Origin of the sequence: Rossellomorea aquimaris (assembly GCF_020171925.1) — a bacterium.
In the GTDB taxonomy this organism is placed as follows: Bacteria; Bacillota; Bacilli; order Bacillales; family Bacillaceae_B; genus Rossellomorea; species Rossellomorea aquimaris_F.
In genome coordinates this window covers 346,029-403,175 of the sequence record NZ_JAIVAR010000001.1, presented here as the reverse complement: position 1 = coordinate 403,175, position 57,147 = coordinate 346,029, and the positions used below count along the sequence as shown (strand labels likewise).

General features: G+C 41.6%; 64 protein-coding genes and 1 pseudogene (1 of these 65 cut by a window edge). 22 read left to right on the top strand and 43 right to left on the bottom strand.

Annotated elements, in window-relative coordinates; translation table 11 throughout:
- Positions 1–116: 116 nt before the first annotated feature.
- The 7 genes from LCM10_RS01950 to LCM10_RS01920 form a co-directional block, all read right to left on the bottom strand.
- Entirely contained in the window at positions 117–539 is a 423-nt protein-coding gene (locus LCM10_RS01950; RefSeq protein WP_224874216.1) for a VOC family protein, read from the bottom strand.
- A gap of 93 nt (positions 540–632) precedes the next feature.
- A complete protein-coding gene (locus LCM10_RS01945) occupies positions 633–1,157 on the bottom strand; it encodes a histidine phosphatase family protein (RefSeq protein ID WP_224874214.1) in 525 nt (174 codons plus the stop codon).
- A gap of 42 nt (positions 1,158–1,199) precedes the next feature.
- On the bottom strand, positions 1,200–1,751 hold the full coding sequence (locus tag LCM10_RS01940) for a GNAT family N-acetyltransferase (protein ID WP_224874212.1): 552 nt from the start codon (positions 1,749–1,751) through the stop codon (positions 1,200–1,202).
- A 16-nt stretch (positions 1,752–1,767) separates the two neighbouring features.
- Complete coding sequence (locus LCM10_RS01935) at positions 1,768–2,805, bottom strand: serine hydrolase domain-containing protein (protein WP_224874210.1); 1,038 nt, start codon at positions 2,803–2,805, stop codon at positions 1,768–1,770.
- Positions 2,806–2,938: 133 nt separating this feature from the next.
- Entirely contained in the window at positions 2,939–3,460 is a 522-nt protein-coding gene (locus LCM10_RS01930) for a cysteine hydrolase family protein (protein WP_224874209.1), read from the bottom strand.
- Positions 3,461–3,483: 23 nt separating this feature from the next.
- On the bottom strand, positions 3,484–4,023 hold the full coding sequence (locus LCM10_RS01925) for a DUF402 domain-containing protein (protein ID WP_224874207.1): 540 nt from the start codon (positions 4,021–4,023) through the stop codon (positions 3,484–3,486).
- Between the two features lie 471 nt (positions 4,024–4,494).
- Positions 4,495–5,790, bottom strand: a complete 1,296-nt coding sequence (locus LCM10_RS01920) for a hemolysin family protein (protein WP_412103371.1) — start codon at positions 5,788–5,790, stop codon at positions 4,495–4,497.
- A 354-nt stretch (positions 5,791–6,144) separates the two neighbouring features.
- Here LCM10_RS01920 and LCM10_RS01915 point away from each other — a divergent pair, with 354 nt between their 5' ends.
- The gene (locus LCM10_RS01915; protein WP_224874203.1) at positions 6,145–7,389 is read left to right on the top strand and encodes an MFS transporter; all 1,245 of its coding nucleotides are present in this window, start codon (positions 6,145–6,147) and stop codon (positions 7,387–7,389) included.
- 19 nt (positions 7,390–7,408) lie between these two features.
- Positions 7,409–8,782, top strand: a complete 1,374-nt coding sequence (locus tag LCM10_RS01910) for an amino acid permease (RefSeq protein WP_224874202.1) — start codon at positions 7,409–7,411, stop codon at positions 8,780–8,782.
- A 114-nt stretch (positions 8,783–8,896) separates the two neighbouring features.
- On the opposite strand, the gene LCM10_RS01905 is transcribed toward LCM10_RS01910, so the two are convergent.
- The 4 genes from LCM10_RS01905 to spoIIP form a co-directional block, all read right to left on the bottom strand.
- Entirely contained in the window at positions 8,897–9,382 is a 486-nt protein-coding gene (locus LCM10_RS01905) for a YndM family protein (protein WP_224874200.1), read from the bottom strand.
- Positions 9,383–9,555: 173 nt separating this feature from the next.
- Positions 9,556–10,947, bottom strand: coding sequence for a protoporphyrinogen oxidase (locus LCM10_RS01900; RefSeq protein WP_224875572.1), 1,392 nt, complete (start codon positions 10,945–10,947; stop codon positions 9,556–9,558).
- A 232-nt stretch (positions 10,948–11,179) separates the two neighbouring features.
- Entirely contained in the window at positions 11,180–11,506 is a 327-nt protein-coding gene (locus LCM10_RS01895) for a four-helix bundle copper-binding protein (RefSeq protein ID WP_224874199.1), read from the bottom strand.
- A gap of 199 nt (positions 11,507–11,705) precedes the next feature.
- The gene (spoIIP, locus tag LCM10_RS01890) at positions 11,706–12,872 is read right to left on the bottom strand and encodes a stage II sporulation protein P (RefSeq protein WP_224874197.1); all 1,167 of its coding nucleotides are present in this window, start codon (positions 12,870–12,872) and stop codon (positions 11,706–11,708) included.
- A 306-nt stretch (positions 12,873–13,178) separates the two neighbouring features.
- Here spoIIP and LCM10_RS01885 point away from each other — a divergent pair, with 306 nt between their 5' ends.
- Positions 13,179–13,418, top strand: a complete 240-nt coding sequence (locus LCM10_RS01885) for a hypothetical protein (RefSeq protein ID WP_224874195.1) — start codon at positions 13,179–13,181, stop codon at positions 13,416–13,418.
- Between the two features lie 64 nt (positions 13,419–13,482).
- On the opposite strand, the gene mgtE is transcribed toward LCM10_RS01885, so the two are convergent.
- Positions 13,483–14,841 carry a magnesium transporter gene (mgtE, locus tag LCM10_RS01880; RefSeq protein ID WP_224874193.1) on the bottom strand — a complete coding sequence of 453 codons (1,359 nt, stop codon included), beginning with the start codon at positions 14,839–14,841 and terminating at the stop codon, positions 13,483–13,485.
- 114 nt (positions 14,842–14,955) lie between these two features.
- On the opposite strand from mgtE, the gene crcB (LCM10_RS01875) reads away from it, so the two are divergent.
- Both crcB (LCM10_RS01875) and crcB (LCM10_RS01870) read left to right on the top strand, forming a co-directional pair.
- Complete coding sequence (gene crcB / locus LCM10_RS01875) at positions 14,956–15,366, top strand: fluoride efflux transporter CrcB (protein ID WP_224874191.1); 411 nt, start codon at positions 14,956–14,958, stop codon at positions 15,364–15,366.
- A complete protein-coding gene (gene crcB, locus LCM10_RS01870) occupies positions 15,366–15,731 on the top strand; it encodes a fluoride efflux transporter CrcB (protein ID WP_224874189.1) in 366 nt (121 codons plus the stop codon). The genes crcB (LCM10_RS01875) and crcB (LCM10_RS01870) overlap by 1 nt, the downstream gene beginning before the upstream one ends.
- 288 nt (positions 15,732–16,019) lie before the next feature.
- Here crcB (LCM10_RS01870) and LCM10_RS01865 read toward each other — a convergent pair whose 3' ends face one another.
- Positions 16,020–16,295, bottom strand: coding sequence for a hypothetical protein (locus tag LCM10_RS01865; RefSeq protein ID WP_224874187.1), 276 nt, complete (start codon positions 16,293–16,295; stop codon positions 16,020–16,022).
- Positions 16,296–16,352: 57 nt separating this feature from the next.
- Positions 16,353–16,925: a sugar O-acetyltransferase gene (locus LCM10_RS01860; protein ID WP_224874185.1), complete on the bottom strand. Its 573-nt coding sequence runs from the start codon at positions 16,923–16,925 to the stop codon at positions 16,353–16,355.
- Positions 16,926–17,495: 570 nt separating this feature from the next.
- On the opposite strand from LCM10_RS01860, the gene LCM10_RS01855 reads away from it, so the two are divergent.
- The 3 genes from LCM10_RS01855 (at position 17,496) to LCM10_RS01845 (ending at position 19,078) form a co-directional block, all read left to right on the top strand.
- On the top strand, positions 17,496–17,765 hold the full coding sequence (locus tag LCM10_RS01855; protein ID WP_224874183.1) for a hypothetical protein: 270 nt from the start codon (positions 17,496–17,498) through the stop codon (positions 17,763–17,765).
- 472 nt (positions 17,766–18,237) lie between these two features.
- The gene (locus LCM10_RS01850; RefSeq protein WP_224874181.1) at positions 18,238–18,654 is read left to right on the top strand and encodes a VOC family protein; all 417 of its coding nucleotides are present in this window, start codon (positions 18,238–18,240) and stop codon (positions 18,652–18,654) included.
- Between the two features lies 1 nt (position 18,655).
- On the top strand, positions 18,656–19,078 hold the full coding sequence (locus tag LCM10_RS01845; protein ID WP_224874178.1) for a GNAT family N-acetyltransferase: 423 nt from the start codon (positions 18,656–18,658) through the stop codon (positions 19,076–19,078).
- Positions 19,079–19,122: 44 nt separating this feature from the next.
- Here the strand turns inward: LCM10_RS01845 and LCM10_RS01840 are convergent, their stop codons facing one another.
- From LCM10_RS01840 to rlmN, 8 genes and pseudogenes are all read right to left on the bottom strand, one after another.
- On the bottom strand, positions 19,123–19,377 hold the full coding sequence (locus LCM10_RS01840) for a hypothetical protein (protein WP_224874176.1): 255 nt from the start codon (positions 19,375–19,377) through the stop codon (positions 19,123–19,125).
- A gap of 29 nt (positions 19,378–19,406) precedes the next feature.
- Positions 19,407–19,994 carry a kinase gene (locus LCM10_RS01835; protein ID WP_224874174.1) on the bottom strand — a complete coding sequence of 196 codons (588 nt, stop codon included), beginning with the start codon at positions 19,992–19,994 and terminating at the stop codon, positions 19,407–19,409.
- Between the two features lie 66 nt (positions 19,995–20,060).
- Positions 20,061–20,411: a DUF4260 domain-containing protein gene (locus LCM10_RS01830; RefSeq protein ID WP_318247461.1), complete on the bottom strand. Its 351-nt coding sequence runs from the start codon at positions 20,409–20,411 to the stop codon at positions 20,061–20,063.
- Positions 20,412–20,443: 32 nt separating this feature from the next.
- Positions 20,444–21,823 (bottom strand): NAD(FAD)-utilizing dehydrogenase, encoded by a 1,380-nt coding sequence (locus LCM10_RS01825; RefSeq protein WP_224874172.1) that lies wholly within the window; start codon positions 21,821–21,823, stop codon positions 20,444–20,446.
- A gap of 271 nt (positions 21,824–22,094) precedes the next feature.
- Positions 22,095–22,439 carry a hypothetical protein gene (locus LCM10_RS01820; RefSeq protein ID WP_224874170.1) on the bottom strand — a complete coding sequence of 115 codons (345 nt, stop codon included), beginning with the start codon at positions 22,437–22,439 and terminating at the stop codon, positions 22,095–22,097.
- 16 nt (positions 22,440–22,455) lie between these two features.
- Positions 22,456–23,148, bottom strand: a pseudogene (locus LCM10_RS01815) (HAD family hydrolase); the annotation flags it as partial.
- Positions 23,149–23,628 (bottom strand): DUF2975 domain-containing protein, encoded by a 480-nt coding sequence (locus tag LCM10_RS01810; protein ID WP_224874166.1) that lies wholly within the window; start codon positions 23,626–23,628, stop codon positions 23,149–23,151.
- A 284-nt stretch (positions 23,629–23,912) separates the two neighbouring features.
- The gene (gene rlmN, locus LCM10_RS01805) at positions 23,913–24,989 is read right to left on the bottom strand and encodes a 23S rRNA (adenine(2503)-C(2))-methyltransferase RlmN (RefSeq protein WP_224874164.1); all 1,077 of its coding nucleotides are present in this window, start codon (positions 24,987–24,989) and stop codon (positions 23,913–23,915) included.
- A 155-nt stretch (positions 24,990–25,144) separates the two neighbouring features.
- Between rlmN and LCM10_RS01800 the strand changes: the two genes are divergently transcribed.
- The gene (locus LCM10_RS01800) at positions 25,145–25,426 is read left to right on the top strand and encodes a GNAT family N-acetyltransferase (RefSeq protein ID WP_224874162.1); all 282 of its coding nucleotides are present in this window, start codon (positions 25,145–25,147) and stop codon (positions 25,424–25,426) included.
- 75 nt (positions 25,427–25,501) lie between these two features.
- On the opposite strand, the gene LCM10_RS01795 is transcribed toward LCM10_RS01800, so the two are convergent.
- The 4 genes from LCM10_RS01795 to LCM10_RS01780 form a co-directional block, all read right to left on the bottom strand.
- A complete protein-coding gene (locus LCM10_RS01795; RefSeq protein WP_224874160.1) occupies positions 25,502–26,098 on the bottom strand; it encodes a GNAT family N-acetyltransferase in 597 nt (198 codons plus the stop codon).
- A 170-nt stretch (positions 26,099–26,268) separates the two neighbouring features.
- A complete protein-coding gene (locus tag LCM10_RS01790; protein ID WP_224874158.1) occupies positions 26,269–26,427 on the bottom strand; it encodes a hypothetical protein in 159 nt (52 codons plus the stop codon).
- A gap of 122 nt (positions 26,428–26,549) precedes the next feature.
- The gene (locus LCM10_RS01785) at positions 26,550–26,903 is read right to left on the bottom strand and encodes a hypothetical protein (protein WP_224874157.1); all 354 of its coding nucleotides are present in this window, start codon (positions 26,901–26,903) and stop codon (positions 26,550–26,552) included.
- Positions 26,904–26,945: 42 nt separating this feature from the next.
- Positions 26,946–27,647: a Type 1 glutamine amidotransferase-like domain-containing protein gene (locus LCM10_RS01780; protein ID WP_224874155.1), complete on the bottom strand. Its 702-nt coding sequence runs from the start codon at positions 27,645–27,647 to the stop codon at positions 26,946–26,948.
- 234 nt (positions 27,648–27,881) lie between these two features.
- Here LCM10_RS01780 and LCM10_RS01775 point away from each other — a divergent pair, with 234 nt between their 5' ends.
- Positions 27,882–29,510, top strand: coding sequence for a M4 family metallopeptidase (locus tag LCM10_RS01775; protein WP_224874153.1), 1,629 nt, complete (start codon positions 27,882–27,884; stop codon positions 29,508–29,510).
- A gap of 47 nt (positions 29,511–29,557) precedes the next feature.
- Here LCM10_RS01775 and LCM10_RS01770 read toward each other — a convergent pair whose 3' ends face one another.
- On the bottom strand, positions 29,558–31,039 hold the full coding sequence (locus tag LCM10_RS01770; RefSeq protein ID WP_224874151.1) for a SulP family inorganic anion transporter: 1,482 nt from the start codon (positions 31,037–31,039) through the stop codon (positions 29,558–29,560).
- A gap of 264 nt (positions 31,040–31,303) precedes the next feature.
- On the opposite strand from LCM10_RS01770, the gene LCM10_RS01765 reads away from it, so the two are divergent.
- Positions 31,304–31,720 (top strand): universal stress protein, encoded by a 417-nt coding sequence (locus LCM10_RS01765; RefSeq protein ID WP_224874149.1) that lies wholly within the window; start codon positions 31,304–31,306, stop codon positions 31,718–31,720.
- Positions 31,721–31,781: 61 nt separating this feature from the next.
- On the opposite strand, the gene LCM10_RS01760 is transcribed toward LCM10_RS01765, so the two are convergent.
- The 3 genes from LCM10_RS01760 to LCM10_RS01750 all read right to left on the bottom strand — a co-directional run bounded on the left by LCM10_RS01760 (position 31,782) and on the right by LCM10_RS01750 (position 35,577).
- The gene (locus tag LCM10_RS01760) at positions 31,782–32,549 is read right to left on the bottom strand and encodes an alpha/beta hydrolase (RefSeq protein ID WP_224874147.1); all 768 of its coding nucleotides are present in this window, start codon (positions 32,547–32,549) and stop codon (positions 31,782–31,784) included.
- 196 nt (positions 32,550–32,745) lie between these two features.
- Positions 32,746–33,792: a M14 family metallopeptidase gene (locus LCM10_RS01755; protein ID WP_224874145.1), complete on the bottom strand. Its 1,047-nt coding sequence runs from the start codon at positions 33,790–33,792 to the stop codon at positions 32,746–32,748.
- 315 nt (positions 33,793–34,107) lie between these two features.
- Positions 34,108–35,577 (bottom strand): esterase/lipase family protein, encoded by a 1,470-nt coding sequence (locus LCM10_RS01750; RefSeq protein WP_224874143.1) that lies wholly within the window; start codon positions 35,575–35,577, stop codon positions 34,108–34,110.
- Positions 35,578–35,800: 223 nt separating this feature from the next.
- Here LCM10_RS01750 and LCM10_RS01745 point away from each other — a divergent pair, with 223 nt between their 5' ends.
- The 3 genes from LCM10_RS01745 to LCM10_RS01735 all read left to right on the top strand — a co-directional run bounded on the left by LCM10_RS01745 (position 35,801) and on the right by LCM10_RS01735 (position 37,881).
- A complete protein-coding gene (locus tag LCM10_RS01745; protein WP_224874142.1) occupies positions 35,801–36,109 on the top strand; it encodes a PadR family transcriptional regulator in 309 nt (102 codons plus the stop codon).
- An 18-nt stretch (positions 36,110–36,127) separates the two neighbouring features.
- A complete protein-coding gene (gene chrA, locus LCM10_RS01740) occupies positions 36,128–37,315 on the top strand; it encodes a chromate efflux transporter (protein ID WP_224874140.1) in 1,188 nt (395 codons plus the stop codon).
- A 98-nt stretch (positions 37,316–37,413) separates the two neighbouring features.
- Entirely contained in the window at positions 37,414–37,881 is a 468-nt protein-coding gene (locus LCM10_RS01735; RefSeq protein ID WP_224874138.1) for a hypothetical protein, read from the top strand.
- Between the two features lie 35 nt (positions 37,882–37,916).
- On the opposite strand, the gene pssA is transcribed toward LCM10_RS01735, so the two are convergent.
- Positions 37,917–38,600, bottom strand: coding sequence for a CDP-diacylglycerol--serine O-phosphatidyltransferase (gene pssA / locus LCM10_RS01730; RefSeq protein ID WP_224874136.1), 684 nt, complete (start codon positions 38,598–38,600; stop codon positions 37,917–37,919).
- Between the two features lie 194 nt (positions 38,601–38,794).
- Between pssA and LCM10_RS01725 the strand changes: the two genes are divergently transcribed.
- The 4 genes from LCM10_RS01725 (at position 38,795) to LCM10_RS01710 (ending at position 40,752) form a co-directional block, all read left to right on the top strand.
- Positions 38,795–39,268: a DUF2062 domain-containing protein gene (locus LCM10_RS01725; protein WP_318247460.1), complete on the top strand. Its 474-nt coding sequence runs from the start codon at positions 38,795–38,797 to the stop codon at positions 39,266–39,268.
- 96 nt (positions 39,269–39,364) lie between these two features.
- Complete coding sequence (locus LCM10_RS01720; protein WP_224874132.1) at positions 39,365–39,586, top strand: hypothetical protein; 222 nt, start codon at positions 39,365–39,367, stop codon at positions 39,584–39,586.
- Positions 39,587–39,772: 186 nt separating this feature from the next.
- Positions 39,773–40,102 (top strand): NIPSNAP family protein, encoded by a 330-nt coding sequence (locus LCM10_RS01715; protein WP_224874130.1) that lies wholly within the window; start codon positions 39,773–39,775, stop codon positions 40,100–40,102.
- Positions 40,099–40,752, top strand: coding sequence for a YdcF family protein (locus LCM10_RS01710; protein ID WP_224874128.1), 654 nt, complete (start codon positions 40,099–40,101; stop codon positions 40,750–40,752). Before LCM10_RS01715 ends, LCM10_RS01710 begins: the two co-directional genes overlap by 4 nt.
- Before the next feature lie 51 nt (positions 40,753–40,803).
- On the opposite strand, the gene LCM10_RS01705 is transcribed toward LCM10_RS01710, so the two are convergent.
- The gene (locus tag LCM10_RS01705; RefSeq protein ID WP_224875569.1) at positions 40,804–41,661 is read right to left on the bottom strand and encodes a YitT family protein; all 858 of its coding nucleotides are present in this window, start codon (positions 41,659–41,661) and stop codon (positions 40,804–40,806) included.
- A 258-nt stretch (positions 41,662–41,919) separates the two neighbouring features.
- On the opposite strand from LCM10_RS01705, the gene LCM10_RS01700 reads away from it, so the two are divergent.
- Positions 41,920–43,164 (top strand): ATP-binding protein, encoded by a 1,245-nt coding sequence (locus LCM10_RS01700; RefSeq protein ID WP_224874126.1) that lies wholly within the window; start codon positions 41,920–41,922, stop codon positions 43,162–43,164.
- 89 nt (positions 43,165–43,253) lie between these two features.
- Here LCM10_RS01700 and LCM10_RS01695 read toward each other — a convergent pair whose 3' ends face one another.
- The 6 genes from LCM10_RS01695 to LCM10_RS01670 all read right to left on the bottom strand — a co-directional run bounded on the left by LCM10_RS01695 (position 43,254) and on the right by LCM10_RS01670 (position 48,384).
- On the bottom strand, positions 43,254–45,083 hold the full coding sequence (locus LCM10_RS01695) for an LTA synthase family protein (protein WP_224874124.1): 1,830 nt from the start codon (positions 45,081–45,083) through the stop codon (positions 43,254–43,256).
- A 21-nt stretch (positions 45,084–45,104) separates the two neighbouring features.
- The gene (locus LCM10_RS01690; protein ID WP_224874123.1) at positions 45,105–45,554 is read right to left on the bottom strand and encodes a hypothetical protein; all 450 of its coding nucleotides are present in this window, start codon (positions 45,552–45,554) and stop codon (positions 45,105–45,107) included.
- A gap of 23 nt (positions 45,555–45,577) precedes the next feature.
- Positions 45,578–46,135 (bottom strand): glycerol-3-phosphate acyltransferase, encoded by a 558-nt coding sequence (locus LCM10_RS01685; RefSeq protein ID WP_224874121.1) that lies wholly within the window; start codon positions 46,133–46,135, stop codon positions 45,578–45,580.
- Positions 46,136–46,207: 72 nt separating this feature from the next.
- The gene (locus tag LCM10_RS01680; protein ID WP_224874119.1) at positions 46,208–46,921 is read right to left on the bottom strand and encodes a TIGR02206 family membrane protein; all 714 of its coding nucleotides are present in this window, start codon (positions 46,919–46,921) and stop codon (positions 46,208–46,210) included.
- A 188-nt stretch (positions 46,922–47,109) separates the two neighbouring features.
- Entirely contained in the window at positions 47,110–47,907 is a 798-nt protein-coding gene (locus LCM10_RS01675) for an alpha/beta fold hydrolase (RefSeq protein WP_224874117.1), read from the bottom strand.
- Between the two features lie 180 nt (positions 47,908–48,087).
- Positions 48,088–48,384, bottom strand: a complete 297-nt coding sequence (locus LCM10_RS01670; RefSeq protein ID WP_224874115.1) for a TIGR04104 family putative zinc finger protein — start codon at positions 48,382–48,384, stop codon at positions 48,088–48,090.
- 323 nt (positions 48,385–48,707) lie between these two features.
- On the opposite strand from LCM10_RS01670, the gene LCM10_RS01665 reads away from it, so the two are divergent.
- Entirely contained in the window at positions 48,708–49,484 is a 777-nt protein-coding gene (locus LCM10_RS01665; protein ID WP_224874113.1) for an MBL fold metallo-hydrolase, read from the top strand.
- Positions 49,485–49,521: 37 nt separating this feature from the next.
- Here LCM10_RS01665 and LCM10_RS01660 read toward each other — a convergent pair whose 3' ends face one another.
- Positions 49,522–50,124 carry a YitT family protein gene (locus LCM10_RS01660; protein WP_224874111.1) on the bottom strand — a complete coding sequence of 201 codons (603 nt, stop codon included), beginning with the start codon at positions 50,122–50,124 and terminating at the stop codon, positions 49,522–49,524.
- 241 nt (positions 50,125–50,365) lie between these two features.
- Here LCM10_RS01660 and LCM10_RS01655 point away from each other — a divergent pair, with 241 nt between their 5' ends.
- Positions 50,366–51,292, top strand: coding sequence for a hypothetical protein (locus LCM10_RS01655; protein ID WP_224874109.1), 927 nt, complete (start codon positions 50,366–50,368; stop codon positions 51,290–51,292).
- Positions 51,293–51,370: 78 nt separating this feature from the next.
- Here the strand turns inward: LCM10_RS01655 and LCM10_RS01650 are convergent, their stop codons facing one another.
- The 3 genes from LCM10_RS01650 to LCM10_RS01640 all read right to left on the bottom strand — a co-directional run bounded on the left by LCM10_RS01650 (position 51,371) and on the right by LCM10_RS01640 (position 54,080).
- Complete coding sequence (locus tag LCM10_RS01650) at positions 51,371–51,985, bottom strand: alpha/beta hydrolase (protein ID WP_224874107.1); 615 nt, start codon at positions 51,983–51,985, stop codon at positions 51,371–51,373.
- Between the two features lie 24 nt (positions 51,986–52,009).
- A complete protein-coding gene (locus tag LCM10_RS01645; protein WP_224874106.1) occupies positions 52,010–52,990 on the bottom strand; it encodes a ring-cleaving dioxygenase in 981 nt (326 codons plus the stop codon).
- Between the two features lie 244 nt (positions 52,991–53,234).
- Positions 53,235–54,080: an STAS domain-containing protein gene (locus tag LCM10_RS01640; RefSeq protein ID WP_224874104.1), complete on the bottom strand. Its 846-nt coding sequence runs from the start codon at positions 54,078–54,080 to the stop codon at positions 53,235–53,237.
- Positions 54,081–54,414: 334 nt separating this feature from the next.
- Between LCM10_RS01640 and LCM10_RS01635 the strand changes: the two genes are divergently transcribed.
- Positions 54,415–54,621, top strand: coding sequence for a hypothetical protein (locus tag LCM10_RS01635; RefSeq protein ID WP_224874102.1), 207 nt, complete (start codon positions 54,415–54,417; stop codon positions 54,619–54,621).
- Positions 54,622–54,691: 70 nt separating this feature from the next.
- On the opposite strand, the gene metH is transcribed toward LCM10_RS01635, so the two are convergent.
- Positions 54,692–57,147, bottom strand: partial view of a methionine synthase gene (metH, locus tag LCM10_RS01630; RefSeq protein ID WP_224874100.1) — the 3' portion only. It continues 994 nt past the right edge of the window; 2,456 of the gene's 3,450 nt are visible here — the last part of the coding sequence; its start codon lies beyond the right edge, outside the window; the stop codon is at positions 54,692–54,694.

Below are 57,147 nucleotides of genomic sequence, written 5' to 3'. Positions count from 1 at the left end.
AAGTTCCAAGTAGACATAGACATTTTCCCGGTCCAATCATGCTCTGTCGATTGGATTGCTTTAAATATCAATTAAAAAGGCCAACCTAGTTGGACCTTTTTGTGTATGGCAAATCTCTAATTATCCGCTAGAAGGAACCGTTCTTTAAAAGTCGGACTCAGTTCACTCCAGACATCAAACCGATTCCCGTCAAGATCAGAGAAGACGAAATTCCTGCCTGCATGCCCTCTGTCCTCAATTTCACCAACCTGTATTCCTTTTTCAACAAACTGCTCGTGAAGCGTTCTCAGTGAAGTCAATCCATCCACTTCGAACGTCATCGAAAACCTTTCATTTCCTTTATGGTCAAAGAAATTTGCGGTCTCCCCTTTTCTTCCTTTTACAAGGAACAGGCTCTGATTGGCCAAATTAAGGATTGCTTTGCTTTCATCTTTATAGTTCATCACTGCCTGTAGGTTCGAGACGTACCAATCAGATGCGCGCTCAACATCGGTTACTGGAACATAGGTGGTGCCAATCCTAATTAAGCTTTCTTGCATAAGTATCCCTCCTTCACTATTAGTAACCAATTCTCCAATCAAGACGATTATCCCTTTTATTTCCAAAAATTAAATTATCCCATGCTAAAATGCTTAAAAAGAATATAGTTTGTAATCGCCGTTGTTTGAAGAATACCTCAATATATTTTTATCTCTCGGAATACCTTCAAAATAGGAACCGACAGCTCCCGTCGTACATCTATGTCCTGAAATGAGTATATTAAAATCTCTGTCCCCTGCATTTTTCTTCAGTTCCTTCATGAAGCTGAAAACTCGCTCAATAAATGATTGTAAATCTTCCATCCCCCGATACACATTCCTATCTGGAAGAATGCCATCAAGTTCCACTTCATGCTTTCTTAATCCATCTGCTTCCCCAAGATCGTACACATCCAGACGCTGGTCAATGATTGGCATCATCCCCGTTGATATTTTCGCTGTTTCCACGGCTCTTTCCTGTGGTGAGGAATATACAAAATCAAACTCAATGCCTACTAAGCGTTCTCTAACACGTTCTGCTTGACGTACGCCTGTATCATTGAGTGGCAATCCATTCCTTCCTTGCAGCCTCTCTTCTTTATTGTGGTCGGTTTGCCCATGCCTGACAACGTAGATCATGAAACGTCCCCCTTATATCCCATATTATAAATCACTGTATATCTACAGCTTTCCAACCTCATCTTCCAAAATACTGTAAATCGCTGAATCCCTCCAGCCATTTTTAATCAGCATATTCTCACGCATTATGCCTTCCTTCTTCATCCCAATCTTTTTTAACACCTGTTCTGATGCATGATTGTTGGGGTCGCAAGTCGCTTGGATCCGGTGTAATTTAAAATATTGAAAAGCAACGATCATCATCTGTTTTGCAGCTTCTGTAGCGATCCCCTTGCCCCAATAATCAGGATGGACGATATAACCGATTTCACCACTTCTGTGTTGGTTCATCATGGTCAATTCTATTGCCCCAATCAGTCGCTTCTCTTCTTTACACTCAATGGCCAAGGTGTATCTCGTCCTGGGACAGTTATTTGCATCATTCAATACTTCCTTCAGGAAAGTTTGAGTATCTTCAATCGTATTCGGTCCCCAAGGCTGATATTGACAAACCTCTTCTCTGGAAGCATATGCGTGTATGTCCTTCCAGTCACTTTGTACCATTTCCCTTAGCTTCAACCGTTCAGTTCCCAATGATTGTTCTGGAATGTCCAATCCCTGCCCCCCTTTTTTATGATCTTGTTCCTTGGAGTTGATTTGACAGTATTGCATTCACACGGTTACCAAAAGTTTGAACATCTTTAAGATAATCATAACCAGGTGGATTTCCCCTTTTATTTAACATCCTAACGGCAACCGCTTCGTATTCCGGAATGACCAGGCACGTGCAGCCTGAAGCTCCAAGAATCTGATAGGAACCAGGTGGCAACTCTTCTCCAAGTTCGCTCAGATGAAAGTTATTCTCGTTTTGGAACCAAAAGAATCCGTTCTGTGGACCATTTTTAAATGATATAGGTGTGTGTATGGCCGTACTCACATCGAACAACGATTCCTCAAGGACCCTTGTCCCCTTAATCCGTCCTTTCTTAAGGTGCAAATACCCCCAGTGAGCAAGCTCCCTTGCACTGACGAATAAATTTCTTTCGAAGCCTGTGTCGTCTCCCAGCCTGATTGTAGGTTCGCACTGCTCATTCACATCAGCCGTCATCGTGGGACTACATTTCGTTTCCCAACCCGTTTCGGTAAATTGCAGGATATTGAAAACATGTTCATCAAGGATCTTACTTACCGTTTTCCCAGATACTTTCCTGATGATTTCATATAATAATGATAACCCTCCGTTATTGTAATCCCATCCCTCTCCAACAGGGTGGATTCTTGAAAAGATTCCCTGCTTTTCATCAAGCCCATGTGTATGAGTGACAAGGTGCCGGATGGTCAGCCCTTCGTATAAAACATGATCACCTAAATACGTTGAAACCGGTTCATCGATACTGGCAATCTTCCCTTCTTTTAAGAGAATTGCCACGGCAAGACCGATATAGCTTTTTCGAACAGAGAAAACATTATATCTGGTTTCTTCATCAGCCTTTTTTTGAGTGGAAGGATCAGCACCTGCATACCACTCCCCAATTACCTGATCCCCCTGGATGATATAAATAGCTGCAGATGATGCTGAAATTTGATCTTTCACTCCATTTACGTACTCATACAACCCTTCCATTGCAGGAGATTCTTTTTTTGTTAGAAAATCTTGTATTTTATTCATAAAGTGGGCACCCCTATTACGATCTATTTTGCATGAAACACGGCAACTCTTCATATCTGGTATCTTTACAATAGCCAAGTAGTGAATGATGGTCTACCATGAAAACAACCACTCATGCCGGCCTCTGAAACCGTCAGCCAAATGTGATTTCCTTCTCAGTCTGAATGTCTGCAAACCACCTCAACACACCATTATGATGGTTGATGATCTGTTCGGCAGTAAGATCCTCTGTGTCCCAAGTTCCGTGCGCATCAGATACGACGGACACCTTATACCCTTCGCTGAATGCACGTCTGCATGTTGTATCAACACAGATTTCCGTCTGAATTCCTGTCAATATGAGATGTTCTATCCCTCTCTTTTTCAATTCTTCTTCCAAAGATGTTCCATGGAATGAATCAGGTGTCGTCTTTTGAATTGTCACATCATCTTTGGTAGGCTTGATATCGTCATGGATTTCCCATCCCTTTGTCCCAGTTTGAAGTGGTGCACCTTCTGTTTCATTGTGCTGAATATAATAAATGGGAATGCCCTTGGAACGCGCTTTTGAAAGCAAGCTCTTCATTTTCACAATCAAGTCCTGCCCATTCTTTACCGGGCTTCCTTCAAGGAACATCCCTTTTTGAACATCTATGACCAATAATGCTGTTTTCACTCTCGTTCTCCCCCTTACCATGTTTATTCCAAGATCTGCTCCAACATCTGTTTATGTACATGAGCCAGCTTAACCAAATGGAATTCTCCCCTATCAATCAACCGATTGATCCGATTGAATTCCTCCCAGGCTAATTCATACTGCTTCTCCGTTATGATCGAGTCCGTTAATGCATCTTCCAGTTCATCGATATCAAGATGGATGACTTCACCACCTGGAAGGATCACAATGTCAAGGTACAAATCGTCCATCCACGGAACTCCATCCTCCACCCCAATTTCAAAGCAAATATCAATATACCACTGCATAATTTCACCATGTTCATTAAAAATCGTAGAAAGAGAAAAGGATTGATGCTCAGGAAAGTGCTGAAGCCAAGAGTACCCGTTATCAGCGATGCAAATCTCCTTCCCTCCATAGTTCACCATTAGTGGTTCTGCGACTTCTTTCATGTTCAGTAAAGTGACGTAGCCTTTAAAAGAACATTGATCTATGTATGTCTTTGCATATTCCCTTCTAAGGACTCTTTTCCAGTTGGGGTAATTTCCATATTTTCTTTTCATTCGATCCCCCCTGTTATTTACTTCCATATTAAACAAGAATGGAAGTAAATAACAGACTCAACATCTTTTGAACGTTATGGTATAATCGCAACCATCATGATGAAACACTGTAGCGGTATCAAAATATGATATTTTAATAACAACTTAGTGTAATATCTTGAAAAAACAAGCTTATAATGATTATAATAATTTTAATCAATTATCAAGGAGTGGATGGATTGAATGGACACCCACAGGAGTAAAAAAATTTCTAAACTTTACAGAAAGATGATTACTTCTGAAAAGACCCAAGCCTTTCTCATATACAAAGGGCTTGATGAAAAGACAAAAGAGGAACTTCACACGTTCATGAAGGACATGAATTCCCCTCACTACGAAATGCTTATCGATAAGACGACCTAACAATTACTATATACACCAACATATAGAATGAAAAAGACTCGATCATGATCGAGTCTTTTTCTTGTTCATTCATTCAATTTTTTTGACGTCCAATAATTGTATATGATGATCATCACCCTTATGGACGGTAAACACAAATCCGTTTTCCGTTTTGATTTCCCTGTTTTGTTGTTTCATGCATTCTTCAAGAAACCAACCGCCGATGGTATCGATACTGTCATGAAATAAATCGGTTTTCAGGAGGTCATTTACTTCATGAAGCAAAAGCTTGGCATCAATAATATAGTGATTTTCTCCAAGTTTCTGCACTTCAGGGATTTCATCCTGATCAAACTCATCCCTGATTTCACCAACGATTTCTTCAATGATGTCTTCAACAGTCACTAATCCTGAAGTTCCTCCATATTCATCTAATAATAGTGCAATGTGAACACGCTCTTTCTGCATTTTTACAAGTAGGTCATGGATAGGGATGGTTTCGATCACTCGGATGATGGGGATGATGAACGGTTCGAGATTCTCTCCTTCCAATTCATTGACCAGTCTCGCCGTCAATAGCTCCTTTACATTGATGAATCCATGAACATGATCTTTATCCCCATCCTCTACAACTGGATAGCGGGTATAATGTTCAGAGGAAATGATTTCTTTAATATCTTTGAATGTCGCCCCCCTTGATATGGTCACCATTTCCGTCCGGGGAACCATTATTTCACGAGCAATCCGCTCATCGAATTCGAAGATATTATTTACATAATGAAGTTCGGACTTATTGATTTCACCGCTCTCATAACTCTCCGAAAGAAGGATCCTGATTTCCTCTTCAGAATGAGCCAACTCATGTTCAGATGCCTGCTTTATTCCGAATAATCCCACAAACACCCTCGCCGAGCCATTAAGCAACCAAATAAAAGGAAACATGACTTTGTAAAAGAGGATGATCGGACCCGAGAAAAGTAAGGTAATGGTTTCCGCTTTCTGTATCGCAACTGTCTTTGGTGCAAGCTCCCCTGCGACAACGTGAAAAAATGTGACGAAAGCGAAGGCAAGACCGAATGACAAAACATCCGTCAAGGAATCATTCAGGCTGATATATTCAAATAGTGGATGCAATAACTCCTCCACTGTTGGTTCACCAAGCCAACCGAGGCCCAACGCGGTTACCGTGATTCCCAGCTGGCACGCGGATAGATACTCATCCAGATGCGAAACCACCTTTTTGGCTGATACGGCTCCCTTTCTCCCTTCTGCTATAAGTTGATCGATTTTTGATGTCCTTACTTTTACAATGGCAAATTCCGTTGCTACAAAGAACGCTGTAAGCGCGATTAATACCATTAACAAAAAGAAATTTAAAATCATTATGTACCGTCCTACATGGTAAGACGTTCACCTCCGTCAATACATGTACTTACGAGCATCAACCTTTAACCTTTATTCATTCCACGTTGGTTTCGCTTTATACCATACCCTGTCGATTAGATAAAAAAACAGTTGCTTTCCATCAATCGATTTAAATGGTAAGAACCCCTAACCTCATTATGAAAACAAAATAGTAGGGAATAATAATTTGACACTTTTCCCGATAGCATATTTCTGATCTGCACTTATTTAATGATTTAATGATAAACACACTACGAGGTAACAGCAGTGTATGAATTCATATGAATGTCCAAATACTTATTTTGTATCTTCTAATCCCTTATATGAGGTGGCAACATGAACGATCAGTGTAAAAGTAGCAATAAAGTCAGTAATTGGTGCGTGATCAGCATGGCTTCCATTCCACTGGTCATGACGCTTGGCAATTCAATGCTGATCCCTGTACTCCCTATCTTTGAAAAGAAAGCCGGGATCACATCATTTCAAACCAGTATGATCATTACTTCCTATTCGATCGCTTCCATTTTTCTGATTCCAATCGCAGGTTATTTGTCAGACCGCTACGGTAGAAAGATAGTCATCCTTCCAAGCCTTATCCTTGCTTTAATCGGCGGGCTCATTTCTGGATACGCGTCCTGGAAGATCAGTGAGCCTTTTACATGGATTATCATCGGTCGAGTCCTTCAAGGAATTGGAGCAGCAGGGGCTGCACCGATCATTCTGCCGCTTGTGGGGGACCTCTATAAGGATGATGACGAGAAAACGAGCTCTTGTCTTGGCATCATTGAAACATCGAACACATTCGGGAAAGTACTCAGCCCCATCTTGGGTGCTACGTTTGCCGCTTTTCTGTGGTACCTTCCCTTCTTCTCGATTTCAATTTTCAGTTTGATTTCGATTTTGTTGGTACTATTTTTCATTAAGATCCCTAAGAAAAAGGAAGATCCTCCTGAAATCAAACAATTCATAACCAAGACAGTGAATATCTTCAAAGATGATGGCAAATGGATTTTTACCGTCTTTGCCGCTGGTATTTTCATTATGTATGTACTGTTTTCCGTTCTATTTTACCTGTCAGACATGCTTGAAAAGGTCCACGATTTAGTAGGGATAAAAAAAGGCTTCATTCTTGCTATCCCGCTACTTTCCCTGTGTATTTCCTCTTTTGTGACGGGAAGGAAAATAAAAGGGGATATTGGTTTGATGAAAAAACTGTTGATGATTGGTCTTGTCATGACAGGAGTGAGTGTGTCTTTCGTGGGATACACGAGTCACCAATTGATAGTATTACTTATCATCACCAGCCTTCTAGGTCTTTCAATCGGCCTTATGCTTCCTACTTTGGATGCAATCATTACTGAAAATATCGAAAAGGAAGAACGGGGAACCATCTCTTCTTTCTACAGTTCATCACGGTTCATCGGGGTGGCGGCCGGTCCTCCACTTATGTCGATCTTTATGAAATCCTACCCTAATGCCAGTTTCATCGGTGCGGGTATCTTGGCATTGGTGATCGTTGGGCTGGTTTTTGCATTTATCAAGACTGATGAAAAACCCAGATTGAAAGAGGCAACCATCTGATTTATAAAGGAGTGACTGGATGTCTGACCAATACCAGAGCTGCAAACAAACTAAGAGGTTAAGTACAAGTGGGCAAGGGAAGATGTCCTGGTGGCATCTATCCCTTCTCGGCACAGGATGTACGATCGGTACAGGCTATTTTCTAGGCTCTGCCATAGGCATTCGTTATGCTGGCCCATCCATTGTATTGTCCTTTATTCTCGCCGCACTCGGGACGTATACCGTGTACAATCTTCTCGGCAAGATGACTGCTGAAGATCCACAGGAAGGTTCATTTTGTTATTATGCGGCAAAGGCATTCGGAAAATGGGCAGGCTTTAGCTGTGGTTGGAATTACTGGTGTTCAAATATATTAATCATGGGCAGTCAGCTTACAGCCCTTTCGATCCTTTCACAATTCTGGTTTCCCCATATCCCTCTTTGGATGTTTGCAAGCGGCTATGCCGTTCTTTCCCTTCTTATTGTTTTCCTGGGAACCGAAAGCTTTGACAGAGCCGAAAACATTTTCGCTCTGATCAAGACGGCTGCAATCATCATGTTCATCATCGTGGCTTTATTAGCGATCACTGGCACCATTGAGGGGAGTGGCCAAGTCCCGCACTTTTCATTCAGTCTTGAACATTCAATGCCAGAAGGCTTGAAAGGTTTTTGGTCTTCTCTGATTTATGCTTTCTATGCTTATGGCGGGATTGAGGTAATCGGGTTAATGGCGATGCAGTTGAAAGACAAAAAAGATGCGCCTAAATCAGGAAATATTATGCTCCTTGTGCTGACCATCATTTATTCACTTTCTCTCGTACTTGCGGTAGTGCTCACAGCCCATGAGGCATTCAATGATAAGGAAAGCCCTTTTGTATCTGCTTTAAGCTTGTATAACCTTCCATTCTTCCCTCATGTCTTTAATGGGGCCATCATCATCGCCGGCTTTTCAGCATTGACCGCATCTCTATTCGGAGTCACCAACCTTTTGGTTACACTCTCAAAAGACGGTGATGCCCCGAAGATCTTCCAAAAGAAGTGGAAGGCACATAAGGACCTCCCCCTCCCATCATTGGCATTGGCGACGCTCGGATTGGTTGCTTCAGTCATTACGGCACTGTTATTGCCAGGGAAGGTATTTGAATATATCACCACGGCTGCTGGTATCCTGCTTTTATATAACTGGGCATTCATCATCATCTCTGCATTTAAAGTGTTACGATTGCGGATTTGGGGAAAAATTCTAGGGATAACAGGATTACTTCTACTTTCATTAGCCGTTACAGGTACCCTCCTGGAACCAGAGGTCAGGTACGGTTTTTTCCTATCACTTTTGCTTGTTTCAGCGATAGCGGTTGTCGCTTATTATCTAAACAGGAAATGGAAAAGGGATGACCCCTTCCTTCATTCTTGAGCGGGGCATCTCGTGAGCTGTTCAGTCATTTAAAAAGAGGGGGATGGTTGTTAAACCACACTCTATAAACACAAAAAACCTGATGGTATGGATACCATCAGGTTTTTTTTAGAGTTACTCCTTGTCCCTGTTTTTCAAATGAAATTCATCGGTGGGCTTAGTAGGAAACTCAGGATGGATTTCTTTTGAAGCTTCTGTTTGATATCGTAGCTTGGCCGGTGCCATTCTTACAGCTTCACGTTTGTTATTTCTTCTACCTGATAAAACTGCCCTCAGGATATTGCGGTGAAAGAACAGTTCAAACACCGTCAAGGCTAGTGCAGCCACGATAGACCTTATTAAGTACGTGCTTCCCCCCGTCATTCCCCCGGTCAGGAAGTAAACGATCGTAAATGCAAGTCCAAAATCAGCCAGCGCTGATATCGTATTGCTTGTACGAGGGAGGAGGATCAAATCACCAAGTACATATGAAACCACACTCAGGATCATTGATAATAAGAAAATCTCTCCAAACGTCATGCCTTCGACTCCGACAAGGATTAAAAATAAAAGGACAAAAGTGGCGATAAATTTAATCGCGAGTGCTTTAGCATTTCTCAAGTGCAATCCCTCCTGCCCTTATGTTTCTCCATTTAAAGGAGATTATGCTCGAGCATCATGCCAAGATTACACGGTAAGCTGTACAATCAGCCCTATTTATTTAGGTTCATCTTTATTCAGAGAGCATAATAAAACCCGAATCCGACTATGGGGAGATTCGGGTGCAGTCGTGATCATCCTGAGATTGACTCAATTATGTTTTCCGCTGTCTGTTTCCCGTTTTTGATACAGGCTCCAATCCCTACTCCATAGTAGGAAGCTCCCGCCAGCAAGACATTTGGGTAATCTTCATGAAGTGCTGTCATGATTGAGTCAACAGCCTGGCTATGTTGCAAATGATAATTCGGCATCAGATCATTCCATGTGGTGACCTCCACCGTTAACGGTTCCTCTTTGATCCCTAAGCTCTTCGATACATCCTTGAGCGCTATTTTTATAAGTTCTTCTTCATTTCGCCCAGCTATTAGATCATAATGGGGATTTGAACTCTTATAAAACAGTCTTACCAATAGTTCATTGCTTTCTGATGTGTGCTTCCACTTTCGACTGGTCCATGTACAAGCATTGCAAATCACATCGCTTCCATGTGAGGTTATGAACCCCGTTCCATCGGCAGGGAGTAGATCATCTTTAACATCAAAGCCGATATAAATGCTGGTAAGGGAAGTGTTTTTAAATTGATCAAAATATGCATCAAGATTTGTATCATTCATGATTTTTTGCGTCACATCATGTGTGGTCGAGAACACAATATAATCAGCATCCAATTTATGATCATCCGATAGAGTAAGCTCGTAGCTACCCCCGTTCTTGCGCAATGCTACAGTCTCTTTCCCTTTCAGGACTCGAACATCTTCCATCATGTCTTCCATCCGATGAATCAAAGTAGAAAGTCCTCCTCGGAAGGAGATGAATTTCCCTTTGGAAGAGCTTTTGAATTTATCCTTATTAGCTTCAAGTCCCTTGATAATACTTCCGTACCGGTCTTTGTATTCCAATAAATAAGGAAGGGTGGTAGACAGCGTCAGCTCATGAAGTTTTCCGGAATATACTCCTGAGAGCACCGGTGCAATTTGATTTTCTACAAGTTCACGCCCGAGAAATGCTTCCAAGAAGTCCCCAACTGAATCATCTTTTGTGAAATGAGTATTTGGAAGCTCGAGATCCTGCATTGCGGCCTGTTTCCCCTTTTCCGAAACCAGTGTGCTTTGCATCAGGGATTCGATGCTCATTGGGATACCAAAGATCGTATCTGCTGGTATTTCATGCAGTTTCCCATTCGTATAGATATATGAAATCCCTGTCTGATTATATACAAGGTCGCCCTCAAGTTTCAATTCTTCTACAAAAGGCAGTACCCCTTCATTGCGGGCCACAATCGAATCTGCACCCGCCTCCATGATAAAGGGACTGTTCTTTACTGTTTTAATTTTCCCCCCAAGCACCTCTTCCCGCTCTACCAAGGTCAATTCAAGGTCAATATGTTTTTCTCTTCTTAATTTATCAAGATAATACATGGTCGCAAGTCCCGTAACCCCACCGCCAACCACAACAACCTTTTTCATCATGCTTCACTCCATATGTAGGTTTATACCACTAGCCTACCATCTTTTTTTGTGATTTCATAAGGTAATGACGAATTTATTATGACTTTTTATTGAAAGTTATGTGTACTTCTCTAAATGGGGAAAAGTAATTAAATCACGCGGGGGAAGGATCAAACATACATGCAAAGGACCGTCCCTCATCGCGTTAATGTAATGAAGAACGGTCCTTTGCATTAGAGTTTTTTTATGATCAGGCGATGTTTTTACATGCTTCAGCGCATTTAAAGCAGGCATCTGCGCATTTCTGACAGTGGGTATGGTCGTGCTTTTTGCATTCGTTACCACATGCTTCACAGATTGTGGCACAGACTGAAGCAAGTTCGGCCGCAAAAGGCGTTCCCCTGACCAAGGCTTGTTCCAAGAACGCGCACATATCTGAACATTCCCTGTCCAGCCGGATACACTCAGCCATCATATTGATGTCCTCTTCACCAAGGCATGCATCATAGCAATGATTACAAGCTTCCATACACTCGTGTAAGGTTTGTACCAATGATTGATATTTCTCATGTGACATTTCAAATCATCCTCCTTGATTTTGATATATGTTCTTTATCCGCACCTTCCAAGACTAAACATTTATTTTTTCTCAATGGAATAATGTGTTCGGACAATTTATAGTTTCCCTTCACTTTTGCAGAAATTATGCATTTTCCATAAAAATGAAAATAGTTGTTCACAGAAAAAGCTGCCTGATCTCGGCAGCTTTTTATTACCTAGTTCCCTCCATTGACTTCGACTACATCTTCTTTATAGAACTGAGAGAAGATATCAGCAAATGCTTCGGTGGAATTATAAAGCTCCACCAGGTTATTCTCCACTCCCCCAAACTCCAATAACATTGCACGTTCTGTGAGATCTTGATTGTATATTCCATTTCCTTCCGCTTTCGTTTTTACGAATACCCCACGGCTGATTCCTGGATATTTGCTTTCCAATGCTGCATGCAACTCTTTGGCAATCGCGAGGTTCTTTTCAAAGTTCTTGTTTTCCTTGCCCACGATAAAAAAGATCCTTGCATATTGCTTCCCATTGATTGTTTTTGTTGTAATGGCCCTAGGCTGTGAATCACGATGGATATCGATCAGATATTGCAGGTCATTATTTCCGGCAAGCGCTTCCTGGACCTGCTCCCTTGATAATTTATAGGATTCATAATATGTCCAATTCTTTTCCTTCAATGCCTTCGTTGTATCTGTCTTGTCCTGAACGGCACCGATTCCACGCTTGGCAAGCTCCTGCTGAAGCTTCGATCCGATCGCGATTACATTAACCTTTTCATTTGAACTCGCGGGATCTGAAGACTGGTTATTTTTTATTAAAGGGCTGAAGGCTTCCCAACTATGAGAATGGTAAATGAATACAGATTTTTTATCGATCTGTTTAATATTTTCGCCTTCTTTTCCATTTGCTTGTTCAATCTGATCTTGATCATACTCCTGATTCATTAACTGTTCATCCGTCGGTGCCGGGGATTCCATAGGAAGATTGGTAATGTCCGTCCCCTTACCCGCCACGGCGATTTGTGTATGATAATTTTCTATTCCTGGGATTTCCCTCCCAAATAAACTCCTTGGATCAAACAACGAAACATTCGTCACACTTTCCAACCAATCAAAGTCTGACTGAAGTTCTTCTTCATTCATCACACGTAATGGCGTAAGCTCTTCAGAGATTAGTTTCAATAAGGTTTCTTTTGGCACCATATCCGACACTGTCGAATAATAGAGCGTGTCCACTTTCAATTTAATCGTGGTGGCTGAAATGAGCCAGACAAACACGTACACCAATATGATCCCGCTCACGATGATCCTCGCCAGTGATTTCATTGTCACGAATACTAGAAGGGGGAGAGTACTATCTTTTCTGGATTTATATGGCATGAGTGAACTCCTATACTAATTGGATTTACTAATTCACTATATGCACGCCAACAGGATTATAGAAGGTTTATGTAATTCCTTATCAAAAGGGATGTTTAATATGAGGACGATTGAAGGATTTTGAACAAAAAGGCTGTAAGGAAACCGGTAGTCTTTCACTTTTGTAAAGATTACCAATTTTTTCACTCAAAGGGTATATCGAGGTATGGATGTATGATATAATTGTAACTTAAGCAAGACAAATTATTTTGGGTCTACGAGACTGTTTTTAGTCAATCCCTCTATAATATAGAAGGGAGAGATTCTATGTCATTCGATACCATCGTACGAATGCTGAAAACTCAACTCGATTTCAAAGAAAGTGAAATCATTCACACTTTCTATGCCAAGGACCAGCAGCCTGTTCTCTCAGTCGAATACCTCTATATCTCTGAAGTGTTCTTAATCACATACTTAAGGACTAACGAGACGATTGAATATACAGAAATCAACATAATCGCCGATATCATCGATCGATACTTGAATGAGTATCCCCAGGAAGTTTGAATTGTTGACCATGACCGGTACATCCCCAATGGGGGGTGCACCGGTTTTTTAATCCCGACCTAGATCAAGGTAGCTTGGAGAGGAACATCGTTGCAATACCGAAATAAACCAGCAGCGAGAAGATATCGTTGATTGTTGTGATGAGCGGCCCAGACGCAACTGCTGGATCAATATCCATCTTATATAGGATAAGGGGAATGATTGTCCCTGCAAGCGTTCCGATGATCAACGTAATCAATAGGGACATGCCCACCACGATTCCAAGTGTGAAACTACCTTGCCATATAAAGGCTATCATGGATATAAGAAATGCACACGTTAAGCCAATGATGATCCCAACCCACAATTCACGAAATATCAACTTAACGACCTGTCTTACGTCCAAGTCATTCGACACCAGTCCCCTGACGACAACCGCCAGGGACTGAGTACCCGTGTTTCCTGTCATACCTGCAATCATCGGCATAAAGAATGCAAGTGCCACTACAGACTGCAGCGTCTCTGAGAAACTGTCTATTATACTCCCCGATACCAGACCGATCAATAACAGCAGGATCAGCCAAGGTAAGCGCCTGAAAGCGGCTACCAAGGGTTTGGTGTTAAAATCAATCGCTTTACCTGAAGCGGATAGCTTCTCAATGTCCTCATTCGCCTCTTGTATCACTACATCGATGATATCATCGACCGTTATCACACCCATCAGTCTATTATCATCTTCAATGACTGGAATCGAAATGAAGTCATATCGGCTGATCAATTTCGCCACCTCTTCCTGATCGGTATGAACATCTACCTTGACCACCCTTGTGAACATGATATCTTCGATTTTATCTTGCATTTCACTAAGAAGAAGATCCTTATACGAGACGACTCCCACCAATTTCTTGTCTTCATCAATCACATACAGGTAATTCAGATACTCTGCCAATTCCGCAAAATGCTTCAGTTTATCGACTGCTTCCCTCACGTTATAATCCTTGGAGATCCACACGAACCGGTTGTTCATAATACGACCTGCGGTTTCAAGAGGGTAGTTCATCATGTGCTGAACCACTTCGGATTCTTCCTGTTTCATTTCAGATAAAAGCTCTTCAATCTGTTCTGGCTCCAAATCAGACATAAGGGTGGTTAGGTCATCATTTTCCATCAGATCCAGTACTTTGGTAGACTTTTCAATCCCTAATTTATGAAGGACTTCCAACTGTACTTCGGTATCCAATTCCTCCATTAACTCTTTTAACTGGGATATGCTCAAATAGATGAGGAACTTGTTTCTGTATTTTTTTGGTACCATCCGATATTGTTGAGCAAAATCATAAGGCTGAAGTTCATCGAGGACTTTCTGGAAGTCCGATTTGTTCCCTTCTTTGAGACTTTGCATGATATCAAGTGTCAATGTATAGTCAGGAGGAGCTGTTGCCATCGTCTTCAACTCTTTCTTTATATAATCATCATTGATATCATACCCACAATCGAACATAATGAATATAGTCAAAGTCAAAGGAAAACAATTTTTTATGAAAAGAGCTGCATCATTGTGAAGAATTATTTACTCGTCGGGCTTGCCGGTGCAATCGGTTCTTTCGTGAGATTCACGGTTGGGACTTTCGTCCATGGCGGGTGGTCGTACTCGTTCCCCCTTGGTACATTCTTGATCAACCTCACTGGCTGTTTCGCATTGGGATTCGTGACCACTTTTTTATTTCATACAAAAAAATTGCAACCATCAACTGCTGCTGCACTGGGCACCGGCCTTATCGGATCTTTCACCACGTTTTCCACATTCAGTGTGGAAACTGTCATACTGATGCGTCAAGCAGAGTGGATGATGGCTCTTACTTACATGTTCTCAAGTATGGTCGGCGGACTATTTTTGGCATGGGCGGGATATAAATCTGGACAGATACTGGTCGGTTCGCAGAAATCAGAAATAAAGGAGGGTGAATAATGTTCCTTCAGGCTATGATGATCGGGCTAGGTGGCTTTTTAGGAGCTGTTTCACGATTTTGGGTCGGAAAGCTTCTAGCCTCTTTTCCTTCTTTCTCATTACCGATAGCCACGTTGACGGTCAATCTTTTGGGTTCGTTTCTATTGGGATATATATATATTGTCGGGGGCGAGGGGCCGGTTTATTCACTGATTGGAATCGGGTTCTGCGGGGCATTCACCACCTTTTCCACTTTCAAACTCGAAAACATTCAATCAATGAGTGATAAGAAGTGGAAACATGCAGCCGCCTATATGGGGATCAGTTATATCGGGGGCATTTTAATGGCCTTTGTCGGGATGATAATCGGTGGTTTTTTCATGTAAATGGCAAAGGTGTCCCTGAACAATCAGGGACACCTTTGCCTACGAACAAATAAGGAGGTACTCTTGTCTATACGGCGGAAGTATATAGACGAGAAAGCTTGTCAATGGGTAAAGATCAGTGAAACCTTCTATAGCGGTGACTAAAGGTTTTTAAACAACCCGCTTTCGAACAACCTCAGTGATCTTAACCGATTAGCTGTTTCTCTACTTCACTATATGTACAACCCCCACCATGTGTGCAGACAAGCACTTCAATTTTTAAAAATAGTCGTTCCCCCACCTTTTTCTTCAGAACTTAAAGAAAAGATTAATTGCATATGAACTTATTAAAAATGATATGCAAAATAACAGAACATACACAGCGAGCGCAGACACCCCAAGCCCTGTCCAACCCCATATGAGGAAAATGGAGATCGGGATGGCGAGAACGGCAACGATCATGATGCCAAATACGATTTTGATAGGCAAATAGCTTATTCGCTCCCTTCTTCGCTGTATGATGGTCAAAATAACAGACAATAAAATGGCACTACCGGCTACGATGAACACAAGTTGACTCTGCATGGAACATCCCCCATTCGTCTTCTAAAATCCATTCACTGTTATTCTATGGACATTACTTTACATTGGGTCATTTAAATTGATTTCCTTCAATATCCTCGCTGGATTTCCTCCCACAACCACATTAGAAGGCACATCCTTCGTCACTACGCTTCCAGAAGCCACAACGACATTATCCCCGATTGTAACACCTGGATTAATGATGGCTCCGCCACCGATCCATGCATTATCGCCTATCTTAACAGGCTTACCATATTCCAATCCTTTATTACGCTCATATGGATTTATCGGGTGAGTGGCAGTATAGATATGCACGCCGGGTGCCAACATGCAATTCGAGCCGAATGTTACTCTGTATACATCGAGGATCACACAATTGAAATTCGCGAAGAAATTTTCACCAACGTGTATATTGGATCCATAGTCACACCTGAAATCGGGCTCCATATACACTTTTTCACCTGATGAACCAAACAATTCCTTTATAAGTCCGACACGAATATCCTGCTCCTTCTCATTTGTTGCGTTTATTTTCCTCACCAAATACCTTGCATGATCTCGCTCCTTTACCAATTCTTCATCCCAGGGCTCGTAAAGTTCACCTGCGATCATTTTTTCTTTTTCTGTTTTCATGTTTTCACTCCCTTTCAAGTGAGATTAGTCACTGTCCTATTCCATCAACTACTACGATAAAGATGATTGGCTCTCCGTATACTGAAGAATAATACAATATACGCCACTACTACGCTTTACAACCATATTGGATGTTGAATTACTGCCGAAATGATACCGATGAGATTAAAGAGTAAAGCTATCGAAAGACCTATCATCGTTTTAAAGTCACTTATTACTGCCTTATTCACTTTAGCTCCTCCCAGAATGCTGTTGCTAAACATATTTTAACATATTATACCAAATGGAGTTGGATGATTTTTCTTGATGAGCTTTTCGTAACGTATTTTGTCATTTTAATGAGTGGATCTTTAAATGGCAGGCATCTTAGGAAAAAGTGACAAGGACCCATTCAACCCATAAGAGAACCCTTTCACGGAATTAGGAAGGTGTGTTTGACATTTTCATAGATCCTTGAATACACTCGTCTATTCAATTGACCATCCTCTCGCTCACCTAAAAATGTTTAGCACATACAAAATTAGGATAAATCTTATAGAATCCCTTTTAATAAGCAGGAGGTACGATGATATGAATTCCCCGAAAAAGCATCGATTCAGCTATCAACAGTCAACACAAGCGCAAACAAAACATCAGAAAAGGGAGCAGGATTATCACCATTTAATCCGTTCGACAATCCAGAGATGTGAGTCCCTTTCCATTAAACCAACCATCAGTACACTAGTCGATTTTTCAGGTTTGTCGGAAGAAATGATTCTTGAAATATTGGAAACTCACTATACCGAAGATGTTTCCATTGAAAGATTCAAGAGGCTAAAGAAAGGTGACCCCCATCCTTAAATGGACGAAGGGAGTGTGACTGTCCTCACACTCCCTTCGTATGAACGCCATCCTTCCATGTACACTTAACCAACCGAATAGACTACAAACTCAAGGATATTCCCATCGGGATGGATTACGCCCATATAATAAGACCGTCTGTTCTCTTGATACAACATGTATACTTCAACTAGAAGGTAAAGATTTACCTCCCCACTCATCAACAAAAAGGGTTTTCGTGGACGAATATAGAAAACGATTAATAAAGATCTTTTCTTGGTCTGATTCTTTAAAACCGTAGACGTTCATCATGGTGTAATGAACTAAATCTTCCGCAAGCCTGGAGACCTGGTCATGCTCTTGATTAACGGTATGCTTTTCCGTTGATGGTTTTTTACTATTGAAAACGATCTTTTTCCTCTTTTTTCAAGAATGTACCCTTTCTTTGGCGAGTTTCGTTAGTAGATGAATACAATTAGTGAGGAGTGTTGGAATGTTCAGAGTTGGAAGTGTTTTTGTCCCAGTAACGGATCTACATAAATCAAAGCAATGGTTTGAGAAGCACTTGCATGTCAGGTTGATCGATGAATGGGATGGTGGTGCCGGATTTTATTTTCCAAGCTCTCCTACCCAGCTTGGGTTGATTGAGGTTGAAACACCTCAACGTTCAGAGTTTACCATTAAGGGTGTGAAAAAGAATTCCTACTTTAACTTCCTGGTATCAAATATCGATGAAGTATATTCTGAGTTTAATAGAAACGGGGTAAGAACTTCAGACATTGAAGAGTTTGGAGGGATGAGATTCTTTGATTTTTTTGATCCGGACGGGAATCCATTCAGCATCGTCAATGAGGTGGAGGGTTCCCCTTTTCATAGTGAAGAAATAAAGAAGCTACAAGAAAGTCGTTAAGATGATAAAGGAATTAACGACAGAATCGGATTGGCTGGCAGCGTATCCAGTAATGAAGCAGCTTAGGAACCATTTGTCCCAAGATCAATTCATTGCGATTGTAAAAGAAGCCACGGTCTCAGAAGGGTATAAACTGGCGGCTCTTTATGAGGAAGGTCGATTGGTGTCTGTCGTGGGGTTCATGCCTATGGTGACTTTATACAATGGAAAATTCATTTGGGTGTGTGATTTGGTGACGGCTTCTGACGCACGTTCAAAGGGCCATGGCAAGAAGTTGTTAAGCCATGTCGAGAGTTGGGCAAACGAGAATGGCTATCCCGTCATCTCCCTATCCTCCGGCCTGCAACGCGCGGATGCGCATCGTTTTTATGAAGAGAAGATGGATTATCGTAAGAAAAGTTATGTATTCCTGAAGGAGCTTTGATCGGTAAACCTGCACCTTGTCTCTAGAGTAGCGGTGCAGGTTTACTATGCATCTTTACTATTGTACTTAAGTGAACGGAATGTAATAAGATAGAATGCCGTATACAGTAAACAAGCGATCAAACCCATATAAACCGAGTACCCGAAAAAGTTATAAAGACTGATCGATCCCCATATCAGAAGGGCTATCAAGAACCATCTACCACGTGTACGGTTCTTTCGATAGATTGACATAAAGATGGCTAACGCCAACGTCATGCTTATAGCATGTGCAATCAATAGGATACCTTGCATCATCATCGCTCGACTCACACCTCTCCAGCAAAATGTTATGTTCTGATTACGTGATCAGCCAATTCCAATGGCTTCACCTTCAATAAGTAATGATCCTCTGCCTTCCAATAACGGTTCATAAACTTTTCGGTGTCCATTTTTGCAGAGTCATGCTCTCGATTAAACCTACTTTCTCTGTCGCAATCGAGGTACATGACATAATCTAAATACCCTTTCCACTCGTCCCTCTGTAAGAACACCCCTTCAATTACTATTACACCACATTCAGGCAAGCGAATTTCCTTGGTAACTCTAATATCGGCTGATTCTTCATAATAACCGAGCCTTAGGAAAGAAGCACTTTTAAGGTTTGCGAACAAGTTCTCCTGCAGTGACTGCACATCCCACTGCAGGAAATAATATTCCCTCCACTCTTCGTTTCCAGTGTGATACCTTCTATGACGTGGTTCGATAAAATCATCCATATGAAGACAGACGACATCAAGTCCATGTCCCTCAAGGCGTTTTTTTAACAATTGGGTATAGGTCGTTTTACCGGACCGGCTTAACCCATCTATGCCAACTACAAGAAGCTGATCCTTTCGTGAACGAATGTAATTCAGTAATGGTTGATCATTCATCATCCATACCCTTTCTTTGCTACATGATTCGTTTGACGATGCATTTATCATGATTCAATCCTTTCATCCTTACATTCTATTTAAATGGGTATCTTTAAAATGGGTTGGGTATTTTAAACCGTAGCCCAGCATCCTGTCCATTCCGATATGAGCAGTCCATATCAAGCTGTATAGGAATATCCATTGAATCTCTAAAATACTGGCTAAAACCAAAAGTCCCAAGGGTAAGGAGTACGTATGGAATGCATTATATACAACCGCTCCCCGCTCATGATTGAATACATATCCAATCATCCCCACATCAGGTGTGAACAACAGCAGTAAAAACAGTGGCCAACTAAAGTCGTTCGTGCCATAAACGTAGATGCTCAACAGAAAAACACATAAGCCTTCGATCCGTAACAACCACTTATTCATCATCGCTCCCCGCATTCTTTTGGAAGTATAAATCCTTACTCTTTGCCTAAATTGTGATATAGAGTGGCACTTGCTAACGTCTCACCTAAATAGATACCGCTCGCAGCCGCCTGGGAAAGGGAGTGCGTGACTCCTGAACAGTCACCGATTAAATAGATGCCGGGTACTTCGCTTTCAAAGCTTTCGTCCGTATATAGTGAAGGTTCATAAAACTTAGCATCCAAACCATAAATAAGCGTATCAGAATCGATCTCTTCACCTACCAAACCTTCCAATGCATGGAGAAATTCTATCAGGGCAGCACCATAAACAGAGGGTACCTCCCGACGTGCGTCCCCACAGTCCGCTTGAAGCGAAGGTTTCACTTGGTTATGACTGAGTGTTTCTGTCGGTGCTCCGCGTTTGAAGTCCTCCCATTTTTGGACAACGATCCGATCCCTTCCCCCATTGATCCCCCCGATGACTTTCTTTGCATCGTTCATCGCTTCTTCATATGAAGGGTAATAACGAGGAACAAACAAGGTGAAATTCAAGTTTGCACTTGGGGAATCTTCTTCAAGTGCATTTTGTCCATCCGGCATGACGAGTCCATGCTGATATTTCCGTATAATCCGGCCGCGTGGATTCATGCAATATGTTGTGGCTTCAAAATTCCGTCTATGGATCCTCAATTTTGTTTCAAAGGTTTCCTGCAGGATTGCTTGCAGTTGATCACCTTTCATTTCCACCCGAAAGCCCATGTCGAGTCGCGTGTTGCCTGGATGAACACCAAATGACCCCATCATCCCTGTCAGCCAGTCACTTCCACTCATACCTGTCCCAATTACAATTCGACCTGTAGTGAAATCACCTTTATTTGTATGCAGGTGGAATCCTTCTTTATTCTTAGTAACGGCTTCGACCTTTGTCTCAAAAGAAAACGTAATCCTTTCACGCATCACTTCATACATGCTTTGGAAGATTCCCTTTGAAAGGTGGGTTCCAAGATGCCTTACTTCCGTTGAGAGTACGTCAAGTCCATGAAGACTGGCTTTACTGGAAAGTGCTTCGTTCTTCGTACTATATTTACTTCTCGCGTTTCCACCAAAACGACAAAGGATTGTATCCACTTCCTGCATCAACCGAAGAGTATGGTCTTCCCCAATCTTCTTATGCAGTCGGCCACCAAAGTCAGTCGTATAGTTGAATTTCCCCTCTGATTTCCCCAGTCCGGAAAAACCTGTATATTTACTGCATGAAGCGCCGCATGTGCATTTCCCGCCGTCTTCAAGTCCGCACGTTCTTTTCTCTAATTCCTTTCCAATATCGATAATATGTATGTTTACATCCTGATTCTTATTCATTAGCGTATATGCAAAGAAAATACTGCTGACACCGGCACCAATCACGGTGATGTCATGATGATTAGCTCTCATGTTGACACCTCATCCCCTTCATTAACAAATCACTCTTCCCTCTTAATATGTTAACATAATATACCAAACTATCAAAAGAACGCCCCTCTTTACCACTCTAAAGCATCGAGGGACGTACCTTCTACTTGTTGGACGATTGTTCCAATTAGTTTATTCGGGCGAGTGCTATATTTCGATGTTGATTTTGTGTTGTTTATCGAAGGATCCGATGATACGAGCCCCCGTGTCCGTGCTTTCATAGTAGTCTGGTCCATATGCTTCGATTATTCTTTCAGCGGGATCTCCTGCTGATACCCCTTTGGACGTTCGGTAGTGACTGGTGAAGAAGTACCGATTCACTCGGGTGTTCCTCCATTCCGAACTCAATGTTATCATAGGAGAGATATGTAGTTTGTGGACTTTGGATTTCCGTTACTTCATGTGGATCTTTTAATACACGAAGTACCATATCTTCTGTTGAACCATGTGACATTCCGTTCACGGTTTCTTCTGAAAGGTCGGTAGTTCCAACCGTATCATAGAAACGAACCTTATCATTCGAGTCCAGAACGTATCCTGCCATCAGGAAAAGTGTACAAATTACTAGGATGATCACCGTCAACTTTATCTGTTTCACATGGCTCACCCCCAACTTACTTGGACAATAATCTACCCGACCCTTTACCATCTTTAATCAGTTCATTTAGTTCCAATAAATCCTCTATAACTGCATCCGCTTGTTGTAGTTCATCCTCTTGAGAGAAATCAAAGCTGTACCCTACAGACAACAATCCATTATCTTTCGCAGCCAGGATATCAGAGAGACGATCCCCGACTACAGCCCCCCTTTTAATGTCATATTTATCACAAATCATCTTCACCAAGTCTGACTTATTCAACGAATCAACATGCTCGATGCTGTAAGCGGCATCCAGCCAACGACCCAGCCTGTAGTGATTCACGATCGATTCCAAGTATGGAGGCAGCCCGTTACTGGCTATGAATAGCTTTATATTCCGCTCCTTTAAAAGGGTAAATAGTTCTTCAACATGGGGATACAAAGCACCCTTCCCACGTTGTATATTGAACATCAACAATTCGAGAAAGTGGTCATTCACTCTCGATCTCACTTCATCTGAGTGATGGGGCAGAAGCGTGTCCCAGACCTCAGGGAGCGGTACACCCATGATTTCCCGGTATTTCTTTATTGGGGTCGCACTTTCCCATCGTCCTTCCTCCCGTAACCTTACAAAAGCATCTTCAAGGGATAATTCTAAAATGCGATCTGTTTGGAACAATGTTCCGTCCATATCGAATATGACTGCATCCAATTTCATTTCCTCACCTCATACGGTTAATTCATTTTCGATCTTTAATTCGAGTGCATGACTCAACAGCTTATGCAAAACAGCTGCGAATACCGAAATGGTAACGGAAGCAAAGACGATCACCATTCCTATTAATGCAATACCAGGGTGTAGTGCACCCTGAAGGAACAAATATAAAGCACCTATGATGTACACTACTGAAATGATCCATGCACAACACTTTATCATTCTTAAATTGTTTACGGATTCAATGGTAAATGCTTTCCTTGTATCAATGGAAACTACTAATTTGTAGGCTTTATAAAGGCCTAGGAAAAAGGGGATCTCCGTTGAATACAGCCCTAAAAGGATCGGCCATTTTAAAAATGCGAATTCAGGGTTGACCACAGCTGAATATGTTGCGAGCTTTGGCAGTCCGAATATACTTATTCCCACAACAAACAATCCGATCATAAAGATGGCTGACTTTAAGAAAAATAATGCAGTTTTTTTCATCATGCACCCTCCAATTCATTTTCCATATATTACATTGTATTCAATCATTTATTGTTTTTCAATAAATAATTATTATTTTTCATATACATCAAATTGAATTATGTATTGTGGGTCGTATTTTTTTGGAATGGACCGAATGTTCTGGGATAGGTTCATAGAAACGAATCAGAAACTACTAACTTCTCACAATAAAATCCACCACACCCATCCCCCATCACCCGACCAGGTAATTCAACGATCATACAAAAAAACACACGAATTCAGCCAGAATTCGTGTGTTTCGTCTATCAGGATTTCACTTTTTCTTTATCTTTCTTGATTTGCTTACTTCTCAATTGTCCACAAGCTGCATCAATATCGGTTCCTTGTTCTACACGGACACCACAGTTGATACCATGTTCCAACAATGTGCCGTAGAAACCAACGATTGCATCTTTCGTACTTCGCTGATATTGATTGTGTTCATCAACCGGGTTATATGGAATCAGGTTGACGTAGGATAAATGACGCTTGTTCTTAAGCAGTTTAGCAAGCTGAAGCGCTTCTTCTTTATGGTCATTCACATCATGAAGAAGAATGTATTCAAACGTGATTCGTCGATTTGTTTTTTCCAAATAATAATCGATCGCCGGCATCAACTTTTCAAGCGGATACGCACGATTGATCTTCATGATCTTTGTTCGAAGTTCATTGTTAGGCGCGTGCAGCGATACAGCCAAGTTGATCTGGATGTTTTCGTCCGCGAATTGATAAATCTTATCCGCCAATCCACTCGTAGATACCGTGATATGACGAGCACCGATTGAGAGGCCTTTCTGATCATTCACCACACGGAAGAAATCCATCATGTTATCGTAGTTATCGAATGGTTCACCGATTCCCATGACGACGATATGACTTACACGCTCATCTTTTCCCTGTGCATCCAAGTGATGCTGGACGTTCATGATTTGTTCGACAATTTCCCCGCTGGATAAGTCACGATTTTTCCTCAAGAGACCACTTGCACAGAATGTACAGCCGATGTTACAGCCGACCTGGGTGGTCACACAGACACTCAAGCCATAATTGAAACGCATCAATACCGTCTCGATCAGGTTTCCATCCTCTAGCTTGAATAAAAATTTAATTGTACCGTCTTTTGATTCCTGTTTGATTTCCTGCTTTAGCGTTTGAATATGAAAATGTTCGTCTAATAATTGGATACAATCATTATTGACATTTTTCATCTCTGAAAAGTCGGTTACCCTTTTTTTATATAACCAATCCCACACTTGAGCAGCACGGAACTTCTTTTGACCGTGCTCGACAAGCCATGAGGTCAGTTGATCTAATGTTAATCCGTATATGGATGTTTTCTCCATTTAAAACCCTCATTTCGAAACTATACAAATTTTCTACTTATCTATACTACTTAAAGAACGGCCATGTTTCAAGGATATTATCCATTTTACACAATATTGGAATTCCGTAATCACAGATTAAAGGTATTCATCTTTGCATCTTAGCATAAAGTTCGATGTCATATTTTATTGCCCCTTTAAGCACCTTTCTTGGAGAGAGCGCACAAGGAAAGGGAATCATTACGACTGTCATTGATGCATTATTACATACCCTTTTCACCGATTGGAATCTCAATCGTGTGGAAATACAGTGCGCCGTCAATAACGCTAAAAGCATAAAAGTCCCTGAGCGACTCCGTTTCAAAAAACAAGGAATTACAAGGGACGGACAATGGTTATATGACCATTACGAGGACATCGTTACATACAGCATACTCTCAAACGAATGGAAATCATAAGTGAAGCCCGCTGTCATCGAGCAGCGGGCTTCACTTAATCTTGATATCAATTGATATAAGCATGATATCCATTTGCTAGCAAGTGATATCAGGTCGATTTGAGGTTCTGAATGACTTTACCTTTGCATAAATACAAGTATCCGTCACTCGCTTCCCATCCACGGATAAATCTTCATTTTTCAAGATGCCTTCCAGTTCATACCCAAGTTGTTCAGGGATTTTCCTGCTTTTATAATTATCGCTTTCGCACCGGATTTCCACTCTCCTGCCTTGTAATTCATTCAGTGCGAGCTCCGTCAGCCTCCCTACGGCTTCCCTCATGTAACCGTGCCCACTTTGCCTTGAGTCGATCCAATATCCGATTTCAAATTTCGGCACATTCCAATCGACATTGTGAAAACCCGTGGACCCAATAAATCCATCGGTTTCCTTGCAGAAGATCAGGTACCTCAGCGCTTCTCTCGTAATAAATTTCGCATGTGCTTCGCGGGTATTCGTTTCGGTTTCTTCAACAGATGGAACCTCCTGGGCAAACCCAAGCCACGGCTTCAATTCTGAGTGTGAGGCTTTGATCGCCTGATTGACGGCTTCCCCATCCCCTGGCATCGGCATCCTTAGGATCAGCCTCTCTGTTTCGATCTTGGTTGGAACATCGAATAACACGTGATTCATCCCCATACTCCCCTATTCAATTACCGTATTTTTCTATATAAGAGTAAATTATTGCTATTATAATATAATTAGCCTTTCCTGTACAAAATTTTCTTTGATCCCACTGTAAATCCAACACTTGAAGGTACGTCCCTCATCGCTTTAAAGCGGTGCGGGACGTACCTTCGGAATTATGTCAGTATGACGTTTTTCATATATAAGAAAAGGTAGATCATCACACCGATCATTCCGATTGTAAGGGCGAATACGATAAACCCATAGATAAAGCCTTTGACTGCTGCAAGAACATCTAAACATAATTCTCTGCAGAATTCTTGGATGGCATTCAATGGTCAATCCTCCTTTTACACTTTTAACAATTTCCATTATCCCCATTGCATATTCAATTTATCTTTTATCTTTTATTTTTTCTCTTTTTCTCTATGTAGGAATGAAGATGAATGACCTGCTCCTAAAACCGACCACTGCAAAAATCAACATCTTCCTTGCTCATTACAAGTCCATTATCCTTATTGACCACGACCTCATATCCCTTGCATTCGCTGGAGTCTCTTTCATCTAGTAGTTCAACACTGATTTCATCATTCAGGACCATTACCTCTTTCATCTCATAAGGGGTGTCATCAAGCTTTTCAGACGATGTCCACCAACCTGCCAGATACCGTTTTGAAATGTCCACTGCCAGTGTCCTATTTACTGGAAGTTCGGATGGCTCGATATGTAAAATCCGGGCATCATTTCTGACGAACATGCCCAGCATAATCATTACACCCAAAGCTGGAGCGATCAGTAGTTTACTATTCATGACAATCTACCTTTCTTCTAGTTGTCTGCAACCCGCTATGATTCATTGATTCTCTTCATCATGCCCAGTGTCGCTGATCGTTGAGCCGACTCCCACTTCCCGCCACCCCTTATCATCGAACAGTACTGCCCATTTCTCACCAATTACTGTCATTTCGTCATCGATCATCGATAGTCCCGTTTCTTCAGGAAGCGCTATGACAGATACATTATACTCATGTACAAGTGATTGTATGAAGGAATGTTGACTTTGCTCATAATGACAATGGATGGCATATGGACCAATCAGATCAAGTCCCTTATAGTCACCCTCATAGCCAGGTTTGTGGTCGTTCAGTGCACACGTTTTAATATGGCTGCCTAGGATGATCCCCCCTGCACTGCCACCATACACGACTCCACCATGATTCACATACTCCTTGATCAGGTCAGAAAACTGAGTTTCTTCAAAGAGGTCGAGCAAATCAAACGTATTTCCACCTCCAATATAAATGCCAGAAAATGTTTGTATATCTTCATAACACTTATTTTGGATGTCCGTCCACATTTCAATGGACCGAATTCCCATGGGGTGAAAGATATCAGTGATCCACTTATAGCACCCGTCATAGGATACTTGTTGTGATGCCATAGCCACAGGTATGTATAATAACGTTCTGTTTTTATCTAATAAAGATGCGAAGTGGAGGTCTATCGCTTCTGTTTGTTTCTCGCTGCCCCCACCAGAAATGATCAATTTCCCCAATTCCATTCCCCTCTCTAACAATGTCCCTTCCCATGTTAACATAATTATCCAAAAATGCATTAGAATCTTTAAATGAATAAATTCGATCAATCCAAGAAAATTTTCCTTCGCTACGTTATAATACGAGCCTTTAACCTATTAAAATAGTCCCTCTTTTTCTCAATACCATGGTGACTAATAGAGTGATACCATCATATTGACGAAATTTTTAGAAAGAAAACAGGAGGAAATCATGTGAAGAAAAGAAAACTAGCGGGTATTGGATTGTCGGTAGGATTATTAACAGGGATGCTTGCGACGGGAAGTGCAGCTGCACAGTCCCAAGCGAAGATTCAATGGAATGAAAAAGCAGGAACGCCCGAATTCGTATCCGGGGCACTATCCTCCCCGTCTCAATTAAAGGCGGAATCGATTGCTTTATCATATTTGGAGAAAAACAAACACTTATTCAAGTTAACCGAAGATGGAGTAAGTAAACAATTCAAGGTAGTTTCCGTGGATAAAGATGAACTAGGCTTCACTGTCGTTCGCTTTCAACAAATGTTCAAAGGTGTTCCCGTATGGGGCTCGACACAGTCTGCCGTGGTCAATGAGGATGGAGTCTTGAAGGCATTCTCAGGATCAGTGATTGCAGACTTGGATAAGAAAAATTTGAAAGCAAGTAAGAAAGTCAACGCGAATCAAGCATTGCAGATTGCTAAAAACGACCTCGGATTCGACATTAAATTAGAAAAAGAGGCAAAGCCAGAACTGGTTGTTTATACAGATGGAGAGTCTGCTACATACGCATACTTCATCAACTTGAACTTCCTTCAACCGAAGCCTGGGAACTGGAACTATTTTATTGATATCAAGTCTGGCGAAATCCTCAACAAATATAATGACATGCACGAAGTTAGTGGAACAAACCAAGTGGGGACAGGGACAGGTGTGCTTGGGGATACAAAATCATTGAACACAACCTTATCAGGAAGCACCTATTACCTGCAGGATAATACCCGTGGAGGCGGAGTGTACACTTATGACATGAATAATATGACCTTCTTCCCTCAATTCTTCCTGCCGGGGTCCCTTTGGACAGACAGCGATAATGTCTTCAATGCTGCTTATGATCGCGCAGCAGTAGACGCTCACTATTTCGCGGGTCAGACCTATGATTTCTATAAAGAAAACTTCAACCGGAATTCCTATGACAATAATGGAAGTAAACTCATCTCTTCCGTCCACTACAGCAGCGGATATAATAACGCATTCTGGAATGGCTCTCAAATGGTTTACGGAGACGGGGACGGTACGACATTCGCTCCACTTTCAGGTGGGATTGATGTGGTTGCCCATGAGTTGACGCATGCCGTGACGGATACCTCTTCCGACCTTGTTTATCAAAACGAGTCAGGTGCTCTCAATGAAGCCATTTCTGATATTTTCGGTACGCTTGTTGAATTCGAAAAAGGGGCCAATCCGGACTTTGAAATCGGGGAAGACATCTATACTCCAGGTACGAGCGGAGATGCACTGAGGTCAATGAGCGATCCGAGTAAGTATGGAGATCCGGACCATTATTCCGTGCGTTACACCGGAACGCAAGACAATGGTGGAGTTCATATTAACTCCGGGATCATCAATAAACAAGCTTATCTCTTAAGTGAAGGCGGTACGTTCCACAATGTCACCGTACCTGGCATCGGACGTGAAAAACTTGGTGATATCTATTATCGAATGAATACGGTCTACCTCACCTCTTCTTCTACATTCAGCCAGGCAAGGGCAGCCGCTGTTCAAGCTGCAACAGACCTTTATGGCAATGGTTCATCTGAAGTGAGTGCAGTAAATCTTTCATTTGATGCAGTCGGCATCTACTAAATAAAAAAACAGCAGAGGGGGCATCCTCTGCTGTTTTTAATTCTATTTTAATGGTTTGCAGCTTTTTCAAGACCACCAGGCTTGTTATGAACAGCCAACCTATCCATCAACTTATTACTTTCGTCATTTAGTCCGGCAAGGTTCACCATAACCCCATTCTGATGATACTTTAGCACGATTTTATCAATTGCACCCACTGCTGAATCATCCCATAAATGAGCATTCGTCAGATCAAGTGTTACCTCTTTCACGTCTTCCGTGAAATCAAAGCTTTCAACAAAATCTGTAACAGACGCAAAGAATAGTTGTCCAGATACATGATACACTTTTTTATGAGATTGGCCCGATGCCATCGTCGTAATCTTCACTTTTGATATCTTCGAAGCAAAGAAGATGGCACTCAAGATGATTCCCACAAGAACACCTTTTGATAAGTCGTGAGTAAACAAAACAGTAATGACTGTAGCAAACATGACGATTGAATCAGTGATTGGTGTTTTGTGCAAATTCATGACAGAACCCCAGTCAAATGTCCCGATCGACACCATAAACATGACCCCAACGAGAGCAGCCATCGGGATTTGCACAAGAAAGTCATCAAGTAGAAGGATCAAAATCATCAAGAAGGTTCCTGCCACAAAAGCAGAAAGTCTTCCACGTCCACCAGACTTAACATTTATGACAGATTGTCCAATCATCGCGCAACCTGCCATTCCGCCAAAGAAACCAGATACGATATTTGCCATACCTTGCCCTTTTGCTTCTATGTTCTTATCACTTGTAGTATCCGTCATATCGTCCACAATCGATGCTGTCAATAATGACTCCACTAAACCGACAATCGCAATAGACAATGAATAAGGGAAGATAATCTGTAATGTCTCGAAGGTTAAAGGGATATCCGGAATCAGGAACACAGGCAGTGTTTGAGTCAATTCTCCCATATCTCCGACAGTCCTTACGCCTGTACCCGCCATCACTGAGAAGATCGTCAGTGTTACGATGGCTACAAGAGGAGAAGGCACCACCTTAGTAAACCGCGGAAGGATGTAAATAATCGCTAATGCAGCAGCGACCATTGCATACATGATCCACTTTTCCCCAACAAAATGAGGGAGTTGCGCCGTAAAGATCAAAATGGCCAGTGCGTTAACAAATCCAACCATCACAGACCGGGGTACGAATTTCATTAAACGACCTAATTTGAGGACGCCCATGACAATTTGGATCACACCTGTCAGGATTGTGGCGGCAAGCAAGTATTTCAAGCCGTGCTCAGCCACCAAAGTCGTCATCAATAGTGCCGTTGCACCCGTTGCAGCCGAGATCATTCCCGGTCGCCCACCAACGAAGGCAATGACGACAGCAATACAGAATGACGCGTACAAGCCGACCATGGGATCCACACCAGCGATGATTGAAAAGGCAATCGCCTCTGGAATCAAAGCCATCGCTACGACCATCCCAGCCAGGATATCCCCGCGAATGTTCCCGAACCATTCATTTTTTATTTTTGAAGATAAAATCATAATGCACCTCTTTTATATTTTTTTATTGACTTTCAACTCTCATGAAAGTCGGGGCCGTTTTTCACAAAGCACATTATATAATGGAATGACTTTTTTGTGAAACACCAGTGAAAACGGAAACAGTTTAAATTATCTTTAAAATCCTTTGTTTTTTGTACATTTCCTGCGTTTTTCAATCAGTTCAAAAAAAGAATCATATTTCCAGTGGGATAAACGTGTAAAATAGAAACTAAAGGAAGAATGGATGATTGGGAGGTTTGGAATATGTTTAATAAAATCCTACTTGCCACCGACGGATCTGAACATTCGATCAGGGCAGCGGAGAAAGCGATTGCTCTTGCTTCTACCCAACGAGAAGCCCAGCTTGATATCATTTATGTGATTGATATCAAGCAATCAAAAGATGATGTGTTGAAGCATTGGGGCAGTGAGCCCACTGACAAAAGAAAAAACAAACTGATGCTCATTGAACAAAAAGCGAAACACGCGGAAGTGCCATTCAATACGATTTTCTTGCACGGTGAACCCGGTCCCACCATTGTGGACTTTGCCAATAAAAACGCATACGATGCTCTTGTGATCGGCAGCCGTGGCCTTAATGCTTTTCAAGAGATGGTTCTTGGCAGCGTCAGCCATAAAGTAGCAAAACGTGCAAAGTGCCCTGTTATGATCGTCAAATAATAAGAGCTTGAGGAACTATTCCTCAAGCTCTTTCACTAATCACTCGCTTCCCCTTATCCTTTCACTGATACAAGTAATGGAAGATCGCGGGGACCCTTTCCCTCCATGCCAATTCGTTATGTACAGCACCTTCTGCAATGTGAAAACGGCAATCCTGTACTTTATCCCGCAGTAAGTCATACACGCTCCTGCTTGACTCAATATACGTAAGGTCATCTATTTTCTCCGTATTCTCCTTTGTTCCTATATCCAAATAGAAACGTTCGATGTTCGTTAGGTCACTCTTTTTTATCAGTCCCTCTATTTCCTTCTGATTGAACCAGTAAGCAGATGATACCGATGCGATCCGTTTAAAGACCTCAGGGTATTTGCAAGCGGCATATGTTGAAATCAGTCCTCCCATTGAACTGCCCGCCATACTTGTTTCATTTGGCAACGTCCTATATTTCTCATCAATTAGAGGTTTCAATTCGTGCACGATGAATTCTATGTATTCTTTACCCTCACCACCAATCGATGTTCTTTCAGAGGAAAATACATCCGGCATTTCTGAACTTTCCCACGGTCCATATTCATCCAACCGTTTCAACCCCTCATTGCAATCCACCCCAACCACGATCAACTCCAAGTCACTGTCATCAAGAAATTCACCAATTCTCCAAGCCATTCCGTAGCCTGCATCTTCATCCTTATAAAGGTTTTGACCATCGTGCATGTATAAGACAGGATAGTGAGCAGATTGATCTTCTTTATACGAGCGTGGCAAATATACTCGCACGCGTCTCTTCCTGTTAAGCGGGGTAATGTTCACTTCAAAGTTCTCGTACATCCTTTTGCCTCCTAATATAAAACTACTAATAGTTTACCATTTTTCAAGATGAGAGAATCTTACTTTGTAATTAAAATGATTCAATCGTAGCTTTCATTCACCGAACGAACCCTTGTTAAAAAATCCCTATCTATCGTGAAGCTTAATCGAAAAACAAAAAGCGAGCGACCCTGGATTGAATCGCACGCTTTTTCATTTAATCCTCGCTATGATTATAAGAGCTTTCAGGCAAAGTATCCCAGAATGAAGTGTCTGCTTCATCAATTGACCCATCAGCGATTGCTTCCGCGGTCGCTTCCATCCCGATCACGGCTTGTTTGATCAAGTAGCCGTTGCTTTTTTGGCCAAGAACATAATCTTCACGATAATGATCTGCCATTCCCCTCATTTCAAACAACAGTGTCGCTATCCCATATTCGGCCGCCAACCCGTTTCTGGAAATCGTCTGGGCGGATCCGCCGATATATTTCGACAGCGTCCCGAATCCTCTGCTTTCCACTGTGTTGTAAAGGACCGCCCCAAGCTTTTTGGACTTTTCTACGACAGCCGGGTCCACTTCTTCATTCGTTGGATAAAGAATTGATCCCGAAACTAGTTCGTCTGAATCACCAAGTGTGGTCACCGCACCTTGGTGATGGAGGTCAATCATGTAATCCGGTGAGTACCTCTTCAGCACATTTTCGTGAAGCGCCAACGTTTCTGGCTGTTCCCGGTCCACATGGTCACGGTTCAAATCCACTCCATTGGCATTATAGCGGGTATGAGTCCCAGACACATAATCTTCAAGTGAAAAGGTCACATCCCCTTCCGCCCCATCGACATTCAAGCGGGGTGCAACCAGGATGTTTACATTGTCTAATAGCTCTTTGACTTCATGAGAGCCTGAGGTCAGATGTTGAATGAATGTCAAAGCTCCTTCTGTCGTAAGGGTTTCATTTCCATGTTGTTGGGTTAAGTATAAAATGGTCGGATTGTTTTCATCCGTCCCGAACTTTGCAAGAAAAAGGTCCCTACCTTTAACAGATTGCCCATATACTTCAAGTGAAAGTGCATCTGACTTTTGGTCAAGCCGCTCGAGAAGCTTGACCATTTCATCGTAACTGTGAAGGCGCTCATTTTTGATTGTTTCGTTACCGTTAAAATCCGGCCCATCAGCTATAACGGGGGACATCGGCAATGCCATCGCAACTCCGGATGCCAACAAAACCCCCGATACAGTCCCTTTCATCCATTTATTAATCATATGTATCCCTCCCAATTGTTTCGGTACACTAAATTCATTTGATCTTTACTTGAAGAAATCCTACTCTTTACGTAAAAACGAAACAATAGTACCGTTATCAAAGGGGGTACCCCTGTCATATCACTCATAAATCAGGAGAGGGCAGTACGAAAGACAGGACAAAAGTTCAGGGCTTTCTTCGCTAATTGGACTTTCACACTTTAATGAGCTGACCTTAACAACTCACGACACCTTCCTCACCCTACTTGTGATCGCGGTAGGATAAAAAAAATGAAGCCCAATAAATTGAGCTTCAACTCTGTCATCCTAGCAGGCTTAATAAATCTTCCCTTTGTCATCTACATAAATCGTTTTAAGAATCGTCCTATTAAACTTCTCACCTGCATTTTTCCCTTCAACATCAATCGTCACGTTGTATACGCCCTCACCAAGTTCCGGCAGGGTAAATGTTGAGCCTTTCAGCTTGATTTTTCCTTTTTTCAGCTTGCCATCCTTGTAATAATCAATGGTCGTATCCGTTTTAAATGTAATTTGACCTTTTTTCTTCTTCACACTTATATCATCTCCGGTAACGCTTACGTCCAATGAGTTGTTCGTTTCACTTTCATACGTCACATTTAAGAGATAATGTTCTCCACCGCTTGCCTTAGACTGGACCTCCCAATCCCCTGCTTTCGGAGAAGGTATCGTGACGCTATGATGGTATGCGCCATTGAAGAATCCGGATTCATCGGCTACTGATTCAGTTATAGTGGACTTCATACCATCAGGATTCTTAAGGGTAAGGGATGTGGCACTCTGATCGCTGATCCAATCGATTGTCACTTCTTCGGTTCCTTTCTCTACAGTGAATCCTTCAAGGACTTCCCCTTTGTGATCTCCACCCCTGATATAGGATGAAGCTGCCTCAGTTTCAGGAGGGGTGCTTTGAATACTGTATAACGTGTTTGAAGGAGTACTTTCATTCAAGTAATTTTTAAACAGACTGAACGTGGCTGATCCTTCTTTTATTTTATAGTGATCCCATGCTCCTGTGCTTAAATGAGTTGCATACGGCAATCGGGCACTACTGACGGTAACTGCTCCATCATTGCTTCCGTAACCGCTTAAATATAAACCTCCCCAATACAGCGAGCTCCCGAAGCTTCCCCACTTTGTACCCGCGAAGGTATAGAATGGAACCCTTGAAACATTGGTGTGAGAGTCCGTTAGTTCCCGGAAATAACTCATATAACCAGTTTGCAGAGAATAAGTAGCGTCATTTTTACTGCCGAGTATGCCTGCAAGCCAGCCGGCCCAACTACTATAGGCAAGGTCTGCAAGCTGTGACCCTTTGTGGGGGGAAGAAAGGGTGATGACCCTTTCTACATATGGATAAGCACCATCATGTACGAGCGCTGATTGCGTATCGATACCGCCTTTACTGTGGGCGACAATCACCACTTTTTCTCCGAAGTAATTGTAGATATCCCGGATCTTCCCTGCAAGTAAAGCTCCATTATCCCACATTGATTTCGTCGGATAGAGATCTATGAATGCCGTTTCATAGCCATTTTGATAGGCCGTATCGTACATATTATTTTCGTTCCACCACGTATTGGAGGAAGAATTCAGCCCATGAACAAATAATACCGGATGTTTATCCGGAGCTACATTACTTGGCGTCGTCCCTACATACCACTGCCCCGGTTCACCTGGCGGATCTCCCTTTCCGAAATCGCCAGCCAGCGCGAAAGATGGGAACATGATGAATAGTGAAAGGACCATCAACCATACTTTCTTCAATAACCTCTCCCCTTTACCAATAAAATAAAACCTATAAAGTATACGGTGAACGAATTCGAATAGTACAAATATTCCAATAATTGGTCAAAAAGAACTAGTCAATCTCCTGTGAACAATTTTTCATTGTATACAGCTTAAATTCAATGGTATACTCCACGTATTCGAACTCCGATATCGAATTCCGATATCGGAGTTCGAATACGATTGGAGAGGTGATCTTTCAATGGAAGACAAAGTACTCAGAAAGTTATTCTTAGGGTTCATTCACATCCATATCCTACACCATGCAGCGGAGGAACCGATCTTTGGCTCATGGATGCTTGAAGAATTAAAGGAGCATGGATATAACATAAGTTCGGGTACACTTTACCCTATGCTTCATTCCATGGAAGCTGACGGTCTCCTCGAGAAGCAGGAGCGGTTGGTTGAAGGCAAAATCCGTAAATACTATCGAACGACCCCAAGAGGAAATGAAATCCTCAAGGAATCACGCAAGAAAGCTTATGAACTGTTTAAGGAAATAAATGAGTAATGTAAAGAAGGTGAAAAATTGGAAAAGACATCGATCTCACAAAACATTAAGACTCTTATTGAAATTCTTTTCGTGTCAATGAGGTTGGGGCTCACATCATTCGGAGGACCAGTTGCCCACTTGGGGTACTTCCACGAAGAGTACATAAGAAGGAGAAAATGGCTGGATGAAAAAGGTTATGCAGATTTGGTCGCACTATGTCAATTCTTACCTGGACCAGCAAGCAGTCAGGTCGGGATTGGAATTGGCGTTATACGTGGGGGTATATTAGGAGGGATTACCTCTTTTATCGGGTTTACCCTACCTAGTGTCATTATTCTTATACTGTTTGCCTTGATGCTGCGCGAATTCGAAATCATGGATTCAGGATGGATCCATGGATTGAAAATCGTTGCCGTGGCGGTTGTTGCTCACGCCATCATGGGTATGGCGGTAAAGTTAACACCTGATCTAAAACGTAAAGCAATCGCACTGATCACATTGGGTACCATCTTACTCTGGCAAACCGCGTTCACACAGGTGGGCGTCATTCTTGCAGCTGCTTTGATAGGTTTTATTCTTTTCAAAAATCAAGAATCAGAACAGCATTCCAGTCTTCCGTTCCCTCTTTCAAAGAAATTTGCTTTCAGCTGTATCATGTTATTCTTCGGTTTGCTGGTCCTGCTACCGCTCTTAAGGGAATTCACTTCCATAGAATGGATTGCGATCATTGACAGCTTTTACCGAACAGGAGCATTGGTATTCGGAGGTGGCCATGTTGTCCTACCTCTCCTTGAGCGTGAATTTGTGCCGACCGGGTGGCTTTCTGAACAAGCCTTCCTTGCCGGGTATGGCGCAGCTCAAGCGGTACCAGGACCGTTATTTACCTTTGCAGCATATATCGGCGCGGTAATCGGCGGCATCAAGGGAGGGTTACTTGCCACATTCGCCATTTTCCTCCCTGCTTTTCTTCTCATTTTCGGCGCTCTGCCATTTTGGGATAGCTTGAGGCGAAACCCCAAAATCAGAGGAGCACTGATGGGAGTTAACGCAGCGGTTGTAGGGATCTTGATTGCAGCTTTTTATCAACCAATCTTCACAAGTTCAATCAATGCACCGATTGATTTTGCTCTTGCGGCATTGCTATTCAGCCTACTCTCATACTGGAAACTCCCTCCATGGATCGTTGTCGTCATCGGATCAATCGGCGGGCTATTCATTACATGAAAAACACCGTGCTTTCGGTGTTTTTTATGTTTACAGGAATACTAAGCTCTCCTTTTCCGAACAATAAAGTGTATCAAACAAAAACAGGAGTTTTGAAAATGACTGCGAAAGTTTTATTGTTTATCGGTTTCCTGCTCCCTTGGTTCAGTCTATATTTCGCAAAAGCTGATACAATCAGACGATTCATGCCTGTCACGATCTTCACCAGCCTGCTGATGACCATCGTTTTTCAGATTGCTTATACATATGGTTGGTGGGAAATCCACGAATATATTGTACCCTGGGGTTACATGATCGACGTAAGCTTTGCTTATGGAGTATTTTCTGTGGGTACGTTTTGGATATTCCGGTTCACTTCTCATCATTTCCCGTTATATATCCTGATCAACTTCATCATGGATGCCTTTATGTGCTTTGCAGCTCTTCCATTGCTAGATGTACTAGGGATTGCAAATTATAAAAACATCACTCCATGGCAGTACTTACTTGTCATCTTTGGCATCTCGTTTGTCATCTATTTTTACCATAAATGGCAGGAGAAACTATTCAAACCTTCCGTGGATTAAAAAAAAGCATTGGGTATCCAATGCTTTTCCTTTGATTAATGTTTCCCTCTCTTAATGAAACGATAGGCTACATAGGCAAAGTATAAAGGTGCGGCAATATAGATCAGATAAGGGAACTGTTCATAAGTTCCTTTATAGATCACATATAAGAGCGCACCTATGAATAGCGTCACAATCGTCCCATACTTCGGTAAAGGTATCTCTTTGAAACTCGGGATGCGAATTCTGCTCACCATCAAAAAGCACATTGCCGTAAAGATGACAGAAGTAACGATGTTCGGGATCCTATCCCCGAAAAGAGTCAAAATCGCAAGTATCCCACCGGCTGCGGTAATTGGTACACCAATGAAATACTGCAGCGAGGCTTTCGGTGGACTCGTATTGAAGCGCGCCAACCTGTAAGCACCGAACAGTGGTAAAAGCCCGGCAACAAAAAATCCCAATAAGCCATATTGGTAGAATGAAGTGTAATAGACAAGGAATGATGGCGCAACCCCGAATGTGACGATATCAGCCAAAGAATCAAGCTCTTTCCCAAGGCTGCTGTCAGCATCGAGCATCCTTGCCAACCTGCCATCCATACTATCAAGCATCATCCCTATAATAATCAGCACAGCAGCGTTTTTGAATTGCCCGTTTGCAGCAAAACCTATGGATAAAAACCCACAATATAAGTTGCCCAAAGTCAGGGCATTTGGTATTTTCTTCTTCAATTTCATATGTAATCTCCAGTCTTAACTAATCATAATTATAGAATACCATGTTTTTCTCATTCATAAAGGAGAATGAGTAAATTTTTTACCAAAGATTATCGGGTGGAAGGGATGAAGAAATAAATTGTGCGGAAATCGTTTACAAACCCAGTCATTCATAATAAGATTTTCTTTAGACATTCGAAGTAGTTGGTGAGAACATGATTAAAAGGAATATGAGAAATTTAAAATGTTTAACATTGAAACTCTTGAGGTTGAAAGATAATTCTCATAGGATTTCATTAGGGTTTACGCTGGGTCTAATGGTCAATTTTGTTCCCTCTTTCGGGATCGGTCCCATCTTATCCACCGTAATTGCAACTCTATTCAGAGGAAACCCTTACGCCGGTCTTGTCGGAGGAATCTCCATGATTTGGGCGTTCCCTCTTTTCTTCTATTTGAATTACCTGATCGGAAACCTGCTTTTTCCAGTAGGTGTGACACATGCAAGCACTTTTTCCCTTACTGCACATTCTGTTCCCCACTCTGCTTTTGAAATCGGGAAAGCTTTCATAGCCGGAATGATGATCAATGTGGCGTTTTTCGGAATGATCGTCTATAAACTTATGGACACCCTTATGAAAAAGCATCGTCGGTCTATCCTTTCATATGTACATAATAAGTGGAATGTTTGAGTCACCATATGTACTGGCCTCCGATTATTTGTTATAATTTTACTAATAAGAACGATCATTGGTATTTAGAGGACACTCGTATAAGGAGGTAAAAGAATGACTGGCACGATTGCTGTTATCATGATTTTTTCCATTCCTATCATCGCTATATTAACAGATCATTTCCATAAACAATCCAAAGTGAAACAAAAAATGCTGGAAGATGAACTGAAGCTTGAACAGCTGAAGCATGAAAACTTTGTCATTGAAACTGAAAAAATGAAGCTGGAACTTCAGCACATGAACAAGAATGACAAGAACACTCCCCATATATTGTAAAGGCTACCCTTTACTCATGAAAAAGTCCGCTGAAATGCGGGCTTTTTTGTATTAGAAAAGATTCTTCAATCAGGACTGCATAATCATTACACCCAAGAATAAAACGGAAGAAAAAAGAATAAAATTTAAAATTTTATTGAATAAAACGGAATAAACATGTAGTATAGGATCCAAAGGAGGAATAATATGGTATATAGAGTCCGAACATATCGGATAAACCCACAACAGCTGGAACGGTTCACCACATACTTCCACGAATATTTGCTCCCAAACCAAATCCGTTTTGGTTCAAGGCTTATCGGGAGATGGGTGAATGAAAGTAAAACATCGATCACCGCCATTTGGTTATACGAAAACAAGAACCAATATCATGAAATCGAGAATAAGATCAAACGAACAAACTTGCACAAACAGGCACAACAAAGAAAAAAGGATTTGGAACCCCTATTTTTATCCACTCACCAGGAATTTTGGGAAATGACCGGACCCTATAAAGATTCAGGAGGAGAACAATGAAACCAATCATTCAAAAAGAGATTGACATGCCCGAACTTACAACCAATCAAATCAATACCGTCACAGAGCTTACGTTTGGTAAAAAGGAAGATGCCAAGGTTTGCGATGCGATTTTCGTTTTTGCCGGCACACATCCCGGCCACTGGGAAAAGGCAATTGAGGCGTATGACCTAGGGCTTGCACCGAAGATCATCGTAACAGGGGGAAGAAGCCTGACAGGTCATGCGCACCCGGATTGGACAGGGAGAACATCGCAAACATTAACGGAAGCTTCCGTCATTATTTCCAACCTGATTCAAGGTGGGATTCCAGAAGAAATCATTGAATACGAAGACCAATCAACAAACTCATTGGAAAATGTCTTGTATGCAAAAGCACTAGTTGACTTTTCCATTACAAGATCCTTACTTATTATCTGTAAAGGCCATGCAGCCGGCAGGCAGATCAGAACCCTCAAGAAGCACTTCCCTGAGGATAGTTCATACATACCTTATCCATTCGAAACAAGCTATGGGGATATCGTCATAAACCGGGACAATTGGATGGATTCCGAGGTAGGGAGGAAGAGGGTCTGGGGAGAATATCAACGGATCCTCCACTATGGTCTTCAAGGTCACCTTGTGGCCCCATCTGAAGGACAATTGATATAAAACTAAACAGTCCGGCATTTTACTAATGCCGGACTGTTCTTCATGAAGGATCTAGTGAATATCCATTTTCTTAAACCTTCCCCCTCTAACTTCAGCAATATCTGCAATCGCAAGAAATGCCGATGGATCATGCTCCATTACGATGTCCTTTAATTTCGCTTCTTCCAATCTGGTGATGACACAAAAGATGACTTTCTTATCATCCCCAGAGAAAGCACCTTCTCCTTTTAGGTATGTAACCCCTCTCCCCAATCGATGAAGGAGAGCATCACCAATCTGATTGTAATTCTCGCTTATGATCCATACAGACTTGGACTCATCCAGTCCTTTAATTGTAATATCAATCAATTTAAACGCTACATAATATGCGAGCAACGAATACATGGCTCTGTCCCAACTGAATACAAACCCAGCACTTGAAAGGATGAATAAATTAACGAACATAATGATTTCCCCGACCGAAAACGGAAGTTTCTTACTGGACAATATCGCCAGAATTTCTGTCCCATCCAGCGAACCCCCATACCTGATTACCATCCCGACACCTATTCCGAGGACGATTCCTCCAAATAGAGAGGCTAGAAGGATATCTTGAGTGAAAGCAGGAACTGAGTGCAGGAAGATGGTCGTGATTGAAAGGATGATGATTCCATAGAGGGTGGAGAACGCAAATGTCTTCCCTATTTGCTTATAGCCTATGAAGAAGAACGGGATATTGAGAAGGAAAATGAAGAAACCAAGCTTCATCCCTGTTAAATGGGAAAGAATAATTGAAACTCCCACAATACCGCCGTCGATAACATTATTCGGTACAAGGAAGATTTCCAATCCTATTCCCATAATAATGGCACCAGCCGTTATCAGGATCACCCTTTTCACGATTTCTTTCAGCGGAATCTTTCGGTGCATGACCTTAGGAATTTCAACTATTTCACTTTCACCCAAATCGTTTCCTCCTTTTTTTATACGTACTATATATATTTATATATTCTTCAAGACTAGGAAAATACCTGCTGAAAATGCTTTGAAAGGGGTGTGACATCTCACAAGTCTATACCTTATGAACACGATACGTTTCTATTAACACTTGTCAATTGGACTGGAATTTGGTATCTTATGAAGGTTTGGGACTATTATTTCTGGTTCAACTTATTATGGAGGCTCACGTTGATTACTCTCATTAAGACTTTATTGATTAATATTACGATTCTATTTTCTTTAACATACAATGCGAATGTCCTATTCCCATTTAAGGTGAAATCGATGCTGCGTGTGAAGCATAAGATTACTTATGGACTAATTGGTGCTTTCGGAGCGTTTCTATGCATGCTTTATCCAATTGAAACACTCGGAGCCACTCATTTTGACTTAAGGATGATCGCAATCCTGATCGTTACTCTATATGCAGGTTTGTTATCAGGCACCATGGTGCTCACTTTAGTCTTAATATACCGTCTCATCCTAGATGGCCCCTATGTGATAATCGGGATCATCGTCTCCATTCTCGCATTCGTTGTTGCGGTGGCATTCCGAAAAGTATTTCTCGCTTCATCGGCAAAGCTTATCTGGGCTTTGATGATCTTCATTGTCTATTTTTCTATTTATTTTGTCAGCATATATATCTATGTTCCTATCTTGAACACTGAGTTTTATTTTATCTATTTCAGCGTGTTCTGCCTTACATTCATTTCGATGATTTACATCATTGAGCACCTGATCCGTACAAATAAGCAGATAGAAGAAATGATGTATCTTGATAAATTGAATATGGCAGGACAAATGGCTGCATCCATTGCACATGAAATCCGAAATCCCCTTGCCACGGTAAGAGGTTTCATCCAACATCTTTCGGATGAAAGCGAAGATCAACAACTCAAAAAATACTCTCCTCTGATTCTTGCTGAATTAGATCGGACAAACAAAATCATAACGGATTATTTAAATGTTGCGAAACCTGGAACATTCCATCTCACCACCATTCACTTAGAGAATGTTCTCCAGGATTGCGTAGAGCTATTAAGGCCCTTTGCTTCCTACTCGAATGTTGCCATCTCTTATCACCCTTCAGGCAAGCATTGGATAACTGGAGATGAACAGCATTTGAAGCAAGCAATCATGAATGTGATCAAAAATGGGATTGAAGCCATCGAGGTAAAGGGTGAAGTGCATATCGAAACAAAAGAAATCATGTCTTCTAATCGAATCATGGTGACCATCTCTGATAATGGTAAAGGCATGACTCATGAAGAAATGAAGAAGATCGGCCTCCCCTTTTATACAACCAAATCCAAGGGTACGGGCCTTGGGAGCATGGTCACCAATAAGATCATCCGGGAAATGGACGGAATGATCGAATATGAAAGTGAAGAAAACAAGGGGACAAAAGTCAAAATTTCTTTTCCTATGATGTAAACTTAAAAGGATAAAAAAAAGGAGAGCGGATTTTGTCCCCGCTTTCCTTTTTTTTAATGCAATTATAAGTTTACATAATGATATTATCGTCATTCTATTAATCTTAATAAATCGCCAAATATGATGTCATCTGACATTCCAAGTTCTTTTCTTGCTATCTTTTGATATGGTTCGCATTTCTCAGCTGACGTTTGCTTTCCGTTTTTTCGACTGTAGCAAATGTTATCTTTTAAGAAGTATTTCTCCGTTACAAACTCTCCATCTCTAAAAATGACAGGATGATTTTCAACCCTCGCAAACAAATTATGACCGAAAGAAAGATTTTCATTTGATTCGATACCGAGTAAATGAAGAATGGTTGGCCGGATATCAATCTCTCCCCCTATGGTGTTGATCGTCTTTCCTTTCATTCCAGGTATGTGGATGATCAGAGGAACCTTTTGGAGTTTCAACTCATTCTTTGGTGAATCTTCCATATCCAGCAGGTCGAATACCCCACTCTCATATTTCTTAGAAATGCCATAATGATCACCATAAAGAATGATGATGGAATCCTCATAGATTCCGTTCTCCTTCAATCGCTCAAAGAAGCGCTTGATTGCCTCATCTTCATATCGCACCGTTGTTACATAACGATTCACAACATCCACATTCGTAGTCGCAGGAGGGATATATTGATCTTCTTCTTCCAATAAAAAAGGAAAATGGTTCGTAAGCGTGATGATTCGGGTGTAAAACGGCTGTGGAAGATTCTTCAAGTAAGAAATGGATTGCTCAAAAAAGGGAATATCCTTAATGCCATAGTTAATTGAATTATGATCTGTTACTTCATAATCCTTCTTCGAATAAAAACGATCGTATCCCAAGGAGTCATACATCTTATCGCGATTCCAGAATGAAGCGTCATTACCATGAAAAACAGCGGAGTAATACCCTCCTTTATCTTGTAAAATGCGAGGCATGCTTAAAAATTCATTATCCGGGTACCTCACAAAAACAGAGCCTCCTGACAATGGATACAGTCCGTTATCAATCATAAACTCTGAATCTGAAGTCTTTCCTTGCGCGGTCTGATCATATATTTGATTGAAATAATAACTATCTTTCACTAATGAATTCAGGAATGGCGTAACTTCACTACCCGCAATCTTTGAGTTGATGACAAAATTCTGGGTTGACTCCATGCTGACTAAGATGACATTCTTTCCTTCTGCTATACCGAAAAGGTCTGAATGGTCCTCCTTTTTGGATGTTGTATAATTAAGAGGTGTACTTGTATCAACTTTCGAAGCAACGATCGGATCAACATGGACTGCTAATGCATATACGCTATCGTAGACATGGTAATTAAATGGACCTATTGCCGTCACCATTTGTTCCCGGTCATACGATTCCTGAAATAAATAAGGTGCTTTAATAAGGCCGATCAGAATAGGCAATGTCAAGATGAGTAAGCTCATTGTTATGTATTTTACTTTTATATCGGATGGAATTGACATCATCCTTCTTTTATTCTTCAGATACCACCCTGCGAAAATCACATCCACGAAAAGCAATATGTCCCATGGACTCATCAATTCAAACGTACTGGGTCCGATTCCTCCTACGTTCTTGAATTGGAAGAGAATCGGAAGCGTAACATAGTCTGAATAAAATCGGTAGTAAAGTAAATCTGCATATAGTATACCGGTCAGAAACACAAAAATCAGGAATAATTTTAATGGTTTGATTGATTTCGCAAAATAAAAACTGAAACCAATTGCAATCATCAATGAACCTATGGGATTGATAAAAATCAGTAACGCATCAAGAAATGAATGAAGAGGAATATTGAATCCAACCACCATGACCATTACGGTTTTCAACCATAAAAGCAACAGTATGATTGCAATTTCGTTGGAATTTTTCAATTTGTGCATGTAATTGTCCATACTGCCCATTTATGAGTACCTGATTTCCAACTTCGGTTCAATTGCGCCTTTCAAGACTGACAAGGCTCCCAAAATATCATGGTGATATTCCATCAGTGAAAGTTGGATCCAGTTCCTTTCGTGAAGATAACCGTTCTCACAGCTGATCCCTACTCCTCTTCTTTTGCATAAATCACCGATTTCTTTTCTCGAGATAGTAGGCGGTAAGATGCATGCATCCAGGTCATCCATCTTATAATCAAGGGAAAAAGGTCTGTCTGCCCGTATTGAAATGATCCCCATAACCTCCTCTAGACGTTTTGCGATGATAGATGTATTGCCATGATGAAATCGAACCCTCAATCGACCACTTTCATTTTGAGAGATTTCTTCCACTACGGTTTGATCATTCAATTGTTCAATCTGATGGAACTCGTATGGACCATTTACAATCTTATATTTTAATGTACGATGACCCATGGTTGCACCCCCTCATGATGACATTATTTATTATGTGATAGTAAGACAATACCGAATAATAAAAAAAGCGTAAAAGTAGTAACCATTGAACCTTCCAACACCCCTGCTGCAATCGGGATGGATGCCATCGACACGAAGCCTGAAAAGGTATACCGTCGTGTGCAACCATAAGATGCCAGCATCATTAATGCGAATACAGCCATTGAGAGCGGCGATAGAAACAGAGCTGAGGAAAGGAAGACAACAACCCCTTTTCCCCCACGCAAGCCAAGCTGCATTGGGAATAAATGACCGAAGATGAGACCTATCGAACTTGCGGCCAAAAGCCATTCATCCCCTTTTCCTAGTAGTCGGACTACTGTCATGATGATGAAGACCTTTGAGGCATCGATCAATAATGTAAGGAAGAAACCTTTTTTCCCAAGAATCCTCCCTGCGTTCGTGGCACCGGCATTTCCGCTGCCAATCTTTCGTATATCCTTACCCGTATATAGCTTCACCACATAGTATGCGCCTGTAATGCTCCCTATTGAATAGGCGATCAACAGGACGGAAGACAACCCAATAAAGTAATGATACATGGAACCACCTTTGTGTCTATCATTCTTTCAAATGCCTAAATAATAGACGATTTAAAAATGAAAAAGTTTCATTTAATTCCATTTTCTTTCTAACTTGAAGACAATATATAATATGATAAAGAGAAAAAACGTAATTCCTTCAAGTGACAGTAAATACCAAGGATACTCTCCAAGATAATCAATCAGGCCCGGATTGACTGGTTTCCTGACAAGGAACATATAATTCGCGTCAAGGATCCTATCGACAACATAGACCATAGCGGCAATCACATTCAGAGCAAGGAAGGACTTGATTACTGTTGAAAAACGAACCGTAAACCCCTCTACCCACACCATATATAAACATGACAGAACAATGGCGGCATGGATTGAAAAGAATTGAAAAAACCGAATGTGGGGATACCCAAAAAATAATTCCGGCGTAATCATGGCAACGAAGGAGCCTGTCATACTTGAAAAAAATGCACACTCAAAAATAAATTGGTTCTTAAAGAGGAGCATGAAAATACATAAGTAAAGTGAGATCGAGCATAATTGCAACGGAAGATTAACCGTAAGTGACCAAGCTCCATTAATCACATACCATAATTGAAAATAGATCTCACCAATCATCAGTACTGTAACAAGCCCCCACTTCACCACTCCTCTTCCTACATCAGATAATCGTTTCCGATAAAAAAATAGAAGAAAAATCAAACAAACCATCAGAATAACCGCAATAATATGAGAAGCAGAAAACAACTCAAAAGGAAAATCTTCCGATTGAAAGTTCCAAATATCATTCATATGTATGTATCCCCCTCAAGACTATATTCTCGCTTAATTTCCAGTTTCCCTTTTTAATACAGATCAATCCTGTACAAACAAAAAAACGCCGACATTCTGACAAGGCAGAAGCCGGCGTTGAAGAATTAATTATTTACAATGGTATCCATCACTCGATGATCATGTCCGCTTATTCCATTCTTTTAGAATTATTGGACTTTCCGGAGTGACATTGTTTGCTGACGAATTAGAAAATCCAGTGCATGTTCGTTGAATTCTTTCGGTTTTTCAACATTGCACACATGTCCGCAATCGTCCAAAAATACTTTCTCTGCAGAACGATCTTCGCGCACATCCTTTTCAAGGGCTTTGACAAATAAATGGTCTTCCTTCCCAGATATGTATAGCTTCGGAATATGAGATGCGTGTTCTTGAACACGTTCATAAGTCGATTTCACAAATGGTGTCAATCGATACCAGCAAAGAAAGTCATGCCGGTTCATTTTTTTTGCTTCCCTGATAAATAGCTTTCGGGAAATGGCATGGTTATTCCTCGGCATCATGATATAGGCGAATATTTTATACAGCCACATGAATGGGATGAACGACTTTATCGTGTCTCCCAGTTTTAACAGTATCGATGCAAATGTTGTGAAACGAGTGATGCACCCTGCCATAACAGCACTCAACACACGTTCAGGATGACGTTGTAACAAGGCATGTATAAAGATCGATCCCAAGGAAACCCCAACGAAATGTGCCCGTTCTATCCCCAAATGATCAAGCACATTTAATACTTCGCGAATATTTAAATCAATGGAAAAGTCCTCTTCATAACTCTTCACACTTGGTGAATTTCCATGGCCAGGCAAATGAATCGTAATTACATTGAAATGCTTCTTGAATACATGAAGCTGTTTTCCAAATATAGTGGAGCTCCCACCGATGCCATGGAGGAATACAACATATTCCTTAAATTTATCTTGATGTATTTTATACTCCAGCATGTATTCTCTCCTTCAAAGCTCATAAATTGCTAATATGTCTACCGCTTTTGATACGGTTCTCTTCATCCTTATGTAAACAACCGAAATGAATATATTCATTGTATATCAACACTTCACGCTTTGATAGTGGAGATGTGTAGAAATTTCGAATTTTTTGTGTGCTGGCAGTCCGTACTGTTATTACTTTGTTTTCACTTCATATTTGACAAAGAAAGGCAGTACTAGGCTTATTAGAAAAGCGATGAAAACGATCAATCCGAACGTAATCGGTTTAGACAATCCCCAGTCAGGCGCAAACACCAATCCAAAGAATACTGATGGGAAAATGATGAGCAAGGATACCACATACTTGGAAGCGAAATTGATTGTGTGCTTTTTCCCACACTTTTTACACTCTATCGGCTTGTATGAACCCCAAATTGAAAATAACAATTCTTTCCATCCAAATGCATTTTTACACATTTGACACTTTTGCACAAAGTTCCCCCCTAAGATGACATTTTTCGTTTCTTCTATCATATCACACTAATGAGATATGAGAATATCAAGGACATGGAAAGCGTGCACCTAGAGCGCAAATCAACACATCGCTTCTTCTAAAATAAACAAAATTTGCGAATAGAGTATACTCAAAAGAATACTCCGCCTTGAACTCCAATCACCCGCTTGAGTCTGTATTATCACCTATATGTGTGAAAAGAGCCATTCCTCAAATGACCTATCGTACAGTCAGAAAGGATTTTCACCCTTTTGTTACGAATACTAATTAGTATCAAACTTTATTCAAAGGAAGTGCCGACTTGATCAAGACATTTAAATTAGTCAGGAGGGTCGCCGGTCTTAAAATGCACGTTTACATTACACAAGTGGATGATATCCTGATAGACACGGGCCCATATAGTTTACATAAACAGGTTCGAAGCCTGGTAGAGGACACCGCTTTCAAAAGAGTCATCCTTACCCATCATCACGAGGACCACACTGGAAATTGTGCATGGATTGAAGATCAACTGGGGATCCCTCAATGGATTCATCAAAAAGGGGTATCAGAATGTAAGGTTAATTCAACTCTTCCACTATACAGGTCGATTTTCTGGAGAAACAGAAAATCGTTCCAACCATATGAATTAAGATCGGAAGAAATGGTATATTCCAATGAGCATTCTTTAAAGGTCGTCCACACTCCGGGACATGCAGATGACCATATTGTGTTAATCGATGAAGAGAACGGATTCTGCCTAACTGGTGATCTGTATCTTTTCCATTCACCAACTTCCCATTTTTCATTCGAGTCAGTACCTGAATTGATACGCTCACTTCAAATTACATTGAAACACTCTTTCAAGGGGATTTATTGTTCTCACGGCGGGTACTTTCCGAATGGGAGAAGACTGTTGGAACGAAAGAGGGATTATTTAGAAAATCTTCAGCATGAAGTCATGACACAATATAAAAGCGGGCATTCCCCTAGAGAGATAAGGAAGATCTTATTCCCGGAGAATAAGCCCTTTCACTATCTTTCACTCTTTGAGAATTCACCGCAGCATACCATTAACTCAATCATACAAAGCACATGAAAAACGATGCCAATTCAACAGGGCATCGTTTCTCACCTTATGCTTTTTGATTCAAAACTGATTGCTTGATTTCAAGCGTGTAAATGAAATCGATGACTTTAGTTGCTATAAATTGACAGATAAGAGCATAAACAATAATGGTGAAGCCAATGATTATTCCCGTCAACAGAAGTAAGCTGGCATTGATGACAAAAAGTATACGCCCCGGGGATTTTCCACTTAGTTTAGAAATGATCAACGCAAGGATATCCATACCGCCAGATGACGCTCCAAGTTTGAATAAAATGCCAACACCGACACCGAATAAACCTGCACCTAAAAGGATATCGACGAATACGTTCGATACCGGTCCACTCATATTCGGACTGATCCATTCAATGGTCAAAGAGGTGATGGTGACACAAAGAATCGTCCAGAGTGCACTGGATTTCCCGAGCCACTTAACAGCCGCTGCCAAGAGAGCCGCATTCAAGACCCAGAGTGTAATCGAGAACGGGATATCCAAAAGGTCATTCATAAGGACACTCACGCTTGCCGCTCCCCCGGATGGGATGAAATGCGGAAAAAGGAATACGGCCATTGCCATACCCTGTATGGCAGATGCTATTGATAGGAAGAAAGATTTAATCATGGTATTCATCCGAGCAAAACTCCTATTTCTGAAGTGATTGATTATTCTAGTTTAGTAGTCTTTTACATACTCTGCAATGTGAAAATATACTTAAAGGCTATGAACGAATCAACTCGGTGAAAAAAGAGGACTTTTCGCATAAATTGGCTAATTTAGATAGAGTGGTATGTTAAATGATTGTTGAAGGGTGAGTGGATTCATTCTTGCCATTCGTTTAGGAAATACTTAAACACAAAGGGGTTTTTACTTTATGGTTTCACAATACAGCTGGGAAGCTGCACGGTCTTTTATCCTTTCACATGCACGTCCGCTTGAACAATCTCTTTTCTCTTACTATTTCGATGGAGGAGCGAAGGCGGATGCAGTGAATGAACTTTCATTTTTTCAAAATGAAGATGGGGGCTTCGGGAACAGCCTTGAACCTGATTTCAGGCTTGCTGCCTCCTCACCTATGGCAACGACGGTAGGCTTGCAAATAGCAAAGGAACTTGACTTACAAGCTGACCACCCGATTGTGGATAAGGCAATGAGCTATTTGGAATCCTCTTACGATTCCCATACAGAAACTTGGCATGCTGTTCCTGCTGAGGTCAATGATGTTCCACATGCGCCTTGGTGGCACTTTGATTCCGTAAAAGGAGTGTGCGGGGTTGAGTCGACATGGGCGAATCCAAATGCAGAAATCGTCGGGTACTTCCATCTTTATCGACCTACGAATCATAATGTAGGGAGGTGGACCAGAAAAGCCGTTAAGGAATTGGCATCGCTCCCGGATCCAATCGAGATGCATGATTTCCTTTGTTATTCCAGACTTCTACAATGTTTACCTCAATCCGAAATGAAACGCGAAATCCATGACAAGCTAATAAAATCAGTTCATGGACTCGTGTGTAAAGACCCTGAAAAATGGGATGAATACGTAACGAAACCATTGATGGTGGCTCCTTCCCCATCCTCACCTTTTTACACAGAGTTAAAGGATGAAGTGACGTTACAATTAGACGTGGAAATGAAAAAGCAGCATGATGACGGGTATTGGCAACCGAATTGGACCTGGTTTGGTCACTATGAAGACTCCTGGCCAAAGGCAGAACAAGAGTGGCGCGGCATCTTGACACTATCCATGCTTCGTTCCATTGATGCGTTCGAAAAAATAAAAAAACAGCAAACAAACTGAGATCCATTCAACGCTAATAAAAGTAATCGACATAATAATACCCCGGTTTGAAGTCGCTTCAACCGGGGTACACTCTATTTATCCTTGACTAAAATGCTTTTTGAACCACTCGCATGCAGCTTCCACTTCTTCCCTTCTCAGTTCATGGGCACCTTCAGTCCAATACTCTGAAATGTTGGAATTAGCGCTTGTTAGATCCTTGATCAATTCCTGCGTTTCTGCCATTGGAATAAGTGGATCGCTCTTGCCGGCCCCAATGAAAACAGGTACATCAGTCAAGTCCGGGATCTTCACTCCCCTGCGCGGGACCATTGCATGGAAAAGGATCGCTCCTTTTAATGCATGTTTCTCATGATACATCATGCTTGCCGCGATATTCGCCCCATTAGAATAGCCTATCGCCACTACGTTTTGGCGGTCGAACTCATATTCCCGGGCACATTCATCAATGAATCCCGTTAATTCCTTTGTCCTGAAGATCAAATCTTCTTCGTCGAATACCCCTTCCCTCAATCTGGCAAAGAAGCGAGCCATTCCATTTTCATCGACATTTCCTTTTACACTCAGAACAGAGGCTTCCGGGGCAATCATGCCTGCAAGAGGTAACAAATCCCTCTCATCGCCTCCTGTACCGTGCAATAATAATAAAGTAGGCAATTTATCATCCTTGCCTTTTTTGAAAATATGTTTCAAGAATCTCTCCTCCTAATCCTGATCCTATTCTTTCGTATCCAAAGGCTTTAGCTTTGCCTCAATCGATTCTCTCTGAGCTTCAAAAAATGGTGGTAACGAAAGATTCTCCCCTAAATGGTCAAAGTCCTCATCCGTTTCAAACCCAGGTCCATCTGTAGCCAATTCGAATAAGATGCCGTTAGGCTCGCGGAAATAAAGTGAACGGAAGTAATAGCGTTCTACAAAGCCTGAATTCGGAAGTTGTTTACTTGAGATCCATTCGACCCATTTACGTAATTCCTCCTCATCCTCGACCCTGAATGCAACATGATGCACACTCCCTCTTCCAGGTCTCTCCTGTGGAAGGTCGTTACGTTCTTCCAAATGAATTTCAGCACCGCTCCCCCCTTCACCGGTTTCGAATACCCGGATCTCTGGCTGTCCTTGTTGATATGGTTGGAATTGACGGGTTTCACGATAACCCAATACATCAGTCAATATCTTAGCCGTATAGTCTGCACGTGAGACGGTGAGCGTCACTGGGCCCAACCCAACAATGCCATATTCGACTGGTACAGGACTTAAAGCCCATGGGCTACCACCCTGTACCCCCTTGTTATTTTCATCAGAAACAAGCATCAGGCGCTGTCCTTCAAAGTCACGGAAATTGATTGATGCTCTTCCTGTATGATGGGAAATCCCGTCATGCTCTACACCCAACTCATCAAAGCGTTTCCTCCAATATTCTAACGCTTCATCATCATTTACCCGCAGTGCAGTTAAGGAAATACTGTTTGTCCCTCTGTGGGTTCTACCTGCATGTGGGATTTCAAAAAAGGTAAGATCCGTTCCAGGGTTGCCTCGTTCATCAGCATAGAATAAATGATAAACCGAAGTATCATCTTGATTGATCGACTTCTTCACTAATCGAAGCCCGAGTGTCTTTGTGTAAAACTCGTAGTTCTCCTTTGCATTGGCAGTTAATGCAGAAACATGGTGTTGCCCTTTAAGTGATTTTAAGTTCAATATTCTTCACTCCCTAATAGAATGCTCTCTTACTATTATCTACAATCATCTTATAACATATTTATCTTTAATTCAAGATATTTTATTTCGAACCATTATTATTTACAGCCAGCTGATCGCATTAGTGATTCAAATTTTGGCAAGTAGATTCTTTGTAAGAAGTTCAATATCTTGTTCGATAAATTCAATTCATAAAAAAAACTTCCCCTGATTCTGATCCAGGGAAGCTCGTATAAAGGCATATTCATCCATTAACAATACTTTTTACGGTGATGGCCTTGTCTAAAGTAGAAGTGATTGTTAGTTTATTGAAGTTCAGACCTAATTGAACGGCAGTCTGTGCAATTTCTGGGCGCAACCCAGAAAGAATTGGCTTTACACCAATCAGTTCGAGTGCATCAATGAGCTGGAATAGCTGGTGTGCTACCATCGTATCAATCATCACTACACCTGAAAGGTCGATAAACAAATAAGATACTTCTTTTTGAACACATTGATGTAATGTATTCTCAAGAATCAATTTAGCACGTTCTGGATCGATATTCCCAATAAGTGGAACCAACGCCGTGTCTTCATTCAATGAAATGAGAGGTGAACTCAGTTCATGGATGATCTGCTGCTGTGACTGCAATTGTCTTTCTACCACTTCATTTTGCAGTTCCATGAACCTTAACATAGCTTTATCAAATGATTCGATGATCGTATCCTCCCACCCCCGCATATGTTCAACGATATTAGGATCATTGCAAGTTTGGGCGTATTCATTTACAAAATCAAGATATTGATTACGGACTCGCATGAACTCCTGAATGATATTATGTGTCGGGGTTTCAAGATGTTGCTTATCCTCAGCGATGGTCAACACCCAATCATCCAACTTTTTATTAAACGTGGTTTTATCTATAATGAATACTTCACAAAATAACTGATGAAACTCAAAGTTCTGCTTTTTTAGGTTTTCAACGACCTCTGGAACATCGGAGGAATAGACTCCGGACGTGGTGCTCTTGTCGATCGTATTGTACCACTCTTCCGTTAATTGATGGGCTTTGCTTACTAAATAAGTATGTAAATCCTTGTTCCTATGCATGTGCAGCACGTTCCTCCCTAATTTAAGTCAAGCCATTTCGTTTTAACGAACCTCTCAGTACATTATAATATAGTAAACTACTAATATCCATTTTGTATGCTTTCGCGGTGATCAGTTTCACCCTCTTAAGTCGTTGGTGAAAGAATGAAAGAATGGATTTTTTTTCTGTATTTTTATCTTTATTTCATAGGATTCCCTATACCCTACACACCTAGAAGGGTATATAATAAAAGAAATACGATTTCATAGTGAACTGTCCGGAACGATCATAATGGGGCAGATAGGAGACGTTACCCAATCAGCCATTGGCCAATCCATTGGGGAGTTGATGAAGATGAAAAGAAATTTGTCGAGATCAACCATCGAGATCCTGTCGATAAGAAGTGCACAAAAATTTTGCGATAACATGGAAATGCCTTCAAGCATCAGTAATCTCTCCATGTTAACAGGTTTTTCAGAAGAAAGGATTCTTGAACTGATGGACATCGACTTGGTTGAGGATTTCCCATTCAAGTTAAAGAGAATAAATAATATCGATTGACAAAATAGATACTTATTTGAAAGCCACCCTTATGCAATCACAGGGTGGCTTTCTTATCGATATACCGGAATCAAAGTACGTTGAAGTATCTGGCTTCAGGATGGGCAAATACCATGGCTGTAACGGAAGCTTCAGGTTCCATCATACACCCGTCTGTTAATTCAATCCCGATTCGCTCCGGTGAGATGAGCTTGAATAGTTTGTACTGATCCTCAAGGTTTGGGCATGCAGGGTAACCATATGAGAATCGTTGCCCCTGATAATTCGTACGGAAACGATCCTGCATGGTAAAGTCGACCGGGTCCGGGAATCCCCAACGACTCCTCATCATTTCATGCACTCTCTCCGCAAGCCCTTCCGCCGTTTCAAGTGCCAGTGCCTGGATGGCATGGCTCTCCAGGAACTTCCCTTCTTCTTTCAAGGAGGAAGCCCATTCCCTGATTTTCCTTCCAGCAGTTACAGCAAAGAAGCCGACATAGTCCATCTCTCCACTTTGCACGGTGCGAAGATAATCGGATAAACATAGATGCTGCCCTCCCTTTTGGCGCGGGAATTGGAAACGCTCAATTTCTTTCCCGCTGCCTTCCGGGTCGTAAATGATGATTTCCTCACCGTCAGATTGGGCAGGAAAGAACTGATAGAGTGCCGATGCATGGATCAGTCGTTCATTCTTCGCCTTGTGAAATAATTCATCGGTAATCCCCTTGATCCGTAGTGTCCGATCATCTTTTTCTTCTAAAAGTCTTGAGATCTTTCCTTTGATCCCAAGATGATGGCCGAGAAGCATCTGCTGGTTAATATAAGGATGAATTTGATTCAAGGAAAAATCTTTCATGATATGTGGTTTAAAATCAGGCGGAACATGTACCCGAACATCTTTCGATACGGATGAACGGACCTTGACCGCAATCGAAGATTCATTCAACGGTTCTTTTTCTGCAATAGATTTGCTATCCAGAAGTTTCCGCCTGCTTTCTTCTTCCCATTTTTTTCTCGTGTCTTTGTTTTGAATCCCATTGATGATGCTTAATCCATCCATCGCATCTTTGGCATATAGTACGAGTCCTCCATATTCTTTCGCAATCTTGGTTGAAGTGAATTTCCTGGTAAGAGCCGCGCCTCCCACGATGATTGGCACAGAGATGTTTGATTGCTTCAAATCTTGCGCTGTCACGACCATCTGCTGAGCGGATTTCACCAACAATCCTGAAAGTCCGACGATATCAGGCTTTTCTTTCCTAATCACTTCGATTAATTCCTGAGGGGTTACTTTGATCCCCAGGTCCATTACTTGATACCCGTTGTTGCTTAGAATGATATCGACCAGATTCTTACCTATATCATGGACATCGCCTTTTACAGTGGCAAGTATCACTTTTCCTTTTGATGAGGATGACGTTTCATTCTGTTCCATATAGGGCTCTAAAAAGGATACGGACGCTTTCATGACCTCTGCACTTTGCAGTACCTCTGCTACAATTAGCTGATTATCATTAAATAATCGCCCCACCTCAGCCATCCCATCCATTAATGGACCATTGATGATATCAAGCGGTGCATGATATTGTTTTAGAGCCTGCTCAAGGTCCGGAATCAAGCCCTCCTTCGTTCCTTCGACAATATAGTGAGAAAGCCTTTCTTCAAGTGTCATCGTATTTGCAGGGATTTTCACTTCTTTCTTTTTGCCCCGATAAAATTCAGTGAAAGTCGCCAGTGTTTCGTCGGTTGTTTCAAATAAGAGCTTTTCAGCCTGTACCACCTCTTCAACCGGAATCGAAGCAAAACGTTCAAGCTTCTCGGTATTGACAATGGCGTAATCAAGCCCGGCCTTCGTGCAATGATATAAAAAAACCGCGTTCAACACTTCCCTTCCAATCGGAGGAAGGCCGAACGAGACATTGCTGATCCCAAGTATATGGGGACACTCCGGCAACACTTGCTTGATTTGCCTGATTGCTTCAACCGTGGCATTGGCGGAACCGATATATTGTTCGTCCCCAGTACCGACAGGAAATACAAGTGGATCAAAAATGATGTCCTGTGAAGGAATGCCATACTTCTCCGTTAACAGTTCATGGGATCTTTGAGCAATTTCCACTTTCCGCTGTACGGTGACCCCCATCCCCTTTTCATCAATGGTACCCACTACTACAGCGGCGCCATATTTCTTCATGAGGGGGGTGATCTTTTCAAACCTATCTTCCCCGTCCTCTAAGTTGATCGAGTTGATGATCGCTTTTCCCTGGCAAAATTTCAGGGCTGTTTCCAGGACCTCTTCATCGGTCGAATCAATGACGAGTGGAACCTTCACCTTTTTTACGACTTCCTGGATGAACGTATTCATGTCTTCTGCTTCATCCCGGTCCGGATCCGCCACACAGATGTCAATGACCTGAGCTCCATTCTTGACTTGAGCCCTTGCGACTTCCGATGCCTCTTCCATTTTATTCTCGGCTATCAACCGCTTGAATTTCCTTGATCCGATTACATTCGTCCTCTCCCCGACCAGAATCGGGCGACTGTCCT

What these genes read in the sequence shown, in the direction of transcription:
- LCM10_RS01865 (WP_224874187.1), bottom strand. Translation starts at nt 16,295, where the DNA reads ATGCAGAGTCAACTTGTGTTCATCGTAGCCGGTAGTGCCATTTTATTG.
- LCM10_RS01655 (WP_224874109.1), top strand. Translation starts at nt 50,366, where the DNA reads ATGGTTTCACAATACAGCTGGGAAGCTGCACGGTCTTTTATCCTTTCA.
- mgtE (WP_224874193.1), bottom strand. Translation starts at nt 14,841, where the DNA reads ATGGCAACAGCTCCTCCTGACTATACATTGACACTTGATATCATGCAA.
- LCM10_RS01635 (WP_224874102.1), top strand. Translation starts at nt 54,415, where the DNA reads ATGAAAAGAAATTTGTCGAGATCAACCATCGAGATCCTGTCGATAAGA.
- LCM10_RS01705 (WP_224875569.1), bottom strand. Translation starts at nt 41,661, where the DNA reads ATGCACCGAAAGATTCCGCTGAAAGAAATCGTGAAAAGGGTGATCCTG.
- LCM10_RS01945 (WP_224874214.1), bottom strand. Translation starts at nt 1,157, where the DNA reads ATGATCTACGTTGTCAGGCATGGGCAAACCGACCACAATAAAGAAGAG.
- LCM10_RS01770 (WP_224874151.1), bottom strand. Translation starts at nt 31,039, where the DNA reads ATGATTTTATCTTCAAAAATAAAAAATGAATGGTTCGGGAACATTCGC.
- LCM10_RS01855 (WP_224874183.1), top strand. Translation starts at nt 17,496, where the DNA reads ATGAATTCCCCGAAAAAGCATCGATTCAGCTATCAACAGTCAACACAA.
- LCM10_RS01660 (WP_224874111.1), bottom strand. Translation starts at nt 50,124, where the DNA reads ATGAATACCATGATTAAATCTTTCTTCCTATCAATAGCATCTGCCATA.
- LCM10_RS01690 (WP_224874123.1), bottom strand. Translation starts at nt 45,554, where the DNA reads ATGGGTCATCGTACATTAAAATATAAGATTGTAAATGGTCCATACGAG.
- LCM10_RS01925 (WP_224874207.1), bottom strand. Translation starts at nt 4,023, where the DNA reads ATGAAAAGAAAATATGGAAATTACCCCAACTGGAAAAGAGTCCTTAGA.
- LCM10_RS01715 (WP_224874130.1), top strand. Translation starts at nt 39,773, where the DNA reads ATGGTATATAGAGTCCGAACATATCGGATAAACCCACAACAGCTGGAA.
- LCM10_RS01830 (WP_318247461.1), bottom strand. Translation starts at nt 20,411, where the DNA reads ATGATGAATAAGTGGTTGTTACGGATCGAAGGCTTATGTGTTTTTCTG.
- LCM10_RS01810 (WP_224874166.1), bottom strand. Translation starts at nt 23,628, where the DNA reads ATGATGAAAAAAACTGCATTATTTTTCTTAAAGTCAGCCATCTTTATG.
- LCM10_RS01935 (WP_224874210.1), bottom strand. Translation starts at nt 2,805, where the DNA reads ATGAATAAAATACAAGATTTTCTAACAAAAAAAGAATCTCCTGCAATG.
- LCM10_RS01695 (WP_224874124.1), bottom strand. Translation starts at nt 45,083, where the DNA reads ATGCACAAATTGAAAAATTCCAACGAAATTGCAATCATACTGTTGCTT.
- LCM10_RS01950 (WP_224874216.1), bottom strand. Translation starts at nt 539, where the DNA reads ATGCAAGAAAGCTTAATTAGGATTGGCACCACCTATGTTCCAGTAACC.
- LCM10_RS01885 (WP_224874195.1), top strand. Translation starts at nt 13,179, where the DNA reads ATGTCATTCGATACCATCGTACGAATGCTGAAAACTCAACTCGATTTC.
- LCM10_RS01640 (WP_224874104.1), bottom strand. Translation starts at nt 54,080, where the DNA reads ATGCATAGGAACAAGGATTTACATACTTATTTAGTAAGCAAAGCCCAT.
- crcB (WP_224874189.1), top strand. Translation starts at nt 15,366, where the DNA reads ATGTTCCTTCAGGCTATGATGATCGGGCTAGGTGGCTTTTTAGGAGCT.
- LCM10_RS01900 (WP_224875572.1), bottom strand. Translation starts at nt 10,947, where the DNA reads ATGAAAAAGGTTGTTGTGGTTGGCGGTGGGGTTACGGGACTTGCGACC.
- LCM10_RS01840 (WP_224874176.1), bottom strand. Translation starts at nt 19,377, where the DNA reads ATGATGATGCAAGGTATCCTATTGATTGCACATGCTATAAGCATGACG.
- LCM10_RS01725 (WP_318247460.1), top strand. Translation starts at nt 38,795, where the DNA reads ATGATTAAAAGGAATATGAGAAATTTAAAATGTTTAACATTGAAACTC.
- LCM10_RS01835 (WP_224874174.1), bottom strand. Translation starts at nt 19,994, where the DNA reads ATGATGAATGATCAACCATTACTGAATTACATTCGTTCACGAAAGGAT.
- LCM10_RS01685 (WP_224874121.1), bottom strand. Translation starts at nt 46,135, where the DNA reads ATGTATCATTACTTTATTGGGTTGTCTTCCGTCCTGTTGATCGCCTAT.
- spoIIP (WP_224874197.1), bottom strand. Translation starts at nt 12,872, where the DNA reads ATGCCATATAAATCCAGAAAAGATAGTACTCTCCCCCTTCTAGTATTC.
- LCM10_RS01860 (WP_224874185.1), bottom strand. Translation starts at nt 16,925, where the DNA reads ATGAAAACAGAAAAAGAAAAAATGATCGCAGGTGAACTTTACGAGCCC.
- rlmN (WP_224874164.1), bottom strand. Translation starts at nt 24,989, where the DNA reads ATGGAGAAAACATCCATATACGGATTAACATTAGATCAACTGACCTCA.
- LCM10_RS01745 (WP_224874142.1), top strand. Translation starts at nt 35,801, where the DNA reads ATGGAAGACAAAGTACTCAGAAAGTTATTCTTAGGGTTCATTCACATC.
- LCM10_RS01800 (WP_224874162.1), top strand. Translation starts at nt 25,145, where the DNA reads ATGTCATATTTTATTGCCCCTTTAAGCACCTTTCTTGGAGAGAGCGCA.
- LCM10_RS01710 (WP_224874128.1), top strand. Translation starts at nt 40,099, where the DNA reads ATGAAACCAATCATTCAAAAAGAGATTGACATGCCCGAACTTACAACC.
- LCM10_RS01680 (WP_224874119.1), bottom strand. Translation starts at nt 46,921, where the DNA reads ATGAATGATATTTGGAACTTTCAATCGGAAGATTTTCCTTTTGAGTTG.
- LCM10_RS01735 (WP_224874138.1), top strand. Translation starts at nt 37,414, where the DNA reads ATGACTGCGAAAGTTTTATTGTTTATCGGTTTCCTGCTCCCTTGGTTC.
- LCM10_RS01785 (WP_224874157.1), bottom strand. Translation starts at nt 26,903, where the DNA reads ATGAATAGTAAACTACTGATCGCTCCAGCTTTGGGTGTAATGATTATG.
- LCM10_RS01720 (WP_224874132.1), top strand. Translation starts at nt 39,365, where the DNA reads ATGACTGGCACGATTGCTGTTATCATGATTTTTTCCATTCCTATCATC.
- LCM10_RS01765 (WP_224874149.1), top strand. Translation starts at nt 31,304, where the DNA reads ATGTTTAATAAAATCCTACTTGCCACCGACGGATCTGAACATTCGATC.
- LCM10_RS01760 (WP_224874147.1), bottom strand. Translation starts at nt 32,549, where the DNA reads ATGTACGAGAACTTTGAAGTGAACATTACCCCGCTTAACAGGAAGAGA.
- LCM10_RS01845 (WP_224874178.1), top strand. Translation starts at nt 18,656, where the DNA reads ATGATAAAGGAATTAACGACAGAATCGGATTGGCTGGCAGCGTATCCA.
- LCM10_RS01910 (WP_224874202.1), top strand. Translation starts at nt 7,409, where the DNA reads ATGTCTGACCAATACCAGAGCTGCAAACAAACTAAGAGGTTAAGTACA.
- LCM10_RS01850 (WP_224874181.1), top strand. Translation starts at nt 18,238, where the DNA reads ATGTTCAGAGTTGGAAGTGTTTTTGTCCCAGTAACGGATCTACATAAA.
- LCM10_RS01825 (WP_224874172.1), bottom strand. Translation starts at nt 21,823, where the DNA reads ATGAGAGCTAATCATCATGACATCACCGTGATTGGTGCCGGTGTCAGC.
- pssA (WP_224874136.1), bottom strand. Translation starts at nt 38,600, where the DNA reads ATGAAATTGAAGAAGAAAATACCAAATGCCCTGACTTTGGGCAACTTA.
- LCM10_RS01895 (WP_224874199.1), bottom strand. Translation starts at nt 11,506, where the DNA reads ATGTCACATGAGAAATATCAATCATTGGTACAAACCTTACACGAGTGT.
- LCM10_RS01755 (WP_224874145.1), bottom strand. Translation starts at nt 33,792, where the DNA reads ATGATTAATAAATGGATGAAAGGGACTGTATCGGGGGTTTTGTTGGCA.
- LCM10_RS01675 (WP_224874117.1), bottom strand. Translation starts at nt 47,907, where the DNA reads ATGCTGGAGTATAAAATACATCAAGATAAATTTAAGGAATATGTTGTA.
- LCM10_RS01795 (WP_224874160.1), bottom strand. Translation starts at nt 26,098, where the DNA reads ATGAATCACGTGTTATTCGATGTTCCAACCAAGATCGAAACAGAGAGG.
- LCM10_RS01915 (WP_224874203.1), top strand. Translation starts at nt 6,145, where the DNA reads ATGAACGATCAGTGTAAAAGTAGCAATAAAGTCAGTAATTGGTGCGTG.